We start from the raw sequence: 57,671 nt of genomic DNA on the forward strand, positions 1-57,671 counted from the left end.
CCCGTCGTCCAGGGTCCGGCCGAGCCGGAACTTGTCCCCGGCGACCGCCTCCGGTCCGTGCCGGAACGCCCAGCCGCCCAACGGTGTCGCCTGGGACCCGTCCGGGTCGGATGCGACCCCGTCCAGCGTGATGAACTCGATGACGACGACGCTCACGATGAATCTCCTGTCGGTTCGATTGCTCACCGGTATCTACCGGCGGCCCCGCCCCGACTCATCGCTCCCGGCAGATCTCGGTCGCGGAAATCTCGCGCGGGAGACCGAAGGCGTCGCAGACGCGCGGATCGGCGAAGACCGCGTTGTGCGCGATACGGCCGTCGATGACTGTGAAGACCTGCAAGGTGTGCAGACGATGCCCACCGCCTCGCTCCGGCGCGTACGCGGCGAGAGCGGGCTGCCCGTTGGCGGTGAGCTTGCGCATGGTCCAGCCGGTGCCGCGCATCGCGAACACCCGCTCCAGGAAACGGCCGTAGTCCGATCTGCCGGAGTACCACAGCGGCACCGGCGGCATCTCCAGCACTGCGTCGTCGGCCAGCAGCCGCACCAGCGCGGGCACGTCCGCCGCCTCGAACGCCTGCACATACCGCTGGATCACTGCCCGAGTCCGGGGGTCGTCCGGCTCGGGGACGGCACCGCTGTCGCCCACTTCGGCGATGGCGGAACGGGCCCGCTGCAGCGCGCTGTTGACCGCCGCCACCGACGTCCCCAACTGCCCGGCGACTTCGGCGGCGGTGAAGGCCAGCACCTCGCGCAGCACCAGCACCGCCCGCTGCCGGGCCGGCAGCACCTGCACCGCCGCCACCCAGGCCAGTCGCAGGTCGGCCCGTGCCTCCACGTCGAAGCGCGCGTCGGGAAAGGGCTCCAGCCAGGGAACGTCGAGCACCGGTACGAGCGGAGCTCCCGGATCGTCGCTGGGCGCCCCCAGCCCGGACGGCAGCGGACGGCGGCCGCGCCCCTCCAGGGCGGTCAGGCACGCATTGGTCGCGATCCGGTACAACCAGGTCCGCACCGAGGCGCGCGCCGGATCGTACCGCTCCCGGGCCTTCCACGCCCGCAGCAATGTCTCCTGCACCAGGTCCTCGGCCTCGTGGTACGACCCCAGCATCCGGTAGCAGTACGCCATCAACTCGCCCCGGAACGGCTCGAACTCCACGCGTCCATCATGCCGCACCCGCGCGGGCCACGGCGCGGACATCGGGTACGGCCCTCGCCGTGCGGGGGAACCGAGATCGTCGGTGTACGCACAATCTCCTGGTTCTGTTCACCATATGGTCACATTATCGGTAGGCTCTGCGGCGCTCCATCCGCACCGCCAAGGGGGATTCGCCATGCGCACCCGTCATGCCCTGACCGCCGCCGCAGCCATGGGCGCGGTCGTCTCGCTCGGCCTCGCCGCCGGCACTCCTGCCCAGGCCGCCGAGTACTCCTCGGTCCTGAAGGTCAAGGGCGTCCAGTACGACGCACCGGGCCGCGACTCCAACAAGTGCTCGGGCGGCAACGCCGCGAGCGAGTACCTGACGATCAAGAACTACTCGCGGACCACGACGGTCAACCTCAAGGGCTATGTCGTCAAGGACGCCACCGGCAACAAGTTCACCTTCACGAAGTCCCACACGCTTCAGCCCGGTGACTACGTGAAGCTCCGCGGCAACCGGGGCACCGACTCGGATGCCAAGAACGTCGTCTACCGCCAGAACTGCAACTTCCTCTGGAACAACGACAAGGACACGATCTACCTGTACAAGCCCTCCGGGGCCCGCGCGGACGTCCACGCCTACACCAAGAAGGCCAACGACCGCGACGGCAACGGTTACATCACTTATCACGGGTAGGGCGGCCGGAAATCGGCGCGGGTCGGGCAGGGCCGGCCGACCCGCGCCGTCCTCAGACGCTCCAGATCTCCCATCAGTCCTGGGCCAGGGAGAGAAGACGATCCAGGACCCCCGGGTCGGCCTTCACACCGTCGTGCAGGTGGGCCTCGGACACCCAGGTGCTCAGGCCGCGCACCCGGGACGCCGTGGTCAGGGCGTGGTCGTGGTCCACGTACATGTCCTGGCGGTACACCGCCGCGGCGACCGGCACCGTGTTGGCCGCGAGGCGGTCGAGGTCGTAGAGCGCAGGCCAGTCCGCGCGGTGGGCGAGCGCGTCCGCGGTCGCCTTCAGGGGGACGAGGGCCGGGTCCTCATCGAACATCCAGGGGTACATCATCTCGCCCGTGAAGTGCAGCGGCCCACCCGCGGAGGCGTCGAACTCGGGGAACTCCGCCCGCACCCGGTCGGCGGACCACGCCGTGGGACGGCCGCCCTGCGCGTAGATCGCCTCGTGCAGGATCGCGTACAGCGGACGCGGTGCGAGGGAGACAACGGAGTCGACGCCCCGCAAAAACGTGTCGGACAGGACCGGGCCGCCCCGCCCGGGGACGAAGGCGCACTCCAGCAAGTAATGCAGGGAGTCGAAGGCCGATGCCGTGCCGAACGTGATCCCCAGCGTCTGGAACCGCCGCACCGACAGGCGCTCGCCCGAGGGCATACGGACATCGTGGTCCGCCAGGTGGGTCGCGACGCGCGCGGCCAGGGCACGGTCGAGCGGGTAGCGCTCGAAGTACCGGTCGTTGGCGGCGACCGTACGCCGGTACGCCGCGCGGTAGACGTCGTCGGCGTGCCCGGTCAGCGTTGGCAGGCCACCGGTGATCAGGGCCCGGTCGAGACCCTCCGGGGCGAGGCCGAGATAGGTGAGCGTCGCGAAGCCGCCGAAGCTCTGCCCCAGGACCGTCCAGGGCCGGTCGCCCTGCAACCGGCGGCGCAGCAGCTCCGCGTCGCGGACGATCGAATCGGCGCGGAAATACGTGAGGTACTGCGCGGCATCGGCCCGGCCGGCCAGCGTGGTGCGGTCCGCCGGGGTGGACCGGCCCGTGCCGCGCTGGTCCAGGAGGACGACGCGGAACTCCTTCAGGGCGCGGCGCAGCCAGGCACCCGCAGCGTTGGGACGCTCCGCGCGCCCGCCCGGCCCGCCCTGGAGCCAGAGCAGCCGCGGCAGCTCACGGCCCTCCATGCCCTCGGCGACGACCTCCCGTGCGAAGACGGAGATGCCCGGCCCGTCGGGACGGGCGTGGTCGAGTGGTACGTCGAGGGTGTGATCGGTGCAGACGAGGCCGCTGTGGCGGTACGTGATCTGGTCGTCGGTCAAGTCCGGCTCCTGGGGCGGGGGTGAACGGGGTGGGTACGCGGTCGGCCGTCAGTAGCCGGCGACGCCCAGCTCGCGGCAGATCTCGACCAGCTCGGGGTGCACGTACACGCCGTCCTTCTCGATGCACTCGCCGTCGAGGTAGATCGACGGGCCGAGGATCGAGCCGTCGGTGTGGGCGGCGGACACCCACGGTTCGCCGCCGATCCAGGCGCCCTTGGTGCCGATGCCGAGCTCCACGCAGCCGAAGACGCGCTCGTCCTCCACGATACGGCCGGTCGGCGCCGGGACGCCCGGGTTGAAGCCCAGGGACCAGTGGGCGACGCGGAACATGTTCGGGTCGTCCCAGGACTCCATCCAGCGGCGGAAGATCTCCGCGTCCTGACCCTCACCGTCGATCTTCGTGACGACGCCCTTCTCGACGGTGCAGCGGACCGGGGTACGCAGCAGCCCGAGCTGGTCCGGCGGCCACAGGGCACCGTCGAAGACGAGCACCCCGTCCTGGGTCTCCTCCAGCGGGTTCCAGGAGATCTGGCCGGAGAGCATGACGGTCTCGCCCGGATTCTCGGCGGGCTTGCCCCGGAGATTGATGGGGCGGTCCCCGTTGTGGCCGGTGATGTCGGTGCCGTTGGACGAGGTGATGCGCACCTCGTCCGCCTGCTCCAGGAGGCGGACCAGCGCCTTGCCGAGCTTGATGACACCCTCGAAATCGGGACGCCCGACCGTCGCGACGAGCATGTGCACGTCCATCGCGGTGAGGTTGGTGTAGCGGCAGCCGTTCGCCATCGCGCGGCGGAACGCGTCGGAGTGCATCACGTACGAGACGGCGAACTCGATCCACACGTCGGCGTCGGCTATGGCGCCGGCGACGGGGCGCGGCGGCTCCATGGAGGAGCTGGGCATCGTCTCGTACCAGACGACGACGGGGTGAGCCCCGGCGGCCGCGACGGCCTGTGCGGTGGCGTCCACGACACGGCGGTCGCTGCTGGTGTCGCCGGTGAGGACGACGTGCTCGCCGGGCTTGACCAGCATGACCTGCTCGACGAGCTTGCGAGCGGCGAGGGCGAGTTCGTAGCTCAGGTACTCGGGGCGGGGTTCGAGCCGGCTGAACATCTCCATGGAATGTCTCCTTGCGGTGGTGCGTATGAACGAAGGTGGTAGAGGGGCGGGCTAGCTCGCCTTGATGATCTGGGCGGAGTCGCCCAGGGAGCTGCCCGCGATGAGGCCGGCGCCGACCAGGTTCAGTTCCTCGTCGGCGGCCGGGCCGCGCCACTTGCGGTAGCCGACGCGCACGGCGAGCGCGGCGAGGACGATCCAGCAGGCGTTCGGGGTGAGGATCAGCAGGCCGGTCGCGAGCATGACGCCCATCTGCCGCTTTGTGCCGCCGATCAGCTGGATCGCGGCGCCGGGGATGGCCCACAGCAGCAGGGTGCGCAGCACACCCGGCTCGCCCAGACCGTTCTTGACGGTGTCGGCGTAGACCTTGGCGACGGGCGGGATCAGCCCCTGCTTGAAGTACGACTGCCACAGCACGGCCACCACGACGAGGGCGGCGGCGAAGCCGATGAGGGCCGCACGGAACTGCTCACGGCGCCCCTCCCGCTCGTACGGGTCCCAGGGCCGGTGTTCGCGGCGCAGCAGCCAGCCGGCCTTGAGGTCGTAGCCCATGTCGGCGAAGGCGGGGCCGGTGGCCGAGACATAACCCACCAGGAGCGCGAGCGGCACCGACGGGATGCCGATGAGGAGTCCCAGTACGAGGAAGATCAGGGTGACGGCGAACGACGGGAACCAGCCGGACTGCATCGCCGCGAGCCCCACGATCAGCTCGTGCACGAGCGCGGCGAACGCGGCGAACAGCACCCAGCCGAGCAGGCCCAGCGGGCTCATGTCACCGATCAGCCCACCGAGGACGGCGAGCAGCACGGCCCCGGCGACGAACAGGGCGTAACCGCGTACGAGCGCCTGGCGCAGCGCCTTCTCGTCAACGGTGTACGAGGTCGTCTCGTCGTGTCCCGGACGCGCTGCCGCGGCGGCCGGCGGCCGCGCCGGACGGCGGCGGACCAGGAGCACGACCGCCTGGCCGAGGGCGACGACGCCCGCGCCGACCATCACGCCGTGCGGCACGTATCCGGCGCCGAGGTCGGTGTGGAACAGGTCGGGGCTGAACTCGCGCAGGCCGAGCCCCACACCGAACATCAGCAGCGCCCACACGTTGCCGAGGAAGGCGACGCCGGCGGCGGACAGCGGCAGGCTGAACAGGGTGCCGCCGAGGCCGACGAGCGTGCCCGCGCCGAGGACCAGGGCCCGCTTGCCGCCCTTGTCACCGGCCTTGATCGTCTCGGCGGCGGCCTGCCCGGGCGGCCAGGCCGCGTCGGCGGGCAGCAGCCGGGAGCCGAAGGAGCGGTAGAGCACCCAGGTGTCGATGAGCAGGCCCACGAAGGAACCGGCCAGCATCGGCCACACCAGGTCCTTGCGCCCGAAGACGTACGGCACCGCGATCGAGGTGAGCAGTGCGTTGGCCGAGGCGAAGGTGGCCGCGGAGATGGCGCTCTGGGCGAGGTTCTGCCGGTGCACGGAGCGCATGGACCGCAGGCCGGCGAGCGGGATGCGCCCGATGAGCATGGCGATCAGGGCGCCGACGACCGAGGTGTTGGCGGAGATGCCCAGCTTGGCGACCAGGTCCGCGCCGATGACGGCGCCGAGGACGGACAGCACGGCGAGGACGACGAACACGACGGGTTCGCGTACGCGGGGATGGCCGGCGCCGGAGGAGGTGGTGCCGGGACCGGAGTCGGAGGGCGGCGGCACGGTGGCCGACGGCGAGGTGTGATGCGACACGGAACACCCCTTAATGGGTGGGCCCTGCCCCGGGACGGGGAGGGACTTTTCGGGCAGGCTGCGGCGATCCGCGTACTCCGGCACGACGCACGTCGTACGGATCTGTGGCCCACCGGACGAGCGCCGCCGGGCCGGGCGGGTCAGGAGCCGAAGGCGGCCGTGGCCTCCTCGGCCCCGGCCAGAACGAGTGCGGTGATGCGGTCGACGGTGCGGGTGACGCGGTGCGCCGGCCCGATGACGGTGAGTGACGCGGCGATGCTGCCGGCCTGGAACACGGGGGCGGCCACGGCGGCGACGGCCTCGTCGTACTCGCCGTGGCTGACGCTGTATCCCCGGGAGCGCACGTCCGCGTACCGGGCCGTGAGGGTGTCGAGTTCGGTGACGGTGTGGTCGTTGAAACGCTGGAGCGGGGTGGTCCCGAACAGACGGCGGATCTCCGCTTCGGAGTAGTGGGCGAAGATCGCGTGACCGGAAGCACCGGCGTGGCCGGGCATCACGGCACCGACGATCGCGGTGTAACGGACCGGACCGGTGCCGTCCACAGCTGCCGCGCACCGGTATCCGGCGCCCTGCGGCACGTTCAGCACGACGCTCTCGCCGGTCTCCCGCAGCAGCCCGGCGAGGATCGGCCGGACCAGCGACGGCAGCACGCCGCTGTGCTCCCCGGCGCGCGCCAGCCGGGAGACGGCGGGGCCGAGCCGGTAGCGGCGGGTGGTGGTGTCGCAGGTCAGGAAGGAACGGGAGGCCAGCGTGGTGAGGATGCGCTGGGCGACCGCCTTGTCCCAGCCGTGACGGCGCGCCATCTCGCTCACCCCCCACTCGGGGCGCCGCTCGGTGAACGACAGCAGGGCGAGCAGGGCGCGGTCCGCTCCCTGCAGGACGCCGGGCTGGGGCGGGGCCAGGACGTCCGCGTCGTCGCGCCGGCCGGCCTCGGGTGCGGTGCCGCCGGCGGGCGCGCCGTTCACCTCGTGCATGGCCTCGTCCCTTCCCTCGCTGATCCTGGTGCGCTCAGCGCAACGCCGTTGCGCTGAGCGGTGAGAACTATGTGATCAGTGGGGCGCGGTGTCAAGGGTGTTCTTCAGCACGGCCGCAGAAAGCCCGAAGCCCCGGAACGGATTGCCGTTCCGGGGGCTCCGGGCGGGTGGTCACAGCCGCAGCAGCACCGCGCAGGTGCCCAGCACGGGCACGTCGACGGTCAGGGCGCCCTCGTCGTCCGCCGTCAGGAGGTCACCGGCGGCCCCGAGGTAATCGGCCGTACGGGCCTCGGTGAAGCGGAACCCCGGGGTGACCCGGCAGGCGACCGGTTCCTCGGCGAAGGACTGGAGCCTGACGAGCACCTGGCCGGGGGCCGGAACGGTCATCCCCACGACGCGCACGCGCCGGTCGCCGACCGCAAGCAACGCGTACGAGGCGTCCGGCGCCGCGCTCTCCTCGCCCAGGGCGCGGACGGCGAGCAGCGGACGGCTGCCCGCGGCCGCCGTGTGCATACCCAGGACGGGCCCGCTGGTGTGCGGGGCCTGTCCGAAGGCCACGCTGTAGCGGAACACATGGTCGAAGGCCTGCTCGGAGGGGAAGTTGGTGTCCCAGATGTTGTTGTGGACCCAGGAGAAGAGCGTGCCGGGCTCGTCCTGGGCCAGCGACTGCGGATAGGGCGCGTACGGCACGGCGATCCCGCCCACCTGCACGAGCGGCGCGTCCTGCGTGGCGACCGCCGCGACCACCTCGTCCTCCTCGAAGCTCACCCAGCGCCGTACCGCGCGCATGTGCTGCGCGGAGCCCGGCACGACCGGCAGGCCGGTGCCCGTCATGCCACCGGTCGCCTCCATCCGGACGGCCGGCTGCCGCATGGCGAACGGGAACGCGAAGAACGCGCTCTCCTTGGTGAGCGTCGCCGGCTTCACGATCCGGTTCTCCAGATCGATCCGGGCCTGCCCGTGCGGCAGGTGGACGCGCACCCGCAGCCGCTCGGTGCCCGCCGGGGCGCACTCGTAGACCAGCGTCTCCCCCGTGGCGTCGCGGAAGCGGTCCACCAGCGCGGCCGGTGGCGCCGCCGTCCGGGAGGCGAGGAGGTGCATCGAATCGTTCGCCGTGGTCTTGCTCGACTGGTGGTTGAAGCCGCCCGCCGTGGCGTACTCGTCGTACACATAGCCGTTGAGCCCCACCGTCGCGTCCTGCCGCACCAGCTCCCGGCCGGTGCGCTTGTCGACGACCGAGCCGATCCAGGCCGACCGCAGGTCCACGCCCACCCGCAGGAACTCGTTCTCCAGGACCACCGGGTCGCCGGACGGCGCGCCCTCGGCCGGCGGCGCCTCCTCACCCGGGACGACGTCCACCCGTACCGCGCCGTGCGCCGGCACCTGGTCGAGCCGGAACAGCAGGAAGCGGCCCGCGGCCCGGTGCAGTTCGTTGGACTGCGCCTCCTCGGTGTGCGCCAGCACCGAGCCGTCGCGCGCGTCGAGCACCCGGACCGGGTCCTCCAGCGCGACCGTGCTCTCGGGAAGGAACAGCCGGACCGACTCCGACCGCGCCCAGCCGCACGTGTTGGTCACGTAGAAACCGGCCAGCGTCCCCTCGCGCGGGTGGAGCCGGCCGCCGAGCGACGCGCCCGCCCCGTCCAGGAGCGTCTTCGCGTCGTCATGGGCGCGCAGCGCCTGGGCGTACTTCCAGTGCCACTGACGCTCACCGGACGCGTGCCCGTGGTCGCCGTGCGTCCAGGGGTCGCCACCGCCCCAGGTGTGCTCGTTGAACAGGGAGGCCGCCCGGTAGACCTCGGGGGCCGACGCCGTGGTGCCCGCACCCGCCGCGCCGAGGATCTCCGCGTGCCCGGCGACCGTCTGGGCGTCCGCCAGCGCCGCCTGGCCGTCACGGGTGGCGGCCAGCGGGACCGCGCCGGCCCCGACCCCGTCCACCCACCAGTCGCTCCAGTCGCCCTCGAACGTTTCGAGACGGTCCCCGTAGCGGGCTTCCGCGTCCACGAAGAAGTCCTCGTTGCGTGACGTCCGCAGGACGGGGAAGGCCCACTCCTCGTTCCACCTGCGCACGGTGTCGGCGATGATCCGGCGCGGCGGCCCGTTGTCCGCGAACTTGCCCAGCACCCGCAGATGCAGCACGTCCCACGGGTAGGGGTCGCCCTTGAACTCCTCGTCCAGCACCGGGAAACCGGGGATGCCGCGCCCCTCGTGCGGATACTGGTGGTTCGCCAGCGCCGAGAGGTAGTGCGGCAGGAGATCGTCCACCCGGTCGAAGGACTCGTCGAACCCGAGGATCGAGCCCTCCATGTACGCCAGCCCGTGCGGGGTGTCGGTGCGCCACACCAGGACGCTGCGTCCGCCCGGCGCACGCCACCGGAACAGCCGGGGCAGCGCCCCGCCACCGGTGTGGTGCGGCACCGCCCGGCCCGCCCAGTTGTGGGCGACGGAGAGATAGCGGATGCCGCTGTCGGCGAGCACGTCGGGCAGGCCCACGACCTGACCGGGGACATCGGTCTGCATGGCCGTGGTGACGTCGATGCCGTGCCGGTCGCGCAGTTCACGCACCGGGCGGAGCAACTCGTGCAGCTCGTCCGTCGAGCAGGTCTCCGTGTGCAGGTTGAAGGGCATCGCGGTCAGCTCGATGCGCCCCTGGCGCACCCGCTCCAGGAACTGTGCGACCTGCTCCGGCGGACGGTTGGCCGACCAGTTCTCGAAGCTGAAGAACCCCTCGACGGCCCAGCGGAACTTCGACGCGTCGGGCCGGTCGTCCGTCGCACGGCACAGTTCGAGCAGGGAGTCGAGGTACTTGCGGCCCTCGGCGAGCACGGTGCCCTGGGGATCGGTGTAGCCGATGTCGAGATGGGCGTGCTGCACCAGGTGCAGCGTCCAGTGCCGCTGCGGGGTCAGCAGCACCTCGACCCGCTCGCCGGGCGCCAGGTCCGGCAGTTCGACCAGCACCGGCAGCGGAGCGTCCACCTCGGGGACCAGCAGCCGGGTCTCACCGCCCGGCCCGGGTATCAGCTCGCTGCGGACGGGGGTGCCGGACAGGGTGGTGACCTGGGCCCGGGCGAGGGGGCGGCCGGCCCGGACGCGCACGGACTGCAGCAGCCCGCCGTCACCGTCGTGGCGCAGCAGCGGTTCGCAGGAGAACCGGACGGGGTGTCCGCCGAGGACGCCGGTGGCGCTCACGCCGCGGTCGCGCAGGATGTCGCGGGCGATGTCGGAGTCCCACCAGGAGGGGCGGGACAGATCGGGGCGGGGCATGGAGAGGGTTCTCCGCTCTGGCATGGTGCCGGTTCGGTGCGTGGGACGGGTGGGAAGACGGGGTCAGGAGACGTCGGTGGCGAGGCCCGCGAAGATCTGGACCATCGCGGACTGTTCGAGGGTTTCCGCGGAGGCGGCCGGGTCGTAGTCGCCGCCGCCCGAGGGCTGGAAGCGGAAGAGTCCGGTGGACGGATCGCGGTTCTCCTTCCACACCCGCTCCGCGTAGGCGCTCTCGGTCCGCCGGTAGGCCGGGTCGTGCCGGATGCCGTCCAGAATCCGGAGGTTGTCGAAGTAGATCGCGTTGAAGATCGCCGGCTGGTCGTGCAGGCGTTCGCCCTGCTTCCAGTACGCGAGCGACCCCTCCGCGTCCTCCACGGCACGCCGGAGATAGGAGCGGTCCCCGGTGGTCCTGTACAGCGTGGCCGCGGTTCCGATCATGGCCCCGGAGTTGTACGTCCACAGGGTGGAGTTGACGGAGCCGTCGTCGCCGAGGCTGTTGCGGTACAGCCCGGGGGACTGGCGCAGGCACGACCAGTTCCACTCGTACCACCGCTGCGCGCTCGTCAGGTATCGGCTCTCGCCCGTCTCCTGGTGGAGCCGGGCGGCCAGTTCCGCGGCCAGGCCCGTGACGTTGGCGGCACGCATGTTGTTGGCCGGCGAGTCGACCCAGTGCATCCCGCCGGGGCACTCCCTGGCCGGGTCGTCGTCCCAGCCGCGGCTGACGATGTCGAAGGTCAGCTCGGCCCGGCGCAGGTAGACGTCGTCGCCGGTGGCCTCGTACTGGTCCAGCAGGGTCAGCCCGACGACGGAGTTGTCGTCGTAGAAGACGTCACCGCCCTGCCCGAGCGGCGCCGGGAGGTACGAGTCGTAGCCGGGCCTGCCGTCGCGCGGCTCGAAGTACAGCTCCAGGGTCGTGAAGCGTTCCGCCGCGTCGGCCGTGTAGTGCCTGCCCGAGCCCGGAAGCGCGGCCATGTCGACCGTCGCGGCCGCCGCCTCCCGCATCGGCCAGAGGTAGGAGTGCGCGTTGTCGGCGCTGCGGTGCGGGGTCGCCTCCTGGTAGAGGCCGTGGTTCTCCGGGCCCTGGTACAGCTCGTGCTGGAGCGCGTCGTACGTCCGCACGGCACGGTCCTTCCAGGGGCCCGCTCCCGGGTGCCCGGCCGCGAGGGCGGGGGAGGGGGAGAGGACGGTGCAGAGCAGGGGAGCTGCGGCCAGGACGAGGGCGGTGCGGGTGGAGAGTTTCACCGGGATGCCTTTCGGGGATCGGCTCGGGTGCTGATCGGCGGTACGGCGGGGCTCAGCCGAGCTTGAGGCTGCTGACGAAGAACCGCTGCGCCGCGAAGAAGAGGACGACGGTCGGCAGCGAGACGAGCAGGGCTCCGCCGAGGACGACCGGGGGCCCCACGTTGGAGTAGTTGCCCTGGAGTTCGGCGAGCGCGGCCATCACCGGCCGGATGTTGCGGCTCGTGGCCAGGGTGATGCCGAAGAGCAGGTCGTTCCAGACGGCGACGAACTGGAAGACGAACGCGGCGATCATCGCGGACCGGGACAGCGGGACGTGGATCTGCCAGAACACCCGCCACCAGGAGGCACCGTCGAGCCGGGCCGCCTCGATCACCTCGCCGGGCAGCGTCTGGGCGAAGTTGCGCATGATGAAGTACGCGAACGGGATCGCCACCGCCGCGTAGATGAGGAACAGCCCGATCTGCGCGTCGTACAGGCCGGTGTTCGCGTACGCCAGGAACAGCGGCCGCAGGAAGACCTGGAGGGGCAGCAGGGTGCCCGAGTAGATCAGCCAGAACCACAGGGTCTTGCGCTTGACCGGCATGATCACCGTGGCGAACGCGGCGGTCGTGGCCACCACGATGGCCGCGGCCGAGCTGGTCACCGCGTACAGCAGGCTGTTGCCCATCGCGGGACCGAGCCTGGCCCGGGACCAGGCCTCGGACATGTTGTCGAACAGACCGAATCCGCCGTGCGGCAGCCAGTGCGGCGCACCGCCGTATTCGGCGGCCGGCACCAGCGCGTTGACCAGGAGCAGCCAGGTCGGCACGGCCCAGAGGAGCGAGACGAGCACGAGGACGGTGTTGCGGACGGCGGTGCCGGCGGAGACGCGGCGTATGGACATGCTCAGGCGCCTTTCGGAGTGAGCTGGCGCCGCAGGTAGAGCCAGGAGGCCAGCAGCACGATGACGGTGAGGACGACGGCGACGGCCGCTCCGGCGCCGGGGCGCAGGGCGAGGAAGGTCTCCTGGTACATCGAGACCGCGAGCGTCTCGGAGCTGCGGCCCGGACCGCCCTGGGTGAGGACCCAGATCAGGTCGAACGACTTCAGCCCGTTCACCAGACTGCTGCCGACGACGATCACGGACACGGTCCGCAGCTGCGGCAGGACCACGTACCAGAACTTCCGGATGCCGTCGGCGCCGTCGAGCGACGCGGCCTCCAGGGTCTCCGGGGGGATGGTCTGCAGACCGACCAGGAAGAGGATCACGGCCACGCCGGTGGCCTGCCAGGTGTTGGCGACGATCATGACGAGGGTGTTGCCCGGCCACTCCAGCAGCCAGCCCTGGGCGAGCGACCCCAGCCCCAGCGCGTCGAGCGCCTGGTTGGCCGCCCCGTCCGTGGTCAGCAGGAAGTTCCAGACGACGGCCACGGCCGACCCGGAGATCGCGTACGGCAGGACCACCAGCAGCCGCGCCACCCGGGACCACCCGGAACCGTTCGTCATGACGGCGATGGCCAGTCCCAGGACGAGCGGCAGGACCACCGTGCCGACCACCCACATCAGGGTGTTCTCCACAGACTTCGCGAGCACGGGGTCGCTGAGGAAGAGCCCGTAGTTGGTGAACCAGGTGAAGTCGGAGACCCGGCCGTCGCTGAAGAAGCCGCGGTACAGGGTCATGAGGAACGGGGTGAGCAGCAGGCCGGCGACGAGCAGGACGGCCGGGGCGAGGAAGCCCGCCGCGGCGGCCCGGTCCCTGAGGCCGCGGGAGGGCTTGCGGGCGGCCGGGGGAGCGGGCGGGGCCGCGGGGGCGGGGGAGGCGCCGGCCCGGGTGCGGCGCGCGTCGAGGGCGGATGTCATGACTCGTCCTTGTTCCACGCGGCCCACTCCTTGGTGGCACGGCTCGCCATGCTGCGCAGCGTCGCCTCGGGCGACATGGCGTGCGTCATGAAGGCTCCCAGGTCATCGGTGTTCCCCTGCATGAGATTGGGCGGACCGGCCTGCCCGTAGCGGGGCAGCTCGGTCCAGTGCTCGTCCAGGGCCCGCTTCCTGAGCCGGGCGAGTACGGGATTGGAGGTGACCGACTTCGGGTTGGCCGAGCCGTCCTGGAGGAAGTCGGTCCACACCCGCTGGACGGAGGGGTGCAGCCAGTGACCCGCGTTGGCCATCGCGGCGTCGTGCGACACGGCCTTCTCCGGGACGGCGAGCACGCCCGCCTCGGTGATCACGGACCGCTTGGTGGAGGTGTCGACGGGCGGCAGGACGAAGGCGTCGAAGTCCTCACCCGGCTTCATCCCCGCCGCGGTCAGCCCCTGGGACTGCCAGGAGCCGTGCAGGAACATGCCGACCTTGCCCGTCTTCAGCGCGGCCGGACCGTTGTTCTGATCGAAGTCGGCCGGGGTCATCCAGCCCTTCTTCATGAAGTCCTGCCAGATCTGCATGGCCTTGTGCGCCTGCGGATCGGTGTACTTCGCCCGGCCCGCGATCAGGTCTGCGTAGAACACCGGGTCGACCTTGCTGATCAGCTCCTCGAACCACTCGTAGGCGGGCCAGTTGCCGCTCTGTGTGGCGACGAACGGAACGACACCGGACTTCTTCAGCACCTCGGCCGTGTGCAGCAGCTCGTCCCAGGTCTCCGGCGCCCGCAGGCCGTGCTTGTCGAACACGTGCGTGTTGTAGAAGAGCACGTAGTACGACTGGTAGAGCGGCATCCCGTACACGGCGCCCCGGTAGGACATCGAGTCGCGCAGGGACTTCGTCACCCAGCCCTTGCGCTCGTAGGCGTCCCACAGCTGCGTCAGGTCACTGAGGCTGCCGGTGCGGGCGAGCTGTTTGAGGTTGTAGCCCGCCTGCCACTTGATCAGATCGGTCGCCTTGGTCGTCTGCAGGGAGATCTGCGTGACCTGGGTGTACGCGGTCGGGTTCGGGTTCGACAGGGGGCGCAGGGCGTATCCGGTGAGCTTCTTCAGCTCGCGTCCGGCGGCCACGTAGCCGTCGTCCCAGGTGGCGTTGTCGTTGGCCAGGGACGTCGTCCCCGGCTTCGCCGCGGTGCTGTCGCCCCGGGCGCAGCCGCCTGCCAGCGCGGCCGCCGCACCGGCTCCGAGGCCGGCCAGCACGGTGCGCCGGCGGAGCGGGTGAGACGACCGCTCTGTCGTCTCGCCGGTTGATCTCATGGGCTCACTTCCCTCTGGACCCGCCGGGGGTCCCTGGCTCCGGTGTTCGGTGGGGAGGCCACCGGAAGCGTGTACGGCGTGCGTTTCCGCGCTCCGGGTTGCCAGGATGTTAACGACACCATGTGGCTGAAACAAGAGGTTCTTGCGATGGTGCTCGGAAAATCGCTCCTGGGCAGGGCTTACGTGGAGATATTCAGGGCGCTTCTTGTTCGTTCGGAGTGTTATCGATACCATCCGAGTGCTTGCCCGGTCCCTTTCTCAGGAGCTTCTGTGCACCAGCCCCGTCCCTATGAACGCAACCCGCGGTACGCCGTCACCGGCGGCACCGTCGTCACCGGCTGGGCCGCCGCGGTCGCCGACGTGCCCACGGTGCCCACCGTCCTCGCCCTGGACGGCCCGGCCGCACTCGACTGGGAGGAGGCCGCCGGCTCCCTCGCCGCGGCCCTGCGCGCACGGGGCACCCAGGTCGCGCTGTGCGACGTGCGCTCCCTCTGGTCGGCCGAGGCGGTTCAGCGGCTCTGCGTCCCCGCGGCGGACGCCGACGCGTTCTTCCTGCCGCTCGCCGAGTTCTCCATGGACGACCTGTTCGAGACGCCGCCCGTCCGGCCCCGTCCCGACACCGGTGTCCTGCTCCTCTTCGGGCCCGGCGCCGGGCTCGGCGAGCCCGATCTGCTGTGGTGGGCCGACCTGCCCAAGCGGTACGCGGAAGACGCGGTCACCCGTGCCGAACTGCCCCTCGGCGTCAATCTGGGGCGCCCCGGCACCCCCGGTGAGCTGCGCAGCCTCTTCTACACCGACTGGCCCGTCGGCGACCGCCACCGCGACCGCCTGGCCCCCCGCGTCGACCGCTGGATCGACCTCCAGGGCGAGAACGGCCCGGCCTCCCTGGACGGCGCATCCGTACGAGCCACCCTGGCCGCCCTGGCCTCGGGCCCCGTGCGCAGCCGCCCCTTCTTCAACTCCACCGCGTGGGGCGGCCAGTGGGCCGCCCGCGAGCTCGGCTTCGAGCCCCGCGACGGCAACACGGCCCTCGGCTACGAGCTCATCGCCCCCGAGGCCGGAATCCTGGTCGGCCAGGACGAGACGGCCCAGGTGGAACTGCCCTTCCAGCTGCTCTGCGAGCTGCACCCCGAGACGTTCCTCGGCCCGGACGTCCACCGCCGCTTCGGCACGTCCTTCCCCATCCGCTTCGACTACCTCGACACGGTGGGCGGCGGCAACCTCTCGCTGCACCTGCACCCTCGGGAGCAGTACATGCGCGAGACCTTCGGATGGCCCTACACCCAGGACGAGACGTACTACGTCACCGCGTGCGACCCCGGTGCGAAGGTCTACCTCGGGCTGCGGGAGAGTACGGACGTGACAGTCATGCGCGAGGAGGTCGAGGCGTCCGCGGCCGACGGGGTCCCGCTGCGCGTCGAGGACCACGTGATGACCCACCCGGCGGAGGAGGGGCAGCTCTACATGATTCCCGCCGGGACCCCGCACGCCTCCGGCGAGGGCAACCTGGTCCTGGAGATCAGCGCCACCCCCTACCTCTACTCCCTGCGCTTCTACGACTGGCTGCGCAAGGGCCTCTCCGGCGCCCCGAGGCCCCTCTCCTCCGCCCACGCCTTCGCCAACCTCGACACCGCACGGCGCGGCGACGACGTCCTCAAGGAGTTGGTGCAGGAGCCGAGGACCGTGCGCGAGGGCCGGGGCTGGCGCGAGGAGGTCATCGGCGCGCTGCCCGAGATGTTCTACGCCGTGCACCGCTTCGTGATCGAGGGACCGGAACCCGCCGAGGACGACACCGACGGCCGCTTCCACATCCTCAACGTCTCCTCGGGCGGCGGCGTCGTCGTGGAGACCGACCGGGGCGACCGGCACGACCTGGCCTTCGCCGAAACCCTCACCGTGCCCGCGGGCGTGGGCCGTTACCGGCTGCACCCCGTGGGGAGCGACCCGGTGCACGTGGTCAAGTCCCTGGTGAGCCCCGCATGAGCCACGTCCCCGTACTGGAGATCGGCGGCACCCACGTGACGGCCTCCGTCGTCGACACCACGGCCGCGGGGGCCGCCCCCCTGGCCGTCGTGCGGCGCCCGGTCCGTGCCCACGCACCGGCCGATGACCTCCTGGACGCCATCGCCGCGGTCGGCGCCCAGGTCGAGGTTCCGGCGGGCGCCCACTGGGGCGTGGCGATACCCGGCCCCTTCGACTACGACACCGGCATCGGCCGCTTCCGCGGCATCGGCAAGTTCGAATCGCTGCACGGCGTCGACGTGGGAGCCGGACTGCTCGTCCGGCTCCCCGGAACCCCGCGCCGCATCAGCTTCGTCAACGACGCCGACGCGTTCGCCCTGGGCGAGTACCGGGCGGGCGCCGCGGCCGGCCGGAGCCGGGTCCTGTGCATCACGCTCGGGACCGGCGTCGGGTCCTCCTTCCTGCGTGACGGCCGGCCCGTGGTCGACGGCCCCGACGTACCGCCCGGCGGCCGTGCCCACCGGCTCACCGCGCACGGACTCCCGCTGGAGGAGGTGGTCTCGCGACGGGCGATCCGCAGGTTCTACGCCGACGCCGCCGGACTCCCGGGCGACGGGCCCCTCCCCGACGTGCACGACATCGCGGCCTCGGCCCGCGCCGGCGAGGCGCCCGCCCGGCAGACCGTCCAGCACTGTTTCGGCGCCCTGGGACAGGCCCTCGCGCCCTGGTGCGAGCGGTTCCGGCCGGACCTGATGGTCGTCGGCGGATCGATGGCCGGCTCCTGGGACCTCGTCGGACCCGCCGTCCGCGAGGGCTTCGACGCATGGGGGGCGGGGGTCGCGCCTCCGACCGTCACGGCGCTGCGCCCGGTGGACGCGCCCCTGATCGGCGCCGCCCACTGGGCCCTGCGCGACGGCACCGCCGCCCTTCCGGCTCCGACCTAGAATGACCGCGTCACCGACCCCCGCACCCGTTCACGAACCCGCAGGAGAACCGCTCATGGCACAGCACCGCTCGGGCGACACCGGTGCCCCGACGATGCGTGACGTCGCCGCGAGCGCCGGTGTCAGTGCCATGACCGTCTCCCGCGTGCTCAAGGACGACGCCAGGGTCAGCGGCAGTACACGGGAACGCGTCCTGGCAGCCGTCGAAGCGCTGGGATACCGGCGCAACGAGACAGCACGCAGCCTGCGCCTCGGCGGCAGCGGGATGATCGGGCTGGTCGTCACCAACCTCGCCAACCCGTTCTACTCCCGCCTGGCGCTGGGCGTTCAGGAAGTGGCGTCCGAACACGGCCTGCGGGTCCTGCTCAGCAACACCGCCGAGCAGGTCGACAGGGAGCGCGGCCTCGTGGAGGACCTGGCGGCCCGTCAGGTCGACGGCATGATCGTCGTTCCGGCCGGCAGCAGTCACCGGCACCTCGCCCCCGCGGCGCTGCGCGGCATGCCGATCGTGCTGGCCTCCAGGCCGCCCGCCGGAATGGACGCCGACTGCGTCCTGGTCGACGACTTCGGCGGCGCCGAACAGGCCGTCGGACAACTCATCGCGGACGGCCACCGCCGCATCGCCTTCCTGGGCAACCCGCCCGCCCTGTACACCGGCGCCGAACGGTTCCGCGGCTACTGGGCGGCCCACGAGGCGGCCGGGATCGAGCCCGCCGAGAGCCAGGTGCGGCGCGGCCTCACCGACGTACCCACCGCCGAGGCCGCCGCGGGCGCGCTCCTCGACGCCCCCGACGCGCCGACGGCGCTCTTCTGCACCAACAACCGGCTCACCCAGGGCGCCATCCGCGCCGTGCACGGACGCGGCCGTCCGGTCGCACTCGCCGGCTTCGACGACTTCGACCTGGCCGACGTCCTCGGCCTGCCCCTGACCATCGTCTCCTACGACGCCGACGAGATCGGCCGACGGGCGGGCCAGATGCTCATCGACCGGATCAACGGCTCGTCCGCCGAGCCGATCCCCGCCCGCAGGACCGTCGTGCCCACTCGCGTCATCCGCTACGGGACGCGCTGACCCGGACGTCACCGCCGCCTCCGCGGCACCGGTCTGCCCTCCCGCCCCCGCACATCCCCCGGAGCACCCATGCACCACGACCGCCTGGTCACCGAACGCCGCCTGGCCCGCGTCCTCGATCTGCGCCTGAGGCCCGCCGTGTACCGCGAAAGCCTGCCTCTCGACGTCGCCTCGTGGAGGGTCCCCGGCGAACCCGTACCCGTGTCCGAGGGGATCGGCGCCCCCTACGAACCGGTCCGCGCCGGTGCCCCGTGGGGCCCCGCCTGGTCCACCACCTGGTTCCGGATCAGCGGCACGGTCCCCGCCGGATGGGCCGGGCAGCGCGTCGAAGCGGTCCTGGACCTCGGCTTCGGCGCCACCCAGCCCGGCTTCTCCGCCGAAGGGCTCGTGTACCGGCCCGACGGAAGCCCGGTCAAGGCGCTCAACCCCCGCAACGCCTGGCTGCCGATCACCGAACGCGCCGAGGGCGGAGAGGAGTTCGTGCACTACATCGAGGCAGCGGCCAACCCGGTCATCTTCGATTCGGGAAGCGGCGGCGACCCCTTCGTCCCCACCCGGGCCGGTGGTGTCCCCGCTTGGCTGAGCGGCGAGACCGCGCCGGACACACCGCTCTACCGCCTGAACCGGATGGACCTCGCCGTCTTCGACCCCACGGTCTGGGAACTCGTACAGGACCTGGACGTCCTGTCCGGGCTGATGCACCAGCTTCCCGAGGACTCCACCCGGCGCCGGCAGCTGGCCCACGCGGTGGACCGCGCACTGGACACCATCGACCTCCAGGACATCGGCGGCACCGCGGCGCGCGCGCGTGAAGCACTCGCGCCCGCGCTCGCCTCGCCCGCGCACGCGGGGGCGCACCGCGTCTCCGCCGTGGGACACGCGCACATCGACACCGCCTGGCTCTGGCCGGTACGGGAGACCGTCCGCAAGGCGGCCAGGACCGTCTCCAACGTCACCGCCCTGATGGACGACCACCCGGGGTTCCGCTTCGTCATGTCCCAGGCCCAGCAACTGGCCTGGCTCAAGGAGCAGCGGCCCGAGGTGTTCGCCCGCGTCGTGGAGAAGGTGCGCACCGGCCAGTTCATCCCCACGGGCAGCCTCTGGATCGAACCCGACACCAACCTCTCCGGCGGGGAGTCCCTGGTACGCCAGTTCGTCCACGGCAAGCGCTTCTACCTGGAGGAATTCGGCGTCGAGACCGAGGACATGTGGTTGCCCGACACCTTCGGGTACAACGCGGCCCTGCCCCAGCTCATGAAGCTGGCCGGGATCAAGTGGTTCCTCACCCAGAAGATCTCCTGGAACGCGACCAACACCTTCCCGCACCACACCTTCTGGTGGGAGGGCATCGACGGAACCCGCATCTTCAGCCACTTCCCGCCGGTGGACAGCTACAACGGAGACCTCTCCGGCGCCGACATCGCACACACCGAGCGGAACTTCCGCGACAAGGGTCCGGCCAACCGCTCCCTGGTCCCCTTCGGCTACGGGGACGGGGGCGGCGGCCCCACCCGCGAGATGCTGGCCCGCGCCCGCAGGCTGGAGAACCTGGAGGGCTCGGCCCGCGTCGAGATGGAGAGCCCCGAGGAGTTCTTCACCAAGGCACTGGCGGAGTACCCCGACGCACCCGTGTGGTCGGGCGAGCTGTATCTGGAGCTGCACCGGGGCACCCTCACCAGCCAGCTCGCCACCAAGCAGGGCAACCGGCGCAGCGAACACCTGCTCAGGGAAGCGGAGCTGTGGTCCGCGACGGCGACACTGCGAACCGGTCTGCCCTACCCGTACGAACTGCTCGACCGGGTGTGGAAGACCGTCCTGCTCCACCAGTTCCACGACATCCTGCCCGGCACCTCGATCGCCTGGGTGCACCGGGAGGCCGAGGAGGTCTACGCCGAGACCGCCCGGGTGCTCGGCGAGGTCGTCGACTCCGCGCAACGCGCCCTCGCCGCGTCCGGTGCGGACGGGACGGCCGGGGAAACCGTGTTCAACGCCGCACCGCACACCCGTGACGGCATCCCCGCGCTCGGCGCGTCCCCTCGCGAGCGCGCCGTGCGTCCGGCCGAGCCCCGGCCCGCCCAGGACGGCGGCTTCGTCCTGGACAACGGCCTCGTACGCGTCACGGTGGACACCCGCGGCCTGATCACCTCCGCCTACGACCTGACCGCCGGACGCGAGGCGCTCGCTCCCGGCACGGTCGGGAACCTCCTCCAACTGCACCAGGACTTCCCGAACCAGTGGGACGCCTGGGACGTCGACGCCTTCTACCGCAACACCGTCCGCGACCTGACCGACGCGGACGAGGTCGTCGCCGTCCCCGGGGGCATCCGGGTGGTACGCAGCTTCAACGCCTCCCGCATCACCCAGGTGCTGCGCCTCGCCGAGGGCAGCCGCCGCCTCGACGTCGAGACCCACATCGACTGGCAGGAGTGCGAGAAGATCCTCAAGGCTGCCTTCCCCCTCGACATACGGGCGGCGGAGTCCATCGCCGAGATCCCCTTCGGTCATGTCCGGCGCCCCACCCACACCAACACCTCGTGGGACAGCGCCCGCTTCGAGATCTGCGCCCACCGATACCTCCACGTCGAGGAACCCGGCTGGGGCGCGGCCCTCGTGAACGACTCCAGCTACGGCCACGACGTCACGAGGGACGTGCGCCCCGACGGTGGAACCACCACGACCGTACGGCTCTCGCTGCTGCGCGCCCCCCTCTTCCCGGACCCCGACTGCGACCGGGGCGAACACCGCCTGCGCTACGGGCTCGTCATCGGCGCCGAACTGCGGGACGCCGTCCGCGAGGGCTACCACTTCAACCTCCCCGAGCGTGCCGTCCCCGGCGGAGCGCCCGTCGAACCCCTGGTCCGGCCGGCCGACGAGACCGCGGCCGACGTCGTCATCGAGACCGTCAAGCTCGCCGACGACCGATCGGGCCGCGTCATCGTCCGTCTCTACGAGTCCGCGGGCGGACGCGCACGGACCACCCTGAGGGCCGGCTTCCCGCTCGCCGCCGCACACGTCACGGACCTGCTGGAACGGGAGCTGACGGACGAGCCCGCACCGGCCGTCGACGGCCAGGACGTCCACCTGACCCTGCGGCCGTTCCAGATCCTGACCCTCTCGCTGACACCGGGCGCATGACCGGGCCCGGCGAAACGTGTACGAGGTCGTTAGGATCCCCCGCATGGAGATCGAAGGCGACATAGCGGCGCTCGTGGGCGACGTGAACAGCGGCGACCCGGAACGCGTGGCCGCGGCGGTCGAACAGTTGGCGGCACAGGGCGAGCGCGCGCTGCCGGGGCTGCTGGGCGGGGTGGCGGAACGCCCCTCGGCCCAGCAACTCAAGGCGTACGGAGACGTGCTGAGCCGTATCGGGCCACCGGCGTTCGACGCCGTCATCGCGGCGGCACGCGCCGGGGAGGTGGACGGCTGGCTCAGGGGCCGACTGCTCCGGGTCTTCGACGAGCGTTGTGCCGGGCAGTACGCGGCACTGGCTCTCGACCCCGACCAGTGGCTGTCGAACGGGGGCTTCGAGGGGTTGCTCAGGCTGCGCGTGGACTCCGACGCCGGGATGCGGGCACTGGTGGCGAAGGCCGGCCGGGGCGGCGACTTCTACGGTCCGTCCGGTGAGTACGCCCGCGCGATGCTGGACGCCTTCGCGCCGCGCCTGCGGGAGCTGTGCCGGGACCGGACGGCTTCCCGGCACGAGCGGCGCGGCGCGCTCGGGCTCCTGATCGAGGCCGGCGGGCTGGACGCGCTCGACGCACACGACCGCACGCTGGTGGAGCGCCTGGTGCGGGTGAAGCTCCCGGGCAATGTCCGCGCGGTGCCGGACACCCAGCTCAGTGCCTGGTGGCTGGCCGTGCCCGGGGCGACGTACGAGGGCGTCTTCGAAGCGCTGGGCCTGCACGACCCGCGTCCGGTGACGGTCGAGACGGGGGCGGTGGCCGCGATGTGCGCGGCGATCCCGGCTCCGAGCGAGGAGGACCCCTCCCGGTGCGTCAGCCGGGCCTTCGTGACTCCCGAACTCGACGGCTGGCGCCTGGTGTTCGGGCAGTTCCCCCAGCTCGTCGGCCGCAACTCCTGGAACGGCATGACCGAGACGGTCGAGCGGGTCAGCGCCGCATGCGGGCAGGCCCAGCTGTTCTTCGTGGACGACGCCGGCGGCGCGGACTTCTGGTTCGTCGCCAGGGACGGCCGACTGTCCGACCTGTACACCGGCGAGGACGACCTGGACGAGGAGGACGAGGAGGACGAGGACGAGGAGGACTACGAGCCCGCGGACGACGTCACGGGCGGCGTCCGTGAGGCCTGCGGAGAGCTGTCGGTCGACCTCGACCTGGTGGGTGTGCTCGACACGGTCGTACGCGGCCACGGCTGGCTTGCGGTCACCGCGCCGGACGTGGGACACGGACAGTTCCCCGGCCTGTTGCCCGTCTGACCTCCCACGTCCCGGCGGGACCGGCCGACCCTCACTGACGTCGGCCGGCCCCGGACGGCTGGACGGGCGGCAGCACGTTCAGGAAGCGGCCGCCTGCACCGCGTCCGGTGACCCCAGCAGGCCGCACGGCAGATATCCGGACCGGACACCGAGCTCCCACCCGTGGACCTGGACGGCGAGGCAGGCCAGGGCGAGGGTGCCGAGCGGGAGGAGGGACCGGGGCGCGGGATCACCGCCCTCGGCCTCGACGCCCTCCCGGTATGCGACCAGCCGCGCGACGAGGGCGTCCTCGAAGGCGTCCCGGTCGTCGTCGAGGAGCACGCGGAGCAGCCGCTGGTCCGCGCTCAGCGCGTGGCCGGCCTCGTCGAGCCGCCGGGCGGCCTCGGCGCGCTCCCCGGCCCCGGGCTTGCACAGCGGAACCTTCGGCCAGTCGCGGGGCAGGTGCCCGCCGGATCCGGCGAGATAGTGGCACAGGGCGTCCATGGCGGCGAGGTCGGCGGGGGCGGACACCGAGGTGTACGGGTTGTAGGGCGCGCCGTCGCGGATGGCGGGTGCGTAGTCGTCGCGCAGCAGCAGACCGGTCACCCGCTCCCAGTCCCACACGTGCCCGCTGACGACGCACATCTCGAACATGTCGAGCCAGGTCCGCGCGGTGGGCGCCTCCTCGACGACGTCCCGGAAGGTGAGGGCCCCGTCCCCGAACTCGTCGTCCTCCGGGTCCGTGCTGAGGCGCTCCCCGACCAGCGGCAGCCGGATCTCCTGGTCGCCCTCCGGGAAGCACAGGACGCTCAGCACCCCGTGCACACACTCCGCGGCCGTGACCGCCACCGTGCGCACCGCGGGGTCGAGCACGGGCCCGGTCGCCGTCCGCGCGGCGACGTGGTCGAGCAGTTCGTCCGCCAAGGCCCGTATCAGCTTCGGCGACAGGCTGTCGTACCGCAGCGAGTGCCACCGTGCGAAGGCACGCCCGGCGATGTCCTCCAGCGCCTCGGCCCTTCGCTGTTCGCTGACCTGATGGCATGCCACATCTCGCACCTGACGCGTCCTTTCCCGGACTCCACGACTCGACGGGAACGCTACCAACGGGCACTGACAGCCCTGGGTGGCTCGATACATGGCCGACCGGCTGCAGATCGGTGCGTTGGTGCCGGCAGGCACCCGTACGTACGCGCCGGGCCCGCTCGCCGCTCCCGCGCCAGGAGCGAGCAGCCGATGCGGGCGCCTCAGCCGTGGAGGGGGAGGGACCGCGGTCCCTCCCCCTCCACAGCAGCTGTTCCCCATCCGGCCGGGTGGCGGCGGATCAGGAACGTGCGGCGGCCGGGCCGCCGCGGACGGCTCAGACCTGGAGCCCCGTGGCCTTCACGTCCTCGACCTTGCGGACCTTGATCTCCATGCGATTCACCTCCTCGTGACTGGATGACGTCCCCCGGTCCGGCGATGCGCCGGGCCGGGGCGGATCGGTACCCGCGGGGCCTCAGGCCTTCGTCGTGAGCCGCCGTGCGCGCTCACGGACCGAGAGGACCGCGGGAAGAATGAAGGGGGTCAGGCAGACCGCGGTGCACAGCAGCGCCCACCAGAACCGCCCGGTGCCCGGGCCCGCACCGAGCCCGTCGGCGGCCCAGCGCAGCACCTCCCAGACGGAGGGCGCCAGGAACAGCCCCGCCCAGGCCAGGGTCAGTGCCGCCCCGAAGAACCGGACCCAGCGGAACCAGCGCCCGGCCCGCACATCGGCCGGATGCGCGTCGGCCAGTTCGGCCTTCCCCGGACCGTCCAGCCGGCCGACGGCCCGCCGGAGCATCAGGGTCGACACCCGCCACAGATTGCGACAGCCCAGCGCGTTGACCAGTACCGCGTACAGGTCGGTGCGCAGGAACACCATGCACTGCCAGAGCATCGCCGTGAGCTTCACGTAGATCCAGGTGGCGAGCACCGCGTCGAGCGCGTCCGGCGCTGCCCACGCACCGGTGTCGATCAGCAGTCGCGCCGCCAGCGGGACGGCGAGCAGCACCGCGTCGAGGGCGAGGCCGGCCAGCAGTGGTCCGTACCGTTTGCGTCTCGGTACGGTCCACAGCTGGGTCAGGTCCGTCTCGAACACCAGCAGGAACCCCATGCGCCGGTCCATGCCGAACCTGGCCCCCAGGCCGAGCGCGCGGGCCGCGAGCCAGTGCCCCAGCTCGTGGATGGCGGTGGCGGCCGTGGCGAGCGGGATGAGGATCAGGCTGCCGAGGCCGATGTCGTCCACGACGAAGGCGTCGTCGGCCGGATCGGGGAAGAGCCCGGGCCGGAACACGAACACGGCGAGCGCGAACACCGCGCACGCGGCGTAGCAGGCCCAGGCCACCCGCCCGAAGAAGGGCCGCGCGACCTCCTGGCGGACGCCGTCCAGCCACCGTCCCCCCTGGACGGGTGCCGAGCGGACCGGTTCGCTCTGCTGCCCCTCGTCGACGAAGCCGAGCTCGCGCAGGACCTCGACGAAGGACGGCACATCGACGGGCTGCCCGGCGAACTCCTCGGCCTCGGCAGCGGCCTCCGCGATCGTCGCCCCGCGCAGCAGCGCCTCGATGACCACACCGCCGACCTTGGGAATGGCGACGAACTGCCCCGTTGCCGGGTCGCCGACCAGGACTTCGTCCTCTCCTTCGGGCACCAGGCTCAGCGGCCGCAGCCGCACGGTCGTGCCCGGGGACCCGTCCACTCCGGTCATGCCGCGGCCACCCGTGCCGGGGCCAGCGCGCACACCGGGCAGTCCGGCACCTCGGGGAACGGCACCCGGCTGCCCGCCAGGCCCTCGCGCAGGTCGAGGCGGACCCGGGCGCCGGCGGCCAGCGGCTCCTGGAACCCGGTGAGATAGCGCAGTCCCTCCAGCGCGATCAGCGAGCCGACCTGCATGGCCACCGGGCCGATGAGCGGGTTGGTGGTGCGCATGCCGTGCACCAGGTCCTCCGCGGCCGCCGCACCGGTGCCCGCCTCCGGCTGCTGCGAGAACTCGCAGGCCAGGCAGGCGCTCCTCCCCGGGGCGACGGACATGTACGAGAGCAGCGTGCGGGTCGCGCCGCCGACCACCAGCGGTACACCGGCCCGCACGGCGGCCTCGTTCACCCAGAGACCGGCGTCCGGGTGGCCGTCCAGGCCGCCCAGCATCAGATCGATCCCGTCGGTGAGATCGGCGAGGTCCTCGGGGCCCGCGACCCAGCGGTCGACGGTGCGCACCTCGATGTCCGGGTCGTAAGCCCGGACCCAGGCCGCTGCGCGCTCGACCTTCGAGCGGCCGACGTCCTCGCGCCGGTAAAGGAACTGCCGGGCGAAGTTGCGGGTCTCGACGCGATCGTGGTCCAGCAGCGTCAGCCGGCCGACGCCGAGACCCGCCAGGCACTGCACCAGGGAGGACCCGCCGCCGCCCACACCGAGCACCAGGACGTGCGCGTCGCGCACCCGGCGCAGGAAGTCGGTGCGGTGGTGGTCGAGGTCCGAGAACGTGCCGAAGAACGCCAGGTTGGAGAAGTGCCGCTCGTCGACCGCCGGATCACCGGTGAACCGGCCCTCCTCGCGTTCGATCAGCCCCAGCCCCGCCAGTCCGGCCAGCCCACCGTCGAGCTCCTCCGCGGTCACCTCCACACCCCGGGCGGCGAGTTCGGCGCGCAGCTCCGAAGCGCTCCGAGGTCCCTCCCGCAGCACGGAGAGAAGCGCCTCGACCTTCCCCTCGGGGTCCTCCAGAGTGATCGACTCACGGGGGTCGAAGACGACGATCAGGTCTTCCCCCACCGTTTGCCAGGAGCACTCCTTGAGCGCGACACGCATCAACCCACTCGCTTTCGGCCTCAGCGGACCCCGGACCCCCCAGGGCATGGCCGTAACTCTGCGACCCGGGGCTGAACTCCCGCTTTGACGGCGCTTTGAGCCCGTACAGCGAGGCAAAGCCCCACGCCCGGTGCGCGCCCGGTGGCTTAGTCCGTGGCCCGCAGCAGTTCCCGCACGGCGTCCGCGTCCGGGTGTTCGAGTTCGTCGAAGAGGGCGAGGGCGGCCCGCCACGCCTCGTGCGCGCCCGCGAGGTCGCCGACGATGCGCAGGACCTCGCCGAGGCCGCGCAACGCGTCCCCCTCGCCGTACCGGTTGCCGAGCCGGTGGAAACCCTCCTGGCAGCGTCGGTAGCAGTCGAGCGCTTCGGCGTACTGCCCCATGGCACGGCGGGTGACGGCGAAGGTCTTCCAGGTGTACGCCTCGCCGAGCGGACTGCCCTCCTCCCGGTGGAGTCGCAGCGCCTCCTCGCAGCAGGCGAGGGCCTTCTCGTGGTTGCCCAGATGGGCTTGGCACCAGCCGATGTTGTTCAGTGCGCCGCCCCACCCGGCCCGGTTCCCGGCCGCGCGCTCCAGTTCGAGGACCTCCTCGACGCAGCGGAGCGCGGCGCGGTAGTCACCCTGCTGCTCGTACGACCAGCCGAGCGCCTGCAGCGTGTGCGCCTGCGCCGTCAGGTCGTTCAGCTCACGCTGCAGCTCCAGGGCCCGCGACAGCTCGTCCTGGGCCTCCGCGTACCGGCCCAGCCGGACCGCGGCCCGGCCCGACTCGCAGTGACACTGTGCCGTTCCCGCGCGGTCCCCCTGCCGCCGGGCTGCGGCGATGGCCGTGCGCTGAGTGGCCGCCCAGTCGTGCCAACGACCGCTGAGGTGGAGGAAGTCGCCCATGAAGAGCGGGAGTTGCCAGGCGTGGGCGTCGAATCCCGCCGGACCCGCCGCTTGCGCGACCGCGAGCAGTGCGGCGTGCTCCGCCTCGAACCAGGCCAGCGCCTCCTCGTACCCCTCCGGGTAGTGCGGCAGGGCCCCCGGCACCGGCGGCGACAGGGGCATCTCCGCGCGCACCGGAGCGAGTTGCCGGCTCGCGACGTGCGCCGAGTGCAGGAAGTGATCGAAGAGGCGGTGCAGCGCCCCGGTGCGTTCCGCCTCGGAATCCTCGGTCGCCGCCAGCCCCGCGGCGTAGGTGCGCAGCAGATCGTGGAAGGAGTACCGGCCGGGGTGGTGCTCATCGATCAGATGGACGCGGGCCAGCGCGGTGAGCGCGGCCGCGGCCTCCCGGACGGACAGCCGGGCCAGGGCAGCCACCGCGGGCGCGGCGGCATCCCGGCCGGGGTAGAGGCCGAGCAGCCGGAACACCCGGGCCGTGGCGGCGTCCAGCCGGAGGTACGACCACGAGAAGACCGTCCGTACGCTGCTCACCCCCTCACCGGCGTCCAGCGCGTCCAACCGGCCCCGGGTGTCGCGCAGTTCCGCCGCGATCGCACTCAGCGCGAACGCGGGCCGCCCGATGGCGCGGGCGGCGGTCACCGCGAGGGCCAACGGCAGACGGGCGCACAGCTCGATCAGCTCGGCCACCGCCTCCGGCTCGGCGGCGACCCGGTCCGGTCCGAGCCGGGCGACGAGCAGTTCGTGCGCCTCCTCCCGCGACAGCACGTCGAGAGAGACGAGCCGGGCGCCGTCGGTGACGGCGAGACCGGCCAGCCGGCCGCGACCGGTGACGACGACGGCGCAACCGGCGCCGCCCGGCAGCAGCGGACGTACCTGGGCGGCGTCGGTGGCGTTGTCGAGGACGAACAGCAGACGGCGACCGGCGGTCTCGGTCCGCAGGAGCGCCGCCCGCGCGTCCAGTGCATCGGGGATTCGCTCCGGCGGCACCCCCAGGGCCTCCAGGAAGCCGCGGATCGCCTCGCCGGGAGGCACCGGCCCGGCGGCGGAGTCGAAGCCGCGCAGATTCACGTACAGCTGCCCGTCCGGGAAGTCCGGCGCCACGCGGTGTGCCCAGTGCAGGGCCAGCGCCGTCTTGCCCGCGCCCGCCGTTCCGGTGATCACGCGTACGGTCGGTCCGGTAGCGGTGAGCGCTTCACCGGGCGGCCCGTCCAGCAGCCGCAGCTCGGCCCGTCGGCCGGCGAAGCCGCCGACAGCAGCGAGAAGTTGACGTGGAGTGAGCTGTGAGGGCGGCGGCGTCCGTCCGCGGTGGGCGGACGCCTCGGACGCCTCGGACGGCCGGTGACCGGGCCCGGTCGCGAGGAGTCCCGGGTCGCCGCGCAGCATGCGCAGGTGCAACTCGCACAGCGGAGCGGACGGTTCGACGCTCAGCTCGGCGTCGAGCAGTCGGTGCACCTCCCGGTAGGCGTCGAGCGCTTCCGCCTGTCGCCCCGACCGGTACAGCGCCAGCATCAACTGCTCCCACAGGCCTTCCCGGAGCGGGTGCTCACGCACCAACTGCCTGAGCTCCGGTACCAGCGAGGTGTGCCGCCCGCAGGCCAGCTCCGCCTCCACGCGGGCCTGGAGGACGTCGAGCCGCTGTTCGTTCAGCCGCGCCGCCTCCGCCTCCACCACCGGCCCGGCCGGTACGTCGGAGAGCGCGGGCCCGCGCCACAGGGCGAGCGCCTCCGCCAGCAGGGCCGCCGCGCGTTCCGCCTCACCGGCCGCCAGCGCGGCGTGGCCGGATGCGCCGAGCCGGGCGAAGACGGTGGCGTCCAGCCCGTCGTCGCCGGGCACCACCTGGTAGCCGGGCGACCGTGTGACGAGCAACCGCCCCTGCTTGTCGTCGAGTTCCCGGCGCAGACGCAACACGTACTGCTGGACGAGGTTGGCGGCCGCCCGGGGTTCGCGCTCGCCCCACAGCTCCGTCACCAATCGCTCGGTCGGTACGGGGACGTCGCGCCGGACCAGCAGGGTGGCGAGCAACGCGCGCGGTTTGGCGGCGGAGATCCCGCGCCACTGGGTGCCGTCGAATATTTCGAGGGGGCCCAGGATACGAAAACGCATCCGACTGCCCCCTCGTGCTCCGTACCGTGTGCGTGTGATCTTGCCACCGGCCGACGTGATCCGCCACGTCGTTCGGGGAGCCCGGCGGCGGACCGGAGGTCGAGGCGGTGCGGCGCGGTTCCGGCGGGCCCCGATTCACCAGTCCCGGTTGGCGGTCAGTTCCTCCGGGTCCGCGTCCGTGTACCCGTACGCGGACGCGATGAAGCAGAACTCCTCACAGATCCACTCCCGTCCGACCGTCTCGATCCCGTCCCAGGCCGCCACGGAGTCGCTGTCCAGGAGGTTGAACTCCTCCGTCGCCGCCTGGGTGAGTACGTACAGGCCCTCCAGGTCGGCCGGCCGCTCGACCTCGATGCGCTTGCACAGTCGCGCCAGGATCGCCTTCCCCCGGCTGACCACGGAGCCGGGGAAGTACGGGTCTTCCTGCATGAGGTGCAGGAAGGCGTGTCCCGCCACCTGCTGGTTGGTGATCGGCATTGGCACTTCCCTGTGTTGGAGAGGGGCTGACGCGTCGATCATGCACGGCACCACTGACAACGATCGTGCCAGGAGGTCCGGTGGTGGCCGGCGCCAACGCTCGTAAGGCGGGCCGGGGCTACCGGGTGGTGTCAGTGGGGAGGACGAGTCCGGGCACGTCCCGGGCGTAGAGCTGCAGTACGGGGACCATGGGCACCCTCCCAGGAACGATCTCGGTCCGATTGCGCCAGTCACTGCCGAACGTCCAGTGGTCCTCCTGCGCGCAGTGCGGCCACGGCTCGTCGGCGGGCCACAGCAACGGGCCACCGAGGGAGCTCTCCCGTACGCCGGGATCGCCCGTCTCGGGGTTGAGGACGACGGCGTCGAGGGCGAGGCGCGCGTACTCCGGGACCAAGTCCCGCAGGGTCTTCTCACCGGTAGCGGAAGCGTCTCGGGGCACGGTGGTTCCTCACGGGTGCGGAGATCGACTGGATGTACGCCTCGGGCACCGTAGTGGCCGCCACCGACAAACCCCGCCGCCAGGCTCCGGCCCTGGAGCCATGGGACAGGGCGGGCCGGACGGCCGTCAGGCCAGGAGAACGGCCAGCAGCCGCCGCGTGGTCGCCGCGATGTCCGCGGTCTGCCCGGGGCCGCCGGTCATCAGGAGGTGGTGGGTCGTGCCGACGAGTGCGAGCGCGATGGTGGCGGTGTCGCCGTCGGCGGGCATCCGGCCGATGCGCTGTTCGGCCTGGAGGTACGAGGTGACGGCGTCCTGGATCGCGTCGAACGCGGGTGCGCCGGACCGGAGTCCGTCGCGCGTGTGCGACGCGGCCGCGGGGCGGGCCATCGCCAGGCCCACCACCGCGGGCGGCAGGGAGTCCAGCAGGGTCTGGACCACCTCCAGGAGGTTCTCCGCGACCGTGGCACGCCCCACCTTGGCCTCCAGAGCCCCGGCTTGGCGGGCGCCGCGGGCGAAGCGGTCCAGGACCAGCTCGGCGACGAACTCGTCCAGGCCGGCGAAGTGCGTGTGCAACACGCCCTTGGCGCAATCGGCCTCCGCGGTGACGGCCCTGCTGGTCAGAGCGGCGGCGCCGTCGCGGGCCACCACCCGTTCCGCGGCCGCGAACAGTCGTTCGCGCAGATCGGGAATCGCGACTCCGCGAGGTGACACAACAGCCCCTTTCTCTCGGCCCGTTGCAACTATGGGCGTCCGCCCATACTGTTTGGGCACTTGCCCATTCTACGGCCGGGCGCGCCTTGCCGCGCCCGGCGGGAGGGAGCACACCCATGAAGCAGTTCACCAACACCGCGCAGGCCGAGGCGTGGAACGGATACGAGGGCGCGCAGTGGGCCCGCGACCAGGAGCGCTGGGACGCCGTCAATGACGGCTTCAACCAGCCTCTGCTGGACGCTGCAACCATCGCCGAGACCGACACCGTCCTGGACGTTGGCTGTGGAGCCGGCCCCACCACTCGCCTCGCTGCCCGGCGCGCCGCGCTCGGCCGGGCGCTCGGCCTTGACCTGTCGGGGCCGATGCTGGACAAGGCCCGGGAGAGCGCCACGCGAGAACGGGTCGCGAACGTGGCCTTCGTGCAGGGCGACGCGCAGGTACACCCCCTGGACGACGGCGCGTTCGATGCGGTCATCAGCCGGTACGGGATGACCTTCTTCGCCGACCCGGCCGCTGCGTTCACCAACCTTCACCGGGCGCTGCGGCCCGGCGGCCGACTGGCGTTCATCTGTGCGGCGGAGCCGGAGGCCAACGAGTGGTTCACCGCGCTGAGGTCGCTCCGGGACATCCTGCCGCTCGGCGGGTTCGGGAAGACCGCCGGCCCCGGCATGTTCTCCCTCGCCGATCCCGGTCATGTCCGCGATCTGCTCGCCGTAAGCGGGTTCGGGGAGGCGCGCGTGCAGCGCGTCGAAGCGGCGGGGAAGTGGGGCGCCGACGCGGCGGACGCCGCGGCGTTCCTCCTTTCTTCGGGCCCGGGGCGCCACCTGCTCGACCAGGTGCCACCGCCCGCGCGGGAAGCGGCGCGTCGAGATCTGACGGCTGCCCTGGAGCGTCACGAAACGGAGAGCGGGGTACGGCTGCGCAGCAACTCCTGGCTGGTCACGGCCGTGCATACGGCACGCGACTGAGACCGAAAAGTGCGAAGTCCCTCCACCGTCTGACATTCGTTCTTATGCTCGACTCCGGTTCCCGGCCGCCGGGAGCCGGACAGGAGGAGGGGATCATGTCGGAGATGTCCAGACGGTCACTGCTGGGATACACGGGGACGGCCGCGGCCGGTGCGGTGTTCGCGACCGCCGGTACGGCAGAGGCAGCGGGCCGGGACGAGGGCGCCACGACGGCGAAGGCCACCCAGGCGTCGGCGTCCGAGTCCGCCACGGCTTCCGTCGAGTTCATGGACGGCACCGAGTTCCGGGCCGACCACTCCATGGCCGAGACGGACCTGATGATGGAGATGAGCTTCAAGGTCCGCGTGGACAAGCCGAACGGCTATCCGTCCGCCCAGGACATCACCCCCCTGGAGGTCGCGCAGGCGTTGTCCGCGCTCGCCCAGTCCAAGGGCTGGCCGCCGCTCACGTTCTACGGCACGCCGCCTCCCGCGCCGCTGAACTGACCCCGCGGGTGCCCGGGGGCCAGGAGCGTCCGGGGCGCCGCCAGGGCGATAGCGTGCCGCCATGGCTGACATCTTTGAGCTGTTCATAGCCCTGGACCTGCGCGAAGGTCTTGCGGACGAGGAGGTCGCGGAGCTCCGGTGGCACCTTGGAATGGGTGACCGGCCGGAGCCTCTTCGCATCGTCACCGGGTTCCCCGAGGTGTCCTACGACGACGACGGCGAGGCTGTCGGTGACGAGCGCCCGGAGCCGCTGCTGGCCGGTCGTGGCGGGGCCTGGAAGGTCGGTGGGGCGCTCGTTTCGGTGTTGGAGCGCGCCCGGCACGGGGGGTGGGCCCTGACGATTCGGCAGGAGGTCCATCCGGACGACTTCGAGCTCACCGGTGACCTGCTCCGGTGGCTGGCCGACCGGGTCGACGACCGGCACCGGAGCGCCGACGGGGCGGTGTGCCTGGGATGGACGAGGTTCTACGAATCCGACCGGTTCGAGCCCTTGGTGGTCCGGGCGGGTGAGGTGCTGTGGCCGTAGCGCGAACCTCGTCCGGGATCACAGGTAGTCGATGTGGACGTGCGGGGCGCACCGGGCGATGGCTTCCCGCAGTCTTCCTCGGAGCGTAGCGGTCGTCGTGCCGATCGGCCGGGGCACGGTGACGGTGACCCAGTCCGGCTGACGGGGCTCGACGCCCTGGCGGGGGAGCGGCAACGGGGCTCCCCAGCGCAGCTTGAGGAGCAGTTGAACGTCCGGGCCCTTGGCGACCTGCGGACGCCCGGCGGAGACGATGTCCGTCCAGGGGATGGTGACGAAGGGGTCGTCCTTGCGGGTGCTGCGCCGGCTGCGAATGGTGAGGCCGGGGGGTTCCACGGTGACGGTGTGGGGCCGGGCGAGGGCCCTCGCGATGTGGTACACGCACGCTGCTAACACCAGCGGCGCGAACAGCCGGAGTCTCTGGGAGTCCGCGTAGCCGGTCTGCCAGGCCCCGAGGGTGATCAGGGCCGCGCACAGCGCGCCGATCAGGGGCCAGACGAGCCTGGTGAGTTTGCGTCCCGGGGTGGCCTGGAAGACCGCCGGGGCCGGCGGGGCCACGGCGGTGGGCGGCACGGGCCTCGGGGCGTTGGGCGGAGGCGCGGGGGCCTTCGGCGGCGTGGCGGGGGCGGGACCGGGCGACGGGGCGGGGGACGGGGCCGGCACCGGGACCGGTGCGTGGGCCCGCAGTTCGACGAGCAGGTCGGACGCGGTGGGCCGGTCCGCCGGGTCCTTCGCGAGACAGGAGCCGACGACGGCACGCAGCCCCTCCGGCACCGCCGACAGGTCCGGTTCGCCGTGCACGGCCCGGTAGAGCAGGCTCATCGCCGGCCCCTCGCCGAAGGCGCTGCCGCCCGCCGCGTGCACCAGGACGGCGCCGAGCGCGAAGGTGTCGCAGGCGGGGCCGACGGTGCCCTGCTCGATCTGTTCGGGTGCGAGGAAGCCCGCTGTGCCGATGACGCTGCCGGTGTGGGTGAGACGGGTGTCGTGCAGGGCGCGGGCGATGCCGAAGTCCAGGACCCTCGGCCCGTCGTCGGACATGATGACGTTGCCCGGCTTGAGGTCACGGTGCACCACCCCGCACGCGTGGATCGCCGTCAGCGCCTCGGCCAGCGCCGCGCCCAGGGCGTACAGCGCTCCCTCGTCGAACGGCCCGTCCTCGGCGACGGTCCGGTCGAGATCGCGGCCGGGCACGAAGGCGGTGACCATCCAGGGCGGGGTGGCGTCCGGGTCGGCGTCCACGACCTGCGCGGTGTGGAAGCCGCCGACCTGGCGCGCGGCGGCTATCTCGCTGCGGAAGCGGGCACGGAACCCCTCGTCGGCGGCGAGTTCGGTGCGGGCCACCTTGACGGCGACCAGCCGGCCGCCGGGCGAGCGGCCCTGGTAGACCCGGCCCATGCCGCCCTCGCCGAGCTTGCCCGTGATCTCGTACTCCCCGACCGTGCGCGGATCCTCGGGCCCCAGGCCCCGTCCCGGCTCATGCATACAGATCTCCGACATGTCGTCGCCAGCCCTCAGAGTGAATTCCCCGGGACGACAATCTTGACGTACCGACGCTCAACTCAAGCCGGAATCAAGGGACTTAGCGATCGATTCAGAACGTTTCGAGCCCTACACGTGAGCGGGAGCGGGGACCGGAACGGGACGCCCCTCGGCGCGGGAGCGGGTGGCGGACTCGGCCACGGCCAGAGCGGCGCGGGCGTCCTCGCCGGTGCACGGGCTGGGGCGGGTGCCCGCCACGACTTCGGTGAAAGCGGTGAGCTCCGCACGGTAGGCGTCCCGGAAACGCTCCATGAAGCCCGGGTAGGGGGAACCGGCCGGGAAGGCCGCCCCCTCCGCCGAGGCCAGCGGGGCCTGCTCGGTCAGGCCGGCGACCAGCGTTCCCGCGGAGCCGCAGACCTCCAGGCGCACGTCGTAGCCGGCGCCGTTGTAGCGGGAGGCGGTGCACGTGGCCAGGGTGCCGTCGTCCAGGGTGAGCACGGAGACGGCGGTGTCGACGTCCTGGGCCTCGGCGAAGAACGCCTCACCGCGATTGGCCCCGGTGGCGTAGACCTCGGTGATCTCCCGCCCGGTCACCCAGCGGACGATGTCGTAGTCGTGCACGGAGCAGTCGCGGAAGATGCCGCCCGAACCGGGGATGTACCCGGGGTGCGGCGGCGCCGGGTCCGAGGTGCAGGCCCGAAGGGTGTGCGTCCAGCCGAGCCGTCCGGACGCGACGGCCTCGCGCGCGGACCGGTAACCGGCGTCGAACCGGCGTTGGAAGCCGATCTGCAGGGGCACGTCGGAGCCCCGCAACGCGGACAGCACCCGGTCGGTCTCCTCCAGGGTCGAGGCGACCGGCTTCTCGCAGAAGGTGGGGAGCCCAGCCCCGTGCGCCGCCGTGATCAACTCGGCGTGGGAGCCGGTGGGCGCCGCGATGACCATCCCGTCCAGTCCGGCGTCGAGGAGTGCGCCGAGGCTGTCGGCGCACTCGCCGCCGACGCGGTTCGCCACGGCCCGGGCGGAGCGTGCGTCGGGATCGTGGAGGACGAGCGCGTCGACGGCCGGCAGCGCGGCGAGCGTGGAGGCGTGGAACGCGCCGATGCGGCCCGTTCCGATGAGTCCGATACGCATGTGCGAGACCTTTCGTGCGGGCAGGGGTCGGGCCTGGAGGGCCCAGCTGTTTTCTATCCCCCGGCCGACGGAAGAGCAAGTGTTTGTTCAGACATAAAGACGTACGAATCTAAAGGAGAGTGAGGCATACTTGCAGGTGTCGGCAGCAGAGTGCAGGAGGGCGACGTGGAACCGCTCACGAAGAAGATCACGATCGACCGGAGCAGTCCGGTCCCGCTCTACTTCCAGTTCGCCCAGCAGTTGCAGGACCTCATCGAAGCGGGAGACCTGCCGCCCGGCACCAGGCTGAGCAACGAGATCCTGATGGCCGATGAGTTCGGGCTGTCCCGCCCGACCATGCGCCAGGCGATGCAACACCTCGTCAACAAGGGTTTGCTGGCCCGCAAACGTGGTGTGGGCACCCAGGTCGTCGCGAATCGCATACGACGTCAGATCGAGCTCACCAGCCTCTTCGAGGACCTGGAGCGGGGTGGCCGTCGCCCGTCCACGCAGGTGCTCTCCGTCGAGACCGTCCCGGCCGGGGCACCCGTCGCCGCCGCACTCGGCCTGGACGAGGGCCGGCCGGTGCTGTCCGTCGACCGTCTGCGTTTCGCCGAGGACCAGCCGATCGCGCTGCTGCACAACTACCTCCCGGAGGGCGTCATCGAGCTGAGCGCCGACTCGCTGGCCGAGGGAGGGCTGTACCAGCTGCTCCGCCGGTCCGGCGTGGTCCTGAGCACCGCCGAGCAGAGCATCGGAGCCCGCAGGGCGACAGCCGCGGAGGCCAGGCTGCTCGACGAGGCCCGTGGCGCGACCCTGCTCACCATGACGCGCACCGCTTTCGACGGCTCGGGCCGGCCGGTCGAATACGGATCGCACGTCTACCGCGCCTCCCGCTACGCGTTCGAGATGACCGTCGCCGCGCACTGACCGACGGCCGGGGCGGACCCGCGTGGAGGCTCCGGTGCGTGGGCCGTACGCGCGGTACGGCCCGAGTCGCACCGGTCAGTGCCCTCGCTTGAGCAGCGCGTCGGACAGGTCGGCGGCGGCGTCCTTGAGCCGCCGCCCGATTCCGTCGAGGCGGCGCAGCAGCTCCCGGCGGCCGAGCGTTCCGGCGCGCCCCTCGTCGCGCAGCAGCGCGGCTATCGCCTCCTGGTACGCGCGGCGCACCCGTCCCGCGGCCTTGCGGGCGGCCATGGCGCCCTGATGCACCTGGCCGGGAGCCCCCGGCAGTCCGTCGACGGCCCGGCGCAGGGCGATCAGGCCCTCGCGCACCGCCTGCAGGGCGGGCAGATCGGCCGGGTCGCCGGGCAGGCCGAAGAGGTCGGTCTCCCGGACCAGGTCCCGCAGTCCGTCCAGGACGTCGTCCACGGACCGGGAGAAGCGGTAGAGGTCTTCGCGGTCGATCGGCGTGGTGAGTGTCGTGGACAGCTCCGCGACCAGCGCGGCCCGGCGTTCGTCGCCCTCGTGCTCCACCCCGGCCATGCGCTCGCGCGCCTCGGCCGGAGAGACACGCCCCGCGGCGAGGTCCGCCGCCAGATCGACACCCTTGACCGTCGCGTCGAGCTGTGCGGTCAGCAGGCCGACGGTCCTGCGGTGGGTGCGTCCGGTGAGATCGCCGATGATGCGGCGCACGGTCGCGTTCACCATGAGGTGACTCCCTTGAGGATCAGACCGGCCAGGGCGCCGGCGGCGAAACCGGCCGGCAGCGTGACCAGCCAGACTGTCAGCAGCGGGAGGGTGTACTGCCAGCGCACGCGCCGGCCGCCGTCGCTGACCCCGGTGCCGACGAGTCCGCCGGCCACGGACTGGGTCATGCTGACCGGCATGCCGAAGCCGGCCGTGGACAGCACCGCGGCGGACGAGGCGAACTCCGCGGACATCACCTGCCAGGGCCGGGTGGTGAGCAGGCGGCTGGTCGCGCCGCGGGCCACTCGGCGCGCGCCGGTGAGGGCGCCCGCGGCGAAGACCGCGGCCACCATGACGTCCCCGGCCTGCCAGGGGTGGGGCATGAGGACGTCTCCCGCGAACGCGACGGCCACCACGGCGAACATCTTCTGCGCGTCGTTGGCCGCGTAGGCCAGGCACTGGCAGCCGAACGCCGTCAGTTGCAGACCGCTCACCAGCCGAGGCATGCCGTGCAGCGAGGGAAGCAGGCGCACCGCGCGGCCGATGAACCAGCCGGCTCCCGCTCCCACGAGGGGCGCGCCGGCTCCGATGGCCAGCACCACGCCCAGGTCGCCCCACGCCGGACGGATGCCGAGGGCAACATCGGCACCGGCCAGTCCTCCCAGAACGGCCAGGGTCAAAGAGGTGGGCACGCCGCGCCAGGCCAGCAGGAGCACCAGCACGACCGAGGCGCCCGCGCCCGCCAGGAAGACGAGCCGCGCGGCGCCGGGCGGCCCCTGGGCGAGATGGCCGGTGAAGGTGCGGGCGACGGTGAGTCCGAAGATGTCCGGTCCCAGCCCGACGGTCACGACCAGCAGCGCGAGAAGCAGTCCCACCGAGCGGCCGCGGTGTCGTACGGCGAGCTCCAGCAGCGCCCCTCCGTCGTTGGCGCCGCAGATGAAGACGAAGGCGACAGCGGTGACGCACAGGGCGACGGTGACGGTCACGGAGAGCCTCTCTTACGGCCGGCCCGGGAAGGCGGGAAGGGAGGGCGGCGCCCGCCGCCCTCCCCGGCGGTTCGGTCAGCGCACGCCCGCGGCGCGCAGGATGTCGGACAGGTCGACGAGCTTGTAGTTGGTGTCGGTGCGGTCGCCGTCGTCGCCGGACGCCGGCGCGTTGTAGCCGTCCTGGGCGACGAACAGGCCGTTGGGGAAGGCCGTGCCGAGCGCCCGGCCCGTGGCGGCGATGCCGTCCGTCTCCTCCGAGCCGTCGGCGACCGTGCCGGGGGCCACCCGGAAGGAGCCGGTCCACTCGTCGTCGTCCGAGGTGTCGTAGACGGAGTAGGTGTAGTCGCCCTGGCTGGAGACGATCAGGTACTGGTGGCCGGAGGGGCCGCGGAACAGGGTGACGCCTTCGGTGTCCGCGGTGATGTGCTCACCGCCGTACCCCGGATCGGCGCCCGCCACGCACTCGTCGGTCTCCGGGTCGTAGACCGCGGGTATCCCGAACTGGCGCACCCGGTCGACCATTTCCGGCTCGTCGTCCAGGTCGGCGTCCACCTTCCAGACGCCGACGTCCTCCTGGCCGATGTAGAGCTCCTCCTCGTCCGCGTCCACCACCAGGCCCTCGATCTGCGGCCCGTCGCCCGGGTCCTGGCAGGGGCTCCAGAGGCCGCCGGGCGTGCGGAAGGTGCTCGGCAGGGTGAGCGTGCGGACCTTCTCGTAGGTGACGGTCCCCGACTTGGTGACCCGGAGCTCGAACAGCGCCAGGTCAGGAGTGTGACGTCGGCTGGCGAGCACGTACGAGCGGCCGGAGTCCTGGTCCTGCCACACCGCGGTGCCGTACGCCGTGTACTGGTCGTCGACCTCGGCCTCGGTGGCGGCGAAGGCGCGCGGCACGGCGGTGTCGGTGACGTCGGTCAGCGGCGCGGCCGGCCGGGAGCCGTCGATCCGGTAGAAGCGGATGCGGTCGCGCCCGCGGTCGGTGACGACGGCGACGTCGGAGCGCCGGCCGTCGGGGAAGCGCACTTTGGTGAGCACGTCCACGTTGTTGAAGCGGCCGGGCGCGGATTCCGCCCCGGGCGCGGCCGGGGCGGGGAGGGACTGCACCAGTGAGCCGTCGAGGCGGTAGACGTCCAGACCGCCCTCCTTGGCGGTGCCCAGCACCAGGCTGGAGCCGGGGTTCGCGGAGTTGTACCAGATGGCGGGGTCGTCGGCGTTGGAGTTGCCCCCGGCCTCGTCGTCGTACAGGGCCCGGGTCTCGGCCTTCGCGTACACGGGCGCGACGGACTGGTTGCCCGGGAGCGGCGGTGTCGACGCGGTGGCGGTCGCTGCGGTCAGTCCGGTCACGAGCACGGCGAGACCGGCGGCCACGCGGGTTCGTCGGTGCATGGTTCCTCCTTGACGGTGGGTCACCTCTTCGGTGAAGAGGGACCTTACATAAGAATGTGCTGACAAATAAAGAGGTTCGACCGGACCTCTGAACGGACGGCGGATGACCTGCTGGTTACAGCGATGTGAAAGTCGTGTGCGGCCGTTTCATCCTTATGTCTTGACATAGTGCGGGGGCGGGTCGAAGCTGTCGGGCATCAGGTCGCCGGGCGGTGCTCGTCGGCCTCGGACCACGCCAATCGACCCCGGTTCTCGCCGGGACACCGCGGGAGGTCAACCCATGCCCAGCTCTGCTCTCGGCGTCACCACCCGCCCCGGTGGCCGGTGTCGGCGCGTCGCCGTATCCCTCGTGCTCGCAGGGGCGATCGGCGCCGCAGCGGCCTGCGCGCCGTCCACGGGACCCACGGGCACCGCAGCCGAAACCGGCTCCGCGTCCGGTGCCAAGCCGCAGATCGACTCCGACTTCGACCTGGACGCACTCATCGCCGAGGCGAAGAAGGAGGGCAGCGTCACGGTCTACGACAGCACCGGCGACATCACCAAGACCGCTGCCGCCTTCACCGCCAAGTACGGCATCAAGGCCACAGGCGTCAAGAGCAAGGTCGGCGACACCCTGGAGAAGATGACCAGGGAGAACCAGGCCGGCAACGTCACCATCGATGCCACCTTCTACGAGGACGGGCCCTCGCTCGTCGGCCAGTTGCTGGCGCAGAAGGTCGTCCGCACCTGGATTCCCGGCACGCTCGCCAAGGACATACCCGCCGCCCGGCAGAACCCGTTGCAGGTGCTCTCCAAGGGCAACATGTGGATCTACAACCCCAAGCTCTTCCCCGAGGGCTGCCCCGTGAAGAACATCTGGGACCTGGCCGACCCCGCCTGGAAGGGCAAGGTCGCCATGCAGGACCCCCTCGGCAAGCCCAACATCGTCGAGTTCTTCAACCAGCTGAAGGCCGGGGGAGACGCGCCGCTGCGGCAGGCGTACGAGGCCAAGTACGGGAAGGAACTGCCCGCGGGTGACTCGGCGGCCGAGGCATGGATCAAGGGGCTGGCCAAGAACAGCCCGATCCTGACCTCCTCGGACGACGACGCCGCGGCTGCCGTCGCCTCGCCGAACCAGACCAAGGACCGGGTCGCGCTGGTGTCCAACGCGAAGTTCCGCGATGTGAAGGAAAAGAACTACAGCATGCGGGTCTGCACCGGAATGCAGCCGTGGTCCGGTTACCAGTACCCGAAGTACGCGGCCGTCGCCACGAAGAGCAAGCACCCCGCCGCGGCCAAACTCTTCGTCTACTTCATGCTCACGCAGGACGGCGTGGACACCCAGCTGGCCACCGGCGGCGTCCCGGGCAACCCCACCCTGAAGCAGGGTGACTTCCTGCCCGACGGGCTGACCGACTGGAACAAGCAGCTCTTCGTCTTCGACCCGGCCAACCTCAAGAGCGACTTCGACAACCTGCAGCCGACGCAGGACCTCTGGCGCCTCAACCACGGCTGACCGATCGCCGGCGCGTCCGCCCGGACCCCGCCGGCCCGCACACGGACACGGACACGTTACGGAGAACCGCGTATGGCCGCCGCCACCCGTTCACCCGACACCGCCCCACCCGAAGCCGACGGACCGGCGGGAACCCGGCTCAGCCGACTGCGCTACCGGCTGAGCGTGCTACGGCACGAACCGACGCACCTGCTGGGCGTCCTGCTCGTCGTCGCCCTCCTCTATCTGGTCCTGGCACCGCTCATCGCAGTCCTCTCCGACTCCGCACAGGTGCAGTACGGGGACGAGGGCCAGGCGCGTCAGGCTCCCGGCAGCCTCAGCAGCTACTACTTCTGGCGGGTCTTCCGTTCACCGGTCGCCAGGGTGCTCTTCTGGGAGCCGCTGCTGCACACCGTCGTGGTGGCGCTCGGGGTCACGGTCGTGGCCGTGGTCCTCGGCGGCTCCATGGCCTGGCTGCTGACCCGCACGGACGTGAAGGGCCGCAAGTGGCTGTCCACCGCCCTGGTCGTGCCGTACATGCTGCCGTCCTGGACCTTCGCGCTCGCCTGGCTGGCGCTGTTCAAGAACGACTCCTCCGGCGGGCAGATCGGCATCCTGGAGTCCTGGGGCGTGCACACGCCCGACTGGCTGGCGTACGGCCAGGTTCCCATCATCCTCTGCCTGGGGCTGCACTACTACCCCTTCGTCCTCCTGCTGTTCGGCAACGCGCTGCGCCGCATCGACAGCCAGCTCGAGGACTCCGCCCGCATCCTGGGCGCCGGCCGCCGCACGGTCGCCGCCCGGATCACCCTCCCGCTGATGCTCCCCTCGCTGTCGTCCTCGGTCCTCCTGGTCTTCGGCCGCATCCTCGGCACCTTCGGCACCCCCTACATCCTGGGCCTGCCTGTCGACTACAGCCTGCTGTCCACCTCGCTGTTCCGGGCCGTCAACAGCCACCAGCGCGGCGTCACCGCCGTGCTGACCGCGGTCATCGTGGTGATCGGGGTCCTGGTGATCCTCGTCGACACCCGGCTCGCCAGGGAACAGAAACGATTCATTACGGTGGGCGGCAAGGGCGCCATGGACCGCATCTCGGCCCTCGGGCGCTGGCGCCTGCCCGCACTCGGTGCCGCGCTGGCCGTGTTCCTGGCCGGCGTCGTGATTCCGGTGGCCACCCTCGCCCTGTCCACCGTCACCAAAACGCCCGGCGTCTTCCGCGCCGACAACTTCACCCTCAAGTTCTGGATCGGCTCCCACCTGTCCGGCGCCCCCGGCTTCCCGCACGGCGTGCTGCGCGGCAGCGAGCTCTACGAAGCCGCGTGGAACAGCCTGCGCATCGTCGGCCTCGCCGCACTCATCTGCGGTGTCGTCGGACTGCTCGTCGGGTACGTCGTGGTCCGCGCGGGCACCAGCAGAACCGGCTCGCTCCTGAGGCAGATCAGCTTCCTGCCGTACATGGTGCCGGGCATCGCCTTCGCGGCGGCCTTCCTCTCCCTGTTCGCCGTACGACGGGGGCCGGTTCCCGCGCTGTACGGCTCGGTCAGCCTGCTCGTGCTCGTCCTGGCCGTCACCCATCTTCCGTACGCCTCGCGGTCCGGCATCAGCGCCATGACGCAGCTCGGCCGGGAACCCGAGGAAGCCGCGCAGATATCCGGGGCCGGCTGGTTCACCCGGCTGCGCAAGATCATCATTCCGATTCAGCGCGGTGCCCTGACCACCGGCGTCATCCTGCCGTTCATCTCGGGTCTCAAGGAACTCAGCATCGTCATCATGCTCACCACCACCGGAACCCAGTTGCTGACGACGCTGTCGATCAACCTCGTCGACTACGCCTACGACCAGATGGCCAACGCGGTGGTGCTCGTCATCGCACTGGTCTCCTTCCTCGCCACCTACCTCACCCAACGCCTGACCAAGACCAACCTGTCGTCCGGACTCGGAGGCTGAAGACGTCATGCCGACCATCACGCTCTCGTCGGTGCGCAAGAGCTACGGCTCCGGACCGCCCGCGGTCGACAACCTCGACCTGGAGATCCCGGACGGTTCGTTCACCTGTCTGCTGGGGCCCTCCGGGTGCGGGAAGACCACCACCCTGCGCATGATCTCCGGCCTCGAACCGCTCAACGCCGGCACCATCACCGTCGGCGGCCGCATCATGGACTCCACCGTCGACGGCGTCTTCGTCCCGCCGGAGAAGCGCGGCATGGGCCTCGTGTTCCAGAACTACGCGCTCTGGCCGCACCTCACCGTCGCGAAGAACGTCGAGTTCGGCCTGAGGGTCCGCAAGGTCAAGCCCGCGGAGCGAGCCGAACGCGCCGCCGCCGCGCTCAGGATGATGCAGATCGAGTGGGCCGCCGACCGCTATCCCGCCCAGCTCTCCGGCGGCCAGCAGCAGCGCGTCTCCCTGGCCCGCATGCTCGCCGTCAACCCGAACGTGCTGCTGCTGGACGAACCGTTGTCCAATCTCGACGCGCAACTGCGTCTGGACATGCGAGCGGAACTCAAGCGCATCCACGAGGAGACCGGCCACACCATCGTCTTCGTCACGCACGACCAGCTGGAGGCCATGACCATGGCCACCCACGTCGTGGTGATGAACAAGGGGCTCGTGCAGCAGATGGCCCCACCGATGGAGGTCTACACCCGGCCGGCCAACACCTTCGTGGCCCGTTTCGTCGGCAGTCCCCCGATGAACCTCTTCGAGACCGGCACCGACGCGTTCACCGAGGCCGTCCGCGACCAGGTTGTGGCGGAACGCCCCGCCCTCACGGACAGACTGACCACCATCGGCGCCCGCCCCGAGAACCTGCGGCTCCTCGACGACGGCGAACAGCCACCCGCAGGCACCCACGTCTTCGAAGCCACCGTCAAGACCGCGCTGCCCACCGGCTCCAGCTGGACCGTGCTGGTGAACGCCGGGGACACCGAGCTGTACCTCGTCTCATACACCGATGTACGCGCCACCCCCGGAACAGTCGTGCGCTGCGCGGTCCGCACGAGCGACCTGCACCTGTTCGACGCGTCGGGGGACAGGCTGCCCGACGAAGCGGACGACGCCGCCGCCCTCACCAAGGAGAACACCACCACATGGGCCAGCTGACCCGCCCCTCCGCCCTGCTGCTCGACTTCGGCGGGGTGGTCGTGGCAACGACCAACCGGCCCACCTGGGCACACGAACTCGCCACCGAACTGCACACGGCACTGAGCGCGGCGGGCTGCCGCGAACTGAGCGTCGAGCACATCGAGGCGGACCTCAAGGCGGGCTCCGCGGCCGACTCGCACTGGAAGAACGCGATGAGCCGTCCGGCGGCACCCCGGGAAATGACCCACCGGCGGTTCTGGAGCGAGTTCGTCGCCGCGGACTGGCCGGACGCGGCGCACGCCTGGGTGACCGCGCACGCCGACCCGCTGTGCCACCGCCTCGGCGAACTCAAACAGGACCGCACCACCCGCCCGGGCATCGACGAACTCCTCGACGCCTGCGACGACCTCGGCGTCGCCGTCGCCATCGTCTCCAACGCTCTCGCCGGATCCGTACACCGCGCCTACATGACCCAGCACGGTCTCGACAAACGGGTGGCGGTGCAGGTGTACAGCGACGAGGTCGCCGTCCGCAAACCCAACCCCGAGATGATCCGCATCGCCGCGCGGGCCCTGGGCACCGACCCCGCCGGCTGCTGGTACGTCGGCGACAACTACGACCGCGACGTCCTCTGCGGCAGGCGGGCCGGCGCCGGCGCCACCGTCCTGATGGAAGCACGCGGCACCTACGACCGCCCCTACGTCGTCCAGGCGGAACCCGACGCCGTCGTCGGAGACCCGGACGAACTGCGCGGACTGCTCCTCGGGGCGACCGCCCCGCAGGCCCGATGACAGCCACCGCCCCGGCAGCCCCCGGAGCCGTCCGGGACCCCGTGCCGGACGCGCGCCGCGCATCCTTCCCGACCACCCGAACCACCCGATGGGAGACCCCGTGACGACGCCCCGCCCCCCGCGGGCGCTGCTGCTCGACCATGGCGGTGTGCTGATGCGGTCCGTCAAGCACCCCGAGGGCATCGACGCCTTCGCCGCCCGCGTGCACGCGCTGACCGGTCCCGCCCCAGGCCTCGACCGCGCCGGAGTTCTGGCCTCCATCACCGCGGGCAGGACCGCGTACCGGGCCTGGAAGAACGGCCTCGTACGCACCCCCGCGCCCCGCGAGATCGGGCACCGCGAACTCTGGGAGGACTTCATAGCCGCGGACTGGCCCCCCGCGGCACGCGCTCTGGTCGGCGCGGAGGCGACCTGGCTGTGCCGCGAACTGGTCCTCGCGGAGAGCGACAAGACGGTCGCCCCCGGCATGCTCGACACGCTCCGCCTCGCCCGCCGGCACGGAGTCCGCACGGGCATCGTCTCCAACACCCTCGTCGGCGCGCTCAACCGCGATCTCGCCCACCGCTTCGGCACCCACCCCCTGCTCGACGTGCAGGTCTACTCCGACGAGACGGGGCGCCGCAAGCCCGACCCCGAGATGATCCGCCTGGCCGCCCGCGCCCTGTCGGTCGACCCCGCCGACTGCTGGTACGTCGGCGACAACTACGACCGCGACGTGGTGTGCGGCAAGCGCGCCGGAGTCGGCACGACGATCCTCATGCGCCCCGCCGACCGCCGCGATCCGCGGGCCAGTCCCCGGCCCGACGTCGAGGTCGCCGACGGAACGGAACTGCTGGACCTGCTGCGTACCGCACTGGGACGCCACGACACCGGACGAGCCGCCGGAGAGGAGGCCGCGGCATGAACGAACTGGACGACCTCTCCACACGGCTGCGCGAAGTGGCCACCGAGGCGGCGACGGCGGTGGCTCCCGACCTGGTGGCGGCGTTCCGGGACACGATGGACGTCGACTTCAAACGCGACGAGCACGATCCCGTCACCGTGCACGACAGGCGCGCCGAGGAGCGCATCCGGGAACTGCTGCTCGAACGGATACCCGACAGCACGGTCGTGGGCGAGGAAGGCGGCCGTCAGGACGGCAGCGGCCGCATCGCCTGGTACGTCGACCCCATCGACGGAACCGCCAACTTCGCGCGGGGGCTCGCCTTCTTCTGCACCTCCGTCGGGGTCACGGTCGACGGTGAACCCGTGGCGGGCGCGATCGTCGACCCGGTCGCCGGACACGTCTTCACCGCCGATGCCACCGGCGCCTACCTCGGCGGCGAGCCGTTGCGCCCAGGGGGAGTGCGCGACGAGTCCCGGGGGCTGCTCATCACAGGCTTCCCCACCACCCGGGAGCTGGCGTGGAACGACCCGCAGACGCTGCCCAGATTCGGTGAACTCGTCACTCGCTACGGAACCGTACGCCGCACCGGAAGTGCCGCGCTCACCCTCGCGCACGTCGCGGCGGGCTGGTGCGACGCGGCCCTGGGCACAGCCGTGAACGCCTGGGACATCTGCGCCGCTCACGTCCTGGTGCGCCGCTCGGGCGGGGTGTACCGCGCCTTCGCCGGCCGTGACGGCTGGGACCAGCCCGGCTATCTCGCGCACGGGGCGAACCTCGAACCGCACGCGGCAAGCGAGTTCGTCGACTGGTACCTGAGCCGCCTGCCCGCGAGGAGCACCTCATGACGCCGCCCGCACCACCCCTGCGCCACTCGTGGATCGTCACCGACCTGGACGGCACGCTGGTCGACCGCGACCTGCGGATCGTCCCCCGCAGCGCCCGGGCACTGCGCCGCTACCAGGACATGGGCGGCACCGTGGTCATCGCCACCGGCCGCAACGAGGTCTCCGCGGGCCGCTACCACCGCGAACTCGGCCTGCGCACCCCGCTGATCGTCTACAACGGCGCACGGGTCGTCGACCCACTGACCGGAGAACGGCTGCTCGATCTGGACCTCGGAGCCTCGTGGGAGGCCCTGCGCGACGACCTCGTCCCCGGGCTTCCCGAAGGCGTGGGAGCGGTGGCCTTCACCGGCGAGGACGCCCACGTCCTGCGCGAGGCGCCGTCGCTGGCGGCCTACGCGGGACGCGACCGGATCGAACTGCGGGAGGACCCCGTCCGGCGGGCGCCGACGAAGGTGATGCTGATCGCCGACCGCCCCGGCCTCGGCCCGCTGGCGCGGCTGGCGGCCAGGCACTGCCCGGACGCCCGGCTCCTCCAGTCGGAGGACACCTATCTGGAGATCCTGCCGGGTGCCGCGGGAAAGGAAGTGGCGGTGCGCCGCCTGGCCGACCGTGCGGGCATCCCGATGAAGCGCGTCGCCGCCATCGGCGACAACCCCAACGACACCGCCATGGTGCGGGCGGCCGGTCTGGGCGCGGCGGTCGGCGACGGACACAAGGAGGTCCGCGCCGCCGCGGACGTGGTCGTGGGCCCGTGCGGGCTCGGCGCGGTCGCCGACCTCGTCGAACTCGTCATCGACGGGTCCGGGCCGTGATCGTCACGGTCCTCGGCTCCTCGGGGTCGGTGCCCGGGCCGGGCAACCCCTGCTCCGGCTACCTGGTCGAGCACGACGGTCACCGGCTGCTGCTCGACCTCGGAACGGGGGCGTTCGGCACTCTGCTGACGTACGCCCGGCCGGATCAGATCGACACCGTGGTCGTCAGCCACCGGCACGGCGACCACTCGGCGGACCTGGCGGCACTGGCGTACGCGCAGGAGAAGCTGGCGCCCCGCGCCGAACCGACCCGGGTGATCGCCCCGGCCGGCACGCGGGCGAGAGCGGGCCGCACCTCGCCCCTGGCCTTCGAGGACGCCCGTCCGGGCGAGTCGGGGTGCGGCCCCTTCCGGCTGCTGCTGGCGCCGGTCCGGCACTCGGTGGAGACGTACGCCGTGCGCGTCGAGGCCGGGGGAGCGGCGCTGACCTACACCGGTGACTCGGGACCGTGCCGCGGGCTCGTGGACCTCGCCCGCGGCAGCGGGCTGCTGCTGGCGGAGGCGGCCCTGGGCCCCGGTGACGCGGGCGACGCGGCACCCGGCGGCTGGGACGGCGAGAACACGGGCCCGCCCCCGCACCATCTCACCGCCCGGCAGACCGGGGAGCTGGCGGCCGCCGCCGGCGTCGGTCTGCTCGCGGTGACCCATCTGCGTCCGTGGGACGACGCCGGACGCTCGCTCGCCGCGGCGGCGGCCCGGTTCGGCGGCCCCGTGCTGCTGGCCCGGCCGGGACTGCGGCTGGCTCCCGGCCGCACCGTACCTGCGGCGAACCCGAAGGAGGAGAAGTGAGACGGGACGAGAGGCTGTCGGGCGCGATCCGCATCGTCCGCGAGGCGGCCGCGATGATCAGGACGTCCGCCCGCCCCCTGCGGGTGAGGCTGAAGGCGTCGGTGGCGGACATCCAGACGAAGACCGACCGCCAGGTGGAACACCTGATCCGCCGCAGACTCGCCACCCACTTCCCCGGTGAGGCCATCGTCGGAGAGGAGGGCGACGGCGCGGTGCCCTTCGACCGGGAGCGGCCGACGTGGTTCGTGGACCCGGTCGACGGGACGACCAACTATTTCCGCGGCATCCCCCTGGTCGCCTGCAACCTGGCGTTCTGGAACGGCCGGAGCCTGGAGACCGCGGTCGTCGCCGACGTGGCGCACCGGCGCCTGTACGTGGCCTCGGCAGGGCGCGGGGCGTGGTGCGGGCGGCGCAGACTGCGTGCCGGAGGCGAACGGCTGCTGGAACGCGCGGTGCTCTCGACCGGCTTCCCCAGCGACCGAAGGGCCGGCACCGACAACAATCTGGCGGAGTTCGCGGACCTCGTGCTCCGGGTGCGTGACGTCCGGCGGTTCGGCGTCGCCGGTCTGGACATGAGCTACGTGTCGTCCGGCCTGCTCGACGCCTACTGGGAACGCGGCGACGGTCCGTGGGACTGGGCGGCCGGTGCGCTGCTGGTGCGGGAGGCCGGGGGAGCGGCGACCACCTGGGACGGCCGCGGCTGGCAGCCCGGTGACGACACCATGGTGGCGAGCAACGGTCTGGTGCACGACGCCGTGCTGGCCCGCCTGGCGGCGGTGCGCTCGGCGGGCGGGGCGATGGCGCGGTGAACCACGACGGGACGTCACTCGCCCATCTGGCGGTGGCCTTCGCGCTGTGCGCCGTCATCGGCATGGAGCGCGAGTACCGGCAGAAGTCGGCCGGTCTGCGCACCCACGTACTGGTCGGCCTCGGATCGGCGCTCTTCATGCTCGTGTCGAAGTACGGCTTCGCCGACATGCTCGGGCTGCCCGGCGTGGGACTGGACCCCTCGCGCGTGGCCGCGCAGATCGTGTCCGGCATCGGCTTCATCGGCGGCGGACTGATCTTCGTACGCAGGGACGCGGTCCGTGGTCTGACGACGGCGGCCAGCGTGTGGCTGGCGGCGTCCGTCGGCGCGGCGGCGGGCTCGGGGCTGCTGGTGCTGGCGACCGCGGTCACCGGGGCCTACCTCCTGGTGGCGTTCGCGTTTCCCGCACTCGCACGGCAGTTGCCCCGCTCGCCAACGGACTCGGTGCTTCTGCACGTCAGTTACCTGGATGGACGGGGGCTTCTGCGCGACATCGTCCGGGAGTGCACGGGGGCGGGCTTCCACGTGGCCGGCCTGCGGACTGCGGGCTGCCCGCCGGTGGACTCCGGGCCCTCCCAGGTGGGCGTGCTGCTCGAGTTGTCCGGCAACGGGGTCCACGACGAGTTGGTTCCCCGGCTGTCCGATCGCGAGGGAATCACCGAGGTGACGCTGTTGCAGGATGAGGTCGACTGAGGGACTTCGCGCGTAACGTCGTGACGACAGCCGGGTGTCCGCCGGGCTGGAACAAATCCTCAGTCAGTATGTCAGGACAATAGGTTGACAGGTCGCTGCTCGACGGAGCAAGCTCGATCACGAGAGCCGGACAGGTGTCCGGCACACCCACCACGAACAGAGAAGAGGCACGGCATGCCGATCAGGCCGGTCCACGCCGTACACGTCACCGAGGGAGGCAGGCCGTGACCGCACCTCTCACCCAGCGCATCGCCGGAGCTCCCATCTCCTGGGGCGTCTGTGAGGTCCCGGGCTGGGGGCACCAGCTCGGCACCGACCTGGTCCTGCGACAGATGCGCGAAGCCGGACTCGCGGCCACCGAATTCGGGCCGGAAGGCTTCCTGCCCGACGACCCGGCGGCGAAGGCGGCCACGCTCGCCTCGCACGGCCTGCGCGCCGTAGGCCAGTTCGTGCCGGTCGTCCTCCACGAGCCGGACCACGACCCGCTCCCCGAGATCGAGGCGGCGCTGACCGGGCTGCTGGCAGCCGACGCCCGCACCGTCGTCGTCGCGGCGGCGACCGGAGCCCACGGCTACGACGCACGGCCCGCGCTCGACGCGGAGGGGTGGTCCGTCCTCCTCGCCAACCTCGACCGGATCTCCGCCGCGGCGACCGCCGCCGGTGTCCTCGCCACCCTGCACCCCCACGTGGGGACGATGATCGAATCGGGGCAGGAGACACAGCGGGTACTCGACGGGTCGGGCATCGGCCTGTGCCTGGACACCGGCCACCTGCTCATCGGCGGCGGCGACCCCCTCGCTCTGGCCGCCCGCCAGCCCGGACGCATCGCGCACGTACACCTCAAGGACGTGCGCCTCGACCTGGCCGACCGGGTGAAGGCCGGCCGCACGACGTACACCGAGGCCGTCGCCGACGGCATGTACGTTCCCCTGGGCGCCGGCGATGTCGACATCGCGGGCATCGTCCGGCTGCTGGAGGCGGACGGATACGCCGGATGGTACGTGCTCGAACAGGACACCATCCTGCACGCCGCACCCGGTGAGGACGGCGGCGCCCGCCCCCTCGACGACGTCCTCGCCTCGGTCGCCCACCTTCACTCCCTCGCCGCCGGCACCACGGCGGGCTGACCATGGCCCACGAGCTCCTGGCCATCGGACGGACCGGCGTCGACATCTACCCCCTCGACCACGGCGTCGGCCTCGAAGAGGTGCGCACGTTCGAGAAGTTCCTCGGTGGCAGCGCCACCAACGTCGCCGTCGCCGCGGCCCGCCTCGGTCGCGACGCCGCCCTGATCACCCGCGTCGGCCGTGACCCCTTCGGCCGCTACGTCCAGCAGGAGGCCGCCCGCCTCGGCGTGGACACCACCTACATCACCCCGCTCACGGCGCCGGACGGACCGCCCACGCCGGTCACCTTCTGCGAGGTCTTCCCCCCTGACGACTTCCCGCTCCACTTCTACCGGTACGGCGCCGCACCCGACCTCATGATCGACCCCGGCACGCTGCCCCTGACGGACATCCGCGAAGCGGCGGTCTTCTGGGCGACCGTCACCGGCCTGTCCGCGGAGCCCAGCCGCGCAGCCCACTTCGCCGCCTGGCAGGCCCGCGGCCGAAGGACCCGCACGGTCCTGGACCTCGACTACCGCCCCATGTTCTGGACCGGGCCCGAGGAGGCCGGCCACCAGGCCGGCCTCGCCCTCGAACACGTCACCGTGGCCGTCGGCAACCGCGAGGAGTGCGCAGTCGCGGTCGGGGAGACCGATCCCCGGCGGGCAGCGGACGCCCTGCTCGAACGCGGTCTGGAACTCGCCGTCGTCAAGATGGGGCCGGCCGGTGTCCTGGCCGCGACCCCGGACGAAGAGGTGCGCGTCGCGCCCTTCCCGGTCGAGGTCGTCAACGGTCTCGGCGCCGGCGACGCGTTCGGGGGCGCGCTCGTCCACGGTCTGCTCAGCGGCTGGGACCTGCCCCGCGTCGTCGAGTTCGCCAATGCCGCGGGCGCCATCGTCGCCTCCCGCCTCGCCTGCTCCACCGCCATGCCGACCCCGGACGAGGTAGAGGCCGTCCTCGCGTCCCGGTCGCAGGCCCCCGCCGAAGGGAACGCCTGATGGATGCCGCACACCTGACCGAGATCCGGGCCCGCGAGCCGGGCCGCATCGCACGGTCCTGGCAGAAGCGCTCCCGCCGACCGCTGACCGGCGAGGACGGCCGCCTGCTCATCGTCGCCGCCGACCATCCCGCCCGCGGTGCCCTCGGCGCGCGCGGCGACGAGGCGGCCATGGCGAGCCGCAGCATGCTGCTCGACCGCCTGGCGACCGCGCTCTCCCGCCCCGGAGTGGACGGCGTGCTGGGCACCCCCGACCTCCTCGACGACCTGCTGCTGATGGGCGCGCTGGAGGACCGGGTCGCCATCGGGTCGATGAACCGCGGCGGACTCCAGGGCGCGTCCTTCGAGTTCGACGACCGGTTCACCGCCTACACCGCCGAGGCGATCGCCGCGCAAGGGCTCGAGGGCGGCAAGACGCTCACCCGGATCTGCCTCGACGACGCCGGTACCGCGGCCACCCTCCAAGCCACCGCCAACGCCGTCACCGGCCTGGCCGCGCACGGTCTCATGGCCATGATCGAGCCCTTCCTGACCATCCGCGAAGAAGGCCGCGCACGCAACCTCCTCGACCCCGACAGCGTCATGAAGTCGATCCACATCGCGAGCGCACTCGGGGCGACCAGTGCCTACACCTGGCTGAAGCTGCCGGTGGTCGACGAACTCGAACGCGTCCTGGATGCCACGACCCTGCCCACCCTGCTGCTCGGTGGGGACCCGCAGGGCGACCCGCACGACACCTACGCGTCCTGGGCCAAAGCGATGTCGCTCCCGGCCACCAGAGGACTCGTCGTCGGGCGCGCACTGCTCTACCCGCCCGACGGCGACGTCGCCGCCGCCGTCGACATCGCGGCCGGAATCGTCCACGGGAGCGGCGCATGAGCGACAACAGCAGATGGGTGCGGCCCCTGGGCACATCCACCGACGCGGCATGGCCCACCGCTGTCACCGCCGACGGCCGGGACTGGCGGCACACCAGCCTCCGGGTGACGACCCTCGCCCCGGGCGAGAGCCGGGTGGTGGACGCGGGGGACTGGGAGCACATCGTCGTGCCGCTGTCGGGCAGCGCGGAGATCACCGCGGTCACCTCCGACGCGCAGGTGCACGAGGCACAACTCGCGGGACGCTCCGACGTGTTCGCCGGTCCCACCGACACCGCCTACATCCCCGCGGGGTCGCGCATCACGCTCCGGGCCCCGGCCGGACCGGTCCGGCTCGCCCTCACGGGCGCGCGAGTGACGGGCGACCTCCGCCGGGGCGTCCCGGGCGGCCACTCCTTCCGGCACCTGAGCGCCGCCGAGGTACCGGTCGAACGGCGCGGCGCCGGCAACGCCTCCCGCCAGGTCCGCAACTTCGGCACGCCCGAGGTGCTCGGCGCGGACGCCCTCATCGCCTGCGAGGTCGTGACACCGGCCGGCAACTGGAGTTCGTGGCCGCCGCACAAGCACGACACCGCGCGCCCCGGGGAGGAGAGCGCCCTCGAAGAGATCTACTACTTCGAGACCGCGCCCGTGGACGCCCGCTGCACCGACCCCGTCGGCTACCAGCGCGTGTACACCTCCGACGCCGGACGGCCCATCGACGTCCTGGCCGAAGTGCGCACCGGCGACGTCGTCCTGGTGCCCTACGGATGGCACGGACCGGCGATCGCCGCGCCCGACGCCCACCTGTACTACCTCAACGTCATGGCCGGTCCCGGCCCCGAGCGCGCCTGGCTCATCTGCGACGACCCCGCGCACGCCGGGGTCCGCGAGACATGGCCGGACCTGCCCTTCGACGCACGGGCGGCGCACTGCCGCCCCGCCGGACCCGCCCGCCCCACACCTCGAACCCCAGGAGGCGCCGAGTGAACACCGCACAGCCCGCGACCGTGCGGCTCACCGTGTCACAGGCGACCGTCAGGTTCCTCGCCGCCCAATGGTCCCAGCGCGACGGTCGGCGCAGGCCCCTCTTCGCCGGTGTCCTCGGCATCTTCGGCCACGGCAACGTCGCGGGCATCGGCCAGGCGCTTCTCGAACACGAACAGGAAGCCGACGGCCGCCCCGACCTCCCGTACATCCTGGCCCGCAACGAACAGGCCATGGTGCACACCGCCGTCGCCCACGCCCGGCAGAAGGACCGCTTGCAGACCTGGGCCTGTACCGCGTCGATCGGACCCGGTTCCACCAACATGCTCACGGGGGCGGCCCTGGCCACCATCAACCGCCTTCCCGTGTTGCTGCTGCCCGCCGACACGTTCGCCACCCGAGCCAGCGCCCCGGTGCTCCAGGAGCTGGAACACCCCGGCGCGGCGGACATCTCCGTCAACGACGCCTTCCGGCCCCTGTCGCGGTTCTTCGACCGCGTCAGCCGCCCCGAGCAGCTTCCCGCGGCTCTCCTGGGGGCCATGCGGGTGCTCACCGATCCCGTCGAGACGGGCGCGGTGACGATCGCGCTCCCGCAGGACGTCCAGGCCGAGGCGTACGACTGGCCCGCCGAACTGTTCCACACCCGCACCTGGCACGTGGCCCGTCCACCGGCCGAACCCGCCCGCCTCGCGGCCGCCGCGGACCTCGTACGCCGGGCCCGGCGCCCGCTGATCGTGGCCGGGGGCGGCGTGCACCACTCCGAAGCGGAGGCGGCGCTGACCGCGCTGGCCGAGCGGACCGGCATCCCGGTCGGCGAGACCCAGGCGGGCAAGGGATCGCTGCTCCACGGCCACCCCCGGCTGATGGGCGGCATCGGCTCCACCGGCACGACCGCTGCGAACGCCCTCGCCCGGGACGCGGACGTCGTCATCGGGGTCGGGACGCGCTGGACCGACTTCACCACCGCCTCGCGGACCGCCTTCCAGAACGAAGGAGTCCGCTTCATCAACATCAACGTCGCCGGCTTCGACGCCGGCAAGCACGCCGGCCTGGCGGTCGTGGCCGACGCCCGCGAAGCACTGACCGCCCTCACCGAGGCGCTGGAGGGTCACCGCGTCGACCCCGCGTACGAGCGGCGGCAGAGCGAGGCCTGGCACAGCTGGAACGAGCGGGTCGAGGCCGCGTACAACCCGCCCCCCGAGGTGACCGGCCGGCTCCCCGACGGCGTGCTCACCCAGGCCACGGTGCTCGGCTGCGTCAATGAACTCAGCGACCCGCGCGACGTCGTCCTGTGCGCCGCCGGCTCCATGCCCGGCGACCTGCACAAGCTGTGGCGCGTCCGCGACCGCAAGGCGTACCACGTCGAGTACGGCTACTCCTGCATGGGCTACGAGATACCCGCCGCGCTCGGGGTCCGGCTGGCCGACGACTCCCGGGACGTCTTCGCCATGGTCGGCGACGGCGGCTACCTCATGATGCCGACCGAGCTCGCCACCGCCGTCCAGGAGCGCATCAAGATCGTCGTCGTGCTCGTCCAGAACAACGGCTTCCACTCGATCGGCTCCCTCTCCGAAGCGCTCGGCTCCCAGCGCTTCGGCACCCGGTACCGCTACCGCTCCGCCGACGGGCGCCTGGACGGCCCGAACCTGCCCACCGACCTCGCCGCCAACGCCCGCAGCCTCGGTGCCCACGTCGTCGAGGTGCGTTCCCGCGACGAACTGGAGGCGGCCATCGCCCGGGCCAGGGCGTGGCCGGCCGACGCCGGCCCCTTCGTCATCCACGTCGAGACCGACCCGCACGTCTTCGCGCCCGACAGCGACAGCTGGTGGGACGTCCCCGTCAGCGCGGTCTCCCGGCTCGGTTCGACGCAGGCGGCCCACGCGTCCTACACCGGCCACAAGAAGGCCCAGCGGCCCCTGCTCGCCCCCGCGGCCGAGCGGGAGCGGGACGGCGCGCCCGCCCCGCGCCCGGGCCACCAGTCCTGACCCCATCGCAGAAGGAGCTCGTCGTGAGCCTGCCGCGCATCACCCACTTCATCGACGGCCGGACCTGGGACGGACCGGCCGGACGCACCGCGCCGGTCCACAATCCCGCCACCGGGGAGCGGACCGCCACCGTCGATCTCGCCTCGGCCGAACTGGTGCGGGCCGCCGTCACCTCCGCCGAAGCGGCCTGGCGGGACTGGCGCGAACAGTCCCTCGCCAAGCGGGCCCGCGTGCTCTTCGCCTTCCGGGAACTGCTCAACGCGCAGAAGCGGGACATCGCCTCCCTGATCACCGCCGAGCACGGCAAGGTGCTGTCGGACGCCCTCGGGGAGGTCACCCGAGGCCTTGAGGTCGCCGAGTTCGCCTGCGGCATCCCGCATCTCCTCAAGGGGGACTACTCCGAGAACGCCTCGACCCGGCTGGACGTCCACTCCGTCCGGCAGAGCCTCGGCGTCGTCGCGGTCATCTCCCCGTTCAACTTCCCCGCCATGGTGCCCATGTGGTTCGTCCCCATCGCGCTGGCCTGCGGGAACGCGGTGGTGCTCAAGCCCAGCGAGAAGGACCCGAGCGCCGCCCTCGCCCTGGCGGCCCTGTGGAAGGAGGCCGGCCTGCCCGACGGCCTGCTCCAGGTCGTCAACGGCGACAAGGAGGCCGTCGACGCGCTCCTCCACGACGACGCCGTCAGGGCCGTGTCCTTCGTCGGCTCGACACCCGTCGCGAGGTACGTCTACGAGCAGGCGACCGCCCGCGGCAAGCGGGTCCAGGCCCTGGGCGGCGCGAAGAACCACATGCTGGTACTGCCGGACGCCGACCTCGACCTCGCCGCGGACGCCGCCGTCAACGCGGGCTTCGGCTCGGCGGGTGAGCGGTGCATGGCGATCTCCGTACTCGTCGTCGTCGAACCGGTCGCCGACGCGCTCGTGGGGCGGATCGTCGAACGGATGCGCCGCCTGCGTACCGGCGACGGAACCCGCGGCTGCGACATGGGTCCGCTCGTCACCCGGGAACACCGGGACAGGGTCGCCTCCTATCTCGACGCCGGTGTCAAGGCAGGCGCCACGCTGCTCATGGACGGCCGGGAAGGCGCGGTCGACGCCGACGGGGACGGCTTCTTCCTCGCCCCGACACTCTTCGACCACGTCGGCACCGACATGCCCGTCTACACCGACGAGATCTTCGGCCCGGTCCTCTGCGTGGTCCGCGTGCCCTCCTACGACGACGGTCTGGCCCTGATCAACGCCAACCCGTACGGCAACGGCACGGCGATCTACACCAACGACGGCGGTGCCGCCCGGCGGTTCCAGAGCGAGGTGGAGGTCGGCATGGTCGGCGTCAACGTGCCGATCCCCGTGCCCGTCTCGTACTTCTCCTTCGGAGGGTGGAAGAACAGCCTCTTCGGGGACACCCACGCACACGGCACCGAGGGGGTGCACTTCTTCACCCGCGGAAAGGTGGTCACCTCCCGATGGGCCGACCCGAGCCACGGTGGTCTCGATCTCGGTTTCCCCCGGACCGGCTGAGCGCTACC

The 57,671-nt window shown here is 71.9% G+C and carries 49 protein-coding genes (1 of these 49 cut by a window edge); 26 read left to right on the forward strand and 23 right to left on the reverse strand.

Annotated features, from left to right (window positions below):
• Both AB0L33_RS04220 and AB0L33_RS04225 read right to left on the reverse strand, forming a co-directional pair.
• Positions 1 to 156, reverse strand: the start of a protein-coding gene (locus AB0L33_RS04220; RefSeq protein WP_365677585.1) for a dihydrofolate reductase family protein. 408 nt of this gene lie to the left of the window's left edge; 156 of the gene's 564 nt are visible here — the first part of the coding sequence; it begins with the start codon at positions 154 to 156; the stop codon falls past the left edge of the window.
• A gap of 58 nt (positions 157 to 214) precedes the next feature.
• The gene (locus tag AB0L33_RS04225; RefSeq protein ID WP_365677586.1) at positions 215 to 1,153 is read right to left on the reverse strand and encodes a sigma-70 family RNA polymerase sigma factor; all 939 of its coding nucleotides are present in this window, start codon (positions 1,151 to 1,153) and stop codon (positions 215 to 217) included.
• A 175-nt stretch (positions 1,154 to 1,328) separates the two neighbouring features.
• On the opposite strand from AB0L33_RS04225, the gene AB0L33_RS04230 reads away from it, so the two are divergent.
• Positions 1,329 to 1,832: a lamin tail domain-containing protein gene (locus AB0L33_RS04230; protein ID WP_365677587.1), complete on the forward strand. Its 504-nt coding sequence runs from the start codon at positions 1,329 to 1,331 to the stop codon at positions 1,830 to 1,832.
• Between the two features lie 73 nt (positions 1,833 to 1,905).
• On the opposite strand, the gene AB0L33_RS04235 is transcribed toward AB0L33_RS04230, so the two are convergent.
• From AB0L33_RS04235 to AB0L33_RS04275, 9 genes are all read right to left on the reverse strand, one after another.
• Positions 1,906 to 3,186: an alpha/beta fold hydrolase gene (locus AB0L33_RS04235; protein ID WP_365677588.1), complete on the reverse strand. Its 1,281-nt coding sequence runs from the start codon at positions 3,184 to 3,186 to the stop codon at positions 1,906 to 1,908.
• 48 nt (positions 3,187 to 3,234) lie between these two features.
• On the reverse strand, positions 3,235 to 4,302 hold the full coding sequence (locus AB0L33_RS04240; protein ID WP_365677589.1) for a hypothetical protein: 1,068 nt from the start codon (positions 4,300 to 4,302) through the stop codon (positions 3,235 to 3,237).
• A gap of 51 nt (positions 4,303 to 4,353) precedes the next feature.
• The gene (locus AB0L33_RS04245; protein WP_365677590.1) at positions 4,354 to 6,021 is read right to left on the reverse strand and encodes an OPT/YSL family transporter; all 1,668 of its coding nucleotides are present in this window, start codon (positions 6,019 to 6,021) and stop codon (positions 4,354 to 4,356) included.
• Positions 6,022 to 6,161: 140 nt separating this feature from the next.
• Complete coding sequence (locus AB0L33_RS04250; protein WP_365677591.1) at positions 6,162 to 6,995, reverse strand: IclR family transcriptional regulator; 834 nt, start codon at positions 6,993 to 6,995, stop codon at positions 6,162 to 6,164.
• A gap of 171 nt (positions 6,996 to 7,166) precedes the next feature.
• A complete protein-coding gene (locus tag AB0L33_RS04255; RefSeq protein ID WP_365677592.1) occupies positions 7,167 to 10,256 on the reverse strand; it encodes an alpha-mannosidase in 3,090 nt (1,029 codons plus the stop codon).
• A 63-nt stretch (positions 10,257 to 10,319) separates the two neighbouring features.
• Complete coding sequence (locus AB0L33_RS04260) at positions 10,320 to 11,498, reverse strand: glycoside hydrolase family 76 protein (RefSeq protein ID WP_365677593.1); 1,179 nt, start codon at positions 11,496 to 11,498, stop codon at positions 10,320 to 10,322.
• Between the two features lie 52 nt (positions 11,499 to 11,550).
• Positions 11,551 to 12,381: a carbohydrate ABC transporter permease gene (locus AB0L33_RS04265; protein WP_365677594.1), complete on the reverse strand. Its 831-nt coding sequence runs from the start codon at positions 12,379 to 12,381 to the stop codon at positions 11,551 to 11,553.
• Positions 12,382 to 12,383: 2 nt separating this feature from the next.
• Positions 12,384 to 13,337 (reverse strand): sugar ABC transporter permease, encoded by a 954-nt coding sequence (locus AB0L33_RS04270; RefSeq protein ID WP_365677595.1) that lies wholly within the window; start codon positions 13,335 to 13,337, stop codon positions 12,384 to 12,386.
• Positions 13,334 to 14,650 carry an extracellular solute-binding protein gene (locus tag AB0L33_RS04275; protein ID WP_365677596.1) on the reverse strand — a complete coding sequence of 439 codons (1,317 nt, stop codon included), beginning with the start codon at positions 14,648 to 14,650 and terminating at the stop codon, positions 13,334 to 13,336. The genes AB0L33_RS04270 and AB0L33_RS04275 overlap by 4 nt, the downstream gene beginning before the upstream one ends.
• A 270-nt stretch (positions 14,651 to 14,920) precedes the next feature.
• On the opposite strand from AB0L33_RS04275, the gene AB0L33_RS04280 reads away from it, so the two are divergent.
• The 5 genes from AB0L33_RS04280 (at position 14,921) to AB0L33_RS04300 (ending at position 23,063) form a co-directional block, all read left to right on the forward strand.
• Positions 14,921 to 16,633, forward strand: a complete 1,713-nt coding sequence (locus tag AB0L33_RS04280) for a hypothetical protein (RefSeq protein ID WP_365677597.1) — start codon at positions 14,921 to 14,923, stop codon at positions 16,631 to 16,633.
• The gene (locus AB0L33_RS04285; RefSeq protein ID WP_365677598.1) at positions 16,630 to 17,556 is read left to right on the forward strand and encodes an ROK family protein; all 927 of its coding nucleotides are present in this window, start codon (positions 16,630 to 16,632) and stop codon (positions 17,554 to 17,556) included. Before AB0L33_RS04280 ends, AB0L33_RS04285 begins: the two co-directional genes overlap by 4 nt.
• A 55-nt stretch (positions 17,557 to 17,611) precedes the next feature.
• Positions 17,612 to 18,628 (forward strand): LacI family DNA-binding transcriptional regulator, encoded by a 1,017-nt coding sequence (locus AB0L33_RS04290; RefSeq protein WP_365677599.1) that lies wholly within the window; start codon positions 17,612 to 17,614, stop codon positions 18,626 to 18,628.
• A 69-nt stretch (positions 18,629 to 18,697) separates the two neighbouring features.
• Complete coding sequence (locus AB0L33_RS04295) at positions 18,698 to 21,763, forward strand: glycoside hydrolase family 38 C-terminal domain-containing protein (RefSeq protein WP_365677600.1); 3,066 nt, start codon at positions 18,698 to 18,700, stop codon at positions 21,761 to 21,763.
• Between the two features lie 43 nt (positions 21,764 to 21,806).
• Complete coding sequence (locus AB0L33_RS04300) at positions 21,807 to 23,063, forward strand: hypothetical protein (protein ID WP_365677601.1); 1,257 nt, start codon at positions 21,807 to 21,809, stop codon at positions 23,061 to 23,063.
• A gap of 78 nt (positions 23,064 to 23,141) precedes the next feature.
• Here the strand turns inward: AB0L33_RS04300 and AB0L33_RS04305 are convergent, their stop codons facing one another.
• From AB0L33_RS04305 to AB0L33_RS04335, 7 genes are all read right to left on the reverse strand, one after another.
• The gene (locus tag AB0L33_RS04305) at positions 23,142 to 24,098 is read right to left on the reverse strand and encodes an immunity 49 family protein (RefSeq protein ID WP_365677602.1); all 957 of its coding nucleotides are present in this window, start codon (positions 24,096 to 24,098) and stop codon (positions 23,142 to 23,144) included.
• Positions 24,099 to 24,537: 439 nt separating this feature from the next.
• Positions 24,538 to 25,767 (reverse strand): hypothetical protein, encoded by a 1,230-nt coding sequence (locus AB0L33_RS04310; protein ID WP_365677604.1) that lies wholly within the window; start codon positions 25,765 to 25,767, stop codon positions 24,538 to 24,540.
• The gene (locus tag AB0L33_RS04315; protein WP_365677605.1) at positions 25,764 to 26,861 is read right to left on the reverse strand and encodes a ThiF family adenylyltransferase; all 1,098 of its coding nucleotides are present in this window, start codon (positions 26,859 to 26,861) and stop codon (positions 25,764 to 25,766) included. The genes AB0L33_RS04310 and AB0L33_RS04315 overlap by 4 nt, the downstream gene beginning before the upstream one ends.
• Positions 26,862 to 27,007: 146 nt before the next feature.
• Positions 27,008 to 29,842 (reverse strand): BTAD domain-containing putative transcriptional regulator, encoded by a 2,835-nt coding sequence (locus AB0L33_RS04320; protein WP_365677606.1) that lies wholly within the window; start codon positions 29,840 to 29,842, stop codon positions 27,008 to 27,010.
• Between the two features lie 135 nt (positions 29,843 to 29,977).
• Positions 29,978 to 30,319, reverse strand: a complete 342-nt coding sequence (locus tag AB0L33_RS04325; protein WP_365677607.1) for a DUF5713 family protein — start codon at positions 30,317 to 30,319, stop codon at positions 29,978 to 29,980.
• A gap of 118 nt (positions 30,320 to 30,437) precedes the next feature.
• On the reverse strand, positions 30,438 to 30,758 hold the full coding sequence (locus AB0L33_RS04330) for a hypothetical protein (protein ID WP_365677608.1): 321 nt from the start codon (positions 30,756 to 30,758) through the stop codon (positions 30,438 to 30,440).
• 126 nt (positions 30,759 to 30,884) lie between these two features.
• On the reverse strand, positions 30,885 to 31,469 hold the full coding sequence (locus AB0L33_RS04335; RefSeq protein WP_365677609.1) for a TetR family transcriptional regulator: 585 nt from the start codon (positions 31,467 to 31,469) through the stop codon (positions 30,885 to 30,887).
• Positions 31,470 to 31,585: 116 nt separating this feature from the next.
• On the opposite strand from AB0L33_RS04335, the gene AB0L33_RS04340 reads away from it, so the two are divergent.
• The 3 genes from AB0L33_RS04340 to AB0L33_RS04350 all read left to right on the forward strand — a co-directional run bounded on the left by AB0L33_RS04340 (position 31,586) and on the right by AB0L33_RS04350 (position 33,448).
• Positions 31,586 to 32,437, forward strand: a complete 852-nt coding sequence (locus AB0L33_RS04340) for a class I SAM-dependent methyltransferase (RefSeq protein ID WP_365677610.1) — start codon at positions 31,586 to 31,588, stop codon at positions 32,435 to 32,437.
• Between the two features lie 95 nt (positions 32,438 to 32,532).
• Entirely contained in the window at positions 32,533 to 32,922 is a 390-nt protein-coding gene (locus AB0L33_RS04345) for a hypothetical protein (protein ID WP_365677611.1), read from the forward strand.
• Between the two features lie 61 nt (positions 32,923 to 32,983).
• A complete protein-coding gene (locus tag AB0L33_RS04350) occupies positions 32,984 to 33,448 on the forward strand; it encodes a hypothetical protein (protein ID WP_365677612.1) in 465 nt (154 codons plus the stop codon).
• An 18-nt stretch (positions 33,449 to 33,466) separates the two neighbouring features.
• Here the strand turns inward: AB0L33_RS04350 and AB0L33_RS04355 are convergent, their stop codons facing one another.
• On the reverse strand, positions 33,467 to 34,927 hold the full coding sequence (locus AB0L33_RS04355) for a serine/threonine-protein kinase (protein WP_365677613.1): 1,461 nt from the start codon (positions 34,925 to 34,927) through the stop codon (positions 33,467 to 33,469).
• Between the two features lie 126 nt (positions 34,928 to 35,053).
• Entirely contained in the window at positions 35,054 to 36,055 is a 1,002-nt protein-coding gene (locus tag AB0L33_RS04360) for a Gfo/Idh/MocA family oxidoreductase (RefSeq protein WP_365677614.1), read from the reverse strand.
• Positions 36,056 to 36,220: 165 nt separating this feature from the next.
• Between AB0L33_RS04360 and AB0L33_RS04365 the strand changes: the two genes are divergently transcribed.
• Positions 36,221 to 36,964, forward strand: coding sequence for a GntR family transcriptional regulator (locus AB0L33_RS04365; RefSeq protein WP_365677615.1), 744 nt, complete (start codon positions 36,221 to 36,223; stop codon positions 36,962 to 36,964).
• Positions 36,965 to 37,039: 75 nt separating this feature from the next.
• Here AB0L33_RS04365 and AB0L33_RS04370 read toward each other — a convergent pair whose 3' ends face one another.
• From AB0L33_RS04370 to AB0L33_RS04380, 3 genes are all read right to left on the reverse strand, one after another.
• On the reverse strand, positions 37,040 to 37,684 hold the full coding sequence (locus AB0L33_RS04370) for a DUF47 family protein (protein WP_365677616.1): 645 nt from the start codon (positions 37,682 to 37,684) through the stop codon (positions 37,040 to 37,042).
• Positions 37,678 to 38,649, reverse strand: a complete 972-nt coding sequence (locus AB0L33_RS04375; protein WP_365677617.1) for an inorganic phosphate transporter — start codon at positions 38,647 to 38,649, stop codon at positions 37,678 to 37,680. Before AB0L33_RS04375 ends, AB0L33_RS04370 begins: the two co-directional genes overlap by 7 nt.
• 75 nt (positions 38,650 to 38,724) lie before the next feature.
• Positions 38,725 to 40,032: a phytase gene (locus tag AB0L33_RS04380; RefSeq protein ID WP_365677618.1), complete on the reverse strand. Its 1,308-nt coding sequence runs from the start codon at positions 40,030 to 40,032 to the stop codon at positions 38,725 to 38,727.
• 280 nt (positions 40,033 to 40,312) lie between these two features.
• Between AB0L33_RS04380 and AB0L33_RS04385 the strand changes: the two genes are divergently transcribed.
• The 16 genes from AB0L33_RS04385 (at position 40,313) to AB0L33_RS04460 (ending at position 57,663) form a co-directional block, all read left to right on the forward strand.
• Entirely contained in the window at positions 40,313 to 41,527 is a 1,215-nt protein-coding gene (locus AB0L33_RS04385) for an ABC transporter substrate-binding protein (protein ID WP_365677619.1), read from the forward strand.
• A gap of 72 nt (positions 41,528 to 41,599) precedes the next feature.
• The gene (locus AB0L33_RS04390) at positions 41,600 to 43,453 is read left to right on the forward strand and encodes an iron ABC transporter permease (RefSeq protein WP_365677620.1); all 1,854 of its coding nucleotides are present in this window, start codon (positions 41,600 to 41,602) and stop codon (positions 43,451 to 43,453) included.
• 7 nt (positions 43,454 to 43,460) lie between these two features.
• On the forward strand, positions 43,461 to 44,606 hold the full coding sequence (locus AB0L33_RS04395; protein WP_365677621.1) for an ABC transporter ATP-binding protein: 1,146 nt from the start codon (positions 43,461 to 43,463) through the stop codon (positions 44,604 to 44,606).
• Positions 44,594 to 45,379, forward strand: coding sequence for an HAD-IA family hydrolase (locus AB0L33_RS04400; RefSeq protein ID WP_365677622.1), 786 nt, complete (start codon positions 44,594 to 44,596; stop codon positions 45,377 to 45,379). Before AB0L33_RS04395 ends, AB0L33_RS04400 begins: the two co-directional genes overlap by 13 nt.
• Before the next feature lie 100 nt (positions 45,380 to 45,479).
• Entirely contained in the window at positions 45,480 to 46,283 is an 804-nt protein-coding gene (locus AB0L33_RS04405; RefSeq protein ID WP_365677623.1) for an HAD family hydrolase, read from the forward strand.
• Positions 46,280 to 47,110 (forward strand): inositol monophosphatase family protein, encoded by an 831-nt coding sequence (locus AB0L33_RS04410; protein ID WP_365677624.1) that lies wholly within the window; start codon positions 46,280 to 46,282, stop codon positions 47,108 to 47,110. Before AB0L33_RS04405 ends, AB0L33_RS04410 begins: the two co-directional genes overlap by 4 nt.
• Positions 47,107 to 47,922, forward strand: a complete 816-nt coding sequence (locus AB0L33_RS04415) for an HAD hydrolase family protein (RefSeq protein ID WP_365677625.1) — start codon at positions 47,107 to 47,109, stop codon at positions 47,920 to 47,922. Before AB0L33_RS04410 ends, AB0L33_RS04415 begins: the two co-directional genes overlap by 4 nt.
• A complete protein-coding gene (locus tag AB0L33_RS04420) occupies positions 47,919 to 48,710 on the forward strand; it encodes an MBL fold metallo-hydrolase (RefSeq protein WP_365677626.1) in 792 nt (263 codons plus the stop codon). Before AB0L33_RS04415 ends, AB0L33_RS04420 begins: the two co-directional genes overlap by 4 nt.
• The gene (locus tag AB0L33_RS04425) at positions 48,707 to 49,519 is read left to right on the forward strand and encodes an inositol monophosphatase family protein (RefSeq protein ID WP_365677627.1); all 813 of its coding nucleotides are present in this window, start codon (positions 48,707 to 48,709) and stop codon (positions 49,517 to 49,519) included. The genes AB0L33_RS04420 and AB0L33_RS04425 overlap by 4 nt, the downstream gene beginning before the upstream one ends.
• Positions 49,516 to 50,211, forward strand: coding sequence for an MgtC/SapB family protein (locus tag AB0L33_RS04430; protein WP_365677628.1), 696 nt, complete (start codon positions 49,516 to 49,518; stop codon positions 50,209 to 50,211). Before AB0L33_RS04425 ends, AB0L33_RS04430 begins: the two co-directional genes overlap by 4 nt.
• 224 nt (positions 50,212 to 50,435) lie before the next feature.
• Positions 50,436 to 51,338 (forward strand): TIM barrel protein, encoded by a 903-nt coding sequence (locus AB0L33_RS04435; RefSeq protein WP_365677629.1) that lies wholly within the window; start codon positions 50,436 to 50,438, stop codon positions 51,336 to 51,338.
• 2 nt (positions 51,339 to 51,340) lie between these two features.
• Positions 51,341 to 52,315 (forward strand): 5-dehydro-2-deoxygluconokinase, encoded by a 975-nt coding sequence (iolC, locus tag AB0L33_RS04440; RefSeq protein ID WP_365677630.1) that lies wholly within the window; start codon positions 51,341 to 51,343, stop codon positions 52,313 to 52,315.
• The gene (locus AB0L33_RS04445; protein ID WP_365677631.1) at positions 52,315 to 53,193 is read left to right on the forward strand and encodes a deoxyribose-phosphate aldolase; all 879 of its coding nucleotides are present in this window, start codon (positions 52,315 to 52,317) and stop codon (positions 53,191 to 53,193) included. The genes iolC and AB0L33_RS04445 overlap by 1 nt, the downstream gene beginning before the upstream one ends.
• Positions 53,190 to 54,161 (forward strand): 5-deoxy-glucuronate isomerase, encoded by a 972-nt coding sequence (iolB, locus tag AB0L33_RS04450; protein WP_365677632.1) that lies wholly within the window; start codon positions 53,190 to 53,192, stop codon positions 54,159 to 54,161. Before AB0L33_RS04445 ends, iolB begins: the two co-directional genes overlap by 4 nt.
• Positions 54,158 to 56,143 carry a 3D-(3,5/4)-trihydroxycyclohexane-1,2-dione acylhydrolase (decyclizing) gene (gene iolD / locus AB0L33_RS04455; protein WP_365677633.1) on the forward strand — a complete coding sequence of 662 codons (1,986 nt, stop codon included), beginning with the start codon at positions 54,158 to 54,160 and terminating at the stop codon, positions 56,141 to 56,143. The genes iolB and iolD overlap by 4 nt, the downstream gene beginning before the upstream one ends.
• Before the next feature lie 23 nt (positions 56,144 to 56,166).
• A complete protein-coding gene (locus AB0L33_RS04460) occupies positions 56,167 to 57,663 on the forward strand; it encodes a CoA-acylating methylmalonate-semialdehyde dehydrogenase (RefSeq protein ID WP_365677634.1) in 1,497 nt (498 codons plus the stop codon).
• Positions 57,664 to 57,671: the final 8 nt, after the last annotated feature.

This window comes from Streptomyces sp. NPDC052299 (assembly GCF_040679335.1).
Taxonomy (GTDB): Bacteria; Actinomycetota; Actinomycetes; order Streptomycetales; family Streptomycetaceae; genus Streptomyces.

Bases quoted from the DNA above. Each gene is read 5' to 3' on its own strand.
- AB0L33_RS04265 (WP_365677594.1), bottom strand. From the start codon at position 12,381: ATGTCCATACGCCGCGTCTCCGCCGGCACCGCCGTCCGCAACACCGTC.
- AB0L33_RS04250 (WP_365677591.1), bottom strand. From the start codon at position 6,995: ATGCACGAGGTGAACGGCGCGCCCGCCGGCGGCACCGCACCCGAGGCC.
- AB0L33_RS04275 (WP_365677596.1), bottom strand. From the start codon at position 14,650: ATGAGATCAACCGGCGAGACGACAGAGCGGTCGTCTCACCCGCTCCGC.
- AB0L33_RS04445 (WP_365677631.1), top strand. From the start codon at position 52,315: ATGGATGCCGCACACCTGACCGAGATCCGGGCCCGCGAGCCGGGCCGC.
- AB0L33_RS04400 (WP_365677622.1), top strand. From the start codon at position 44,594: ATGGGCCAGCTGACCCGCCCCTCCGCCCTGCTGCTCGACTTCGGCGGG.
- AB0L33_RS04255 (WP_365677592.1), bottom strand. From the start codon at position 10,256: ATGCCCCGCCCCGATCTGTCCCGCCCCTCCTGGTGGGACTCCGACATC.
- AB0L33_RS04395 (WP_365677621.1), top strand. From the start codon at position 43,461: ATGCCGACCATCACGCTCTCGTCGGTGCGCAAGAGCTACGGCTCCGGA.
- AB0L33_RS04315 (WP_365677605.1), bottom strand. From the start codon at position 26,861: ATGCGTGTCGCGCTCAAGGAGTGCTCCTGGCAAACGGTGGGGGAAGAC.
- AB0L33_RS04415 (WP_365677625.1), top strand. From the start codon at position 47,107: ATGACGCCGCCCGCACCACCCCTGCGCCACTCGTGGATCGTCACCGAC.
- AB0L33_RS04290 (WP_365677599.1), top strand. From the start codon at position 17,612: ATGGCACAGCACCGCTCGGGCGACACCGGTGCCCCGACGATGCGTGAC.
- AB0L33_RS04410 (WP_365677624.1), top strand. From the start codon at position 46,280: ATGAACGAACTGGACGACCTCTCCACACGGCTGCGCGAAGTGGCCACC.
- AB0L33_RS04345 (WP_365677611.1), top strand. From the start codon at position 32,533: ATGTCGGAGATGTCCAGACGGTCACTGCTGGGATACACGGGGACGGCC.
- AB0L33_RS04230 (WP_365677587.1), top strand. From the start codon at position 1,329: ATGCGCACCCGTCATGCCCTGACCGCCGCCGCAGCCATGGGCGCGGTC.
- AB0L33_RS04350 (WP_365677612.1), top strand. From the start codon at position 32,984: ATGGCTGACATCTTTGAGCTGTTCATAGCCCTGGACCTGCGCGAAGGT.
- AB0L33_RS04240 (WP_365677589.1), bottom strand. From the start codon at position 4,302: ATGGAGATGTTCAGCCGGCTCGAACCCCGCCCCGAGTACCTGAGCTAC.
- AB0L33_RS04380 (WP_365677618.1), bottom strand. From the start codon at position 40,032: ATGCACCGACGAACCCGCGTGGCCGCCGGTCTCGCCGTGCTCGTGACC.
- AB0L33_RS04320 (WP_365677606.1), bottom strand. From the start codon at position 29,842: ATGCGTTTTCGTATCCTGGGCCCCCTCGAAATATTCGACGGCACCCAG.
- iolC (WP_365677630.1), top strand. From the start codon at position 51,341: ATGGCCCACGAGCTCCTGGCCATCGGACGGACCGGCGTCGACATCTAC.
- AB0L33_RS04325 (WP_365677607.1), bottom strand. From the start codon at position 30,319: ATGCCGATCACCAACCAGCAGGTGGCGGGACACGCCTTCCTGCACCTC.
- AB0L33_RS04300 (WP_365677601.1), top strand. From the start codon at position 21,807: ATGGAGATCGAAGGCGACATAGCGGCGCTCGTGGGCGACGTGAACAGC.
- AB0L33_RS04355 (WP_365677613.1), bottom strand. From the start codon at position 34,927: ATGCATGAGCCGGGACGGGGCCTGGGGCCCGAGGATCCGCGCACGGTC.
- AB0L33_RS04295 (WP_365677600.1), top strand. From the start codon at position 18,698: ATGCACCACGACCGCCTGGTCACCGAACGCCGCCTGGCCCGCGTCCTC.
- AB0L33_RS04385 (WP_365677619.1), top strand. From the start codon at position 40,313: ATGCCCAGCTCTGCTCTCGGCGTCACCACCCGCCCCGGTGGCCGGTGT.
- AB0L33_RS04370 (WP_365677616.1), bottom strand. From the start codon at position 37,684: ATGGTGAACGCGACCGTGCGCCGCATCATCGGCGATCTCACCGGACGC.
- AB0L33_RS04340 (WP_365677610.1), top strand. From the start codon at position 31,586: ATGAAGCAGTTCACCAACACCGCGCAGGCCGAGGCGTGGAACGGATAC.
- AB0L33_RS04285 (WP_365677598.1), top strand. From the start codon at position 16,630: ATGAGCCACGTCCCCGTACTGGAGATCGGCGGCACCCACGTGACGGCC.
- AB0L33_RS04270 (WP_365677595.1), bottom strand. From the start codon at position 13,337: ATGACATCCGCCCTCGACGCGCGCCGCACCCGGGCCGGCGCCTCCCCC.
- AB0L33_RS04310 (WP_365677604.1), bottom strand. From the start codon at position 25,767: ATGACCGGAGTGGACGGGTCCCCGGGCACGACCGTGCGGCTGCGGCCG.
- AB0L33_RS04390 (WP_365677620.1), top strand. From the start codon at position 41,600: ATGGCCGCCGCCACCCGTTCACCCGACACCGCCCCACCCGAAGCCGAC.
- AB0L33_RS04360 (WP_365677614.1), bottom strand. From the start codon at position 36,055: ATGCGTATCGGACTCATCGGAACGGGCCGCATCGGCGCGTTCCACGCC.
- iolB (WP_365677632.1), top strand. From the start codon at position 53,190: ATGAGCGACAACAGCAGATGGGTGCGGCCCCTGGGCACATCCACCGAC.